General features: G+C 70.2%; 50 protein-coding genes, 2 rRNA genes and 1 pseudogene (1 of these 53 only partly in view). 26 read left to right on the forward strand and 27 right to left on the reverse strand.

Annotated elements, in window-relative coordinates; genetic code table 11:
* Positions 1 to 70: 70 nt before the first annotated feature.
* Positions 71 to 3,192, forward strand: a 23S ribosomal RNA gene (locus RKD23_RS20095).
* Positions 3,193 to 3,280: 88 nt separating this feature from the next.
* Positions 3,281 to 3,397 (forward strand): 5S ribosomal RNA (rrf, locus tag RKD23_RS20100).
* Positions 3,398 to 3,446: 49 nt separating this feature from the next.
* Here rrf and RKD23_RS20105 read toward each other — a convergent pair.
* From RKD23_RS20105 to RKD23_RS20120, 4 genes are read right to left on the reverse strand one after another with little or no spacing between them, the layout of a single operon-like run.
* Positions 3,447 to 4,109 carry a response regulator gene (locus RKD23_RS20105; protein ID WP_424854909.1) on the reverse strand — a complete coding sequence of 221 codons (663 nt, stop codon included), beginning with the start codon at positions 4,107 to 4,109 and terminating at the stop codon, positions 3,447 to 3,449.
* The gene (locus RKD23_RS20110) at positions 4,106 to 5,404 is read right to left on the reverse strand and encodes a sensor histidine kinase (protein ID WP_424854910.1); all 1,299 of its coding nucleotides are present in this window, start codon (positions 5,402 to 5,404) and stop codon (positions 4,106 to 4,108) included. Before RKD23_RS20110 ends, RKD23_RS20105 begins: the two co-directional genes overlap by 4 nt.
* Positions 5,405 to 5,433: 29 nt before the next feature.
* Entirely contained in the window at positions 5,434 to 6,216 is a 783-nt protein-coding gene (locus RKD23_RS20115) for an ABC transporter permease (RefSeq protein ID WP_424854911.1), read from the reverse strand.
* Complete coding sequence (locus RKD23_RS20120) at positions 6,213 to 7,145, reverse strand: ABC transporter ATP-binding protein (protein ID WP_424854912.1); 933 nt, start codon at positions 7,143 to 7,145, stop codon at positions 6,213 to 6,215. The genes RKD23_RS20115 and RKD23_RS20120 overlap by 4 nt, the downstream gene beginning before the upstream one ends.
* Positions 7,146 to 7,237: 92 nt before the next feature.
* Here RKD23_RS20120 and RKD23_RS20125 point away from each other — a divergent pair, with 92 nt between their 5' ends.
* Positions 7,238 to 7,804, forward strand: a complete 567-nt coding sequence (locus RKD23_RS20125; RefSeq protein ID WP_424854913.1) for a GNAT family N-acetyltransferase — start codon at positions 7,238 to 7,240, stop codon at positions 7,802 to 7,804.
* Here the strand turns inward: RKD23_RS20125 and RKD23_RS20130 are convergent.
* From RKD23_RS20130 to RKD23_RS20160, 7 genes are all read right to left on the reverse strand, one after another.
* Complete coding sequence (locus tag RKD23_RS20130; RefSeq protein ID WP_424854914.1) at positions 7,801 to 9,228, reverse strand: type VI secretion protein; 1,428 nt, start codon at positions 9,226 to 9,228, stop codon at positions 7,801 to 7,803. The genes RKD23_RS20125 and RKD23_RS20130 overlap by 4 nt on opposite strands.
* A 67-nt stretch (positions 9,229 to 9,295) precedes the next feature.
* Positions 9,296 to 10,705, reverse strand: a complete 1,410-nt coding sequence (locus RKD23_RS20135; protein ID WP_424854915.1) for an ATP-binding protein — start codon at positions 10,703 to 10,705, stop codon at positions 9,296 to 9,298.
* 11 nt (positions 10,706 to 10,716) lie between these two features.
* Positions 10,717 to 12,273 carry an SCO6880 family protein gene (locus RKD23_RS20140; RefSeq protein ID WP_404041575.1) on the reverse strand — a complete coding sequence of 519 codons (1,557 nt, stop codon included), beginning with the start codon at positions 12,271 to 12,273 and terminating at the stop codon, positions 10,717 to 10,719.
* Complete coding sequence (locus RKD23_RS20145) at positions 12,270 to 13,601, reverse strand: hypothetical protein (RefSeq protein ID WP_424854916.1); 1,332 nt, start codon at positions 13,599 to 13,601, stop codon at positions 12,270 to 12,272. The genes RKD23_RS20140 and RKD23_RS20145 overlap by 4 nt, the downstream gene beginning before the upstream one ends.
* Positions 13,591 to 14,388 (reverse strand): hypothetical protein, encoded by a 798-nt coding sequence (locus RKD23_RS20150; RefSeq protein ID WP_424854917.1) that lies wholly within the window; start codon positions 14,386 to 14,388, stop codon positions 13,591 to 13,593. Before RKD23_RS20150 ends, RKD23_RS20145 begins: the two co-directional genes overlap by 11 nt.
* A 204-nt stretch (positions 14,389 to 14,592) precedes the next feature.
* Positions 14,593 to 14,901: a hypothetical protein gene (locus tag RKD23_RS20155; RefSeq protein WP_003991275.1), complete on the reverse strand. Its 309-nt coding sequence runs from the start codon at positions 14,899 to 14,901 to the stop codon at positions 14,593 to 14,595.
* A 258-nt stretch (positions 14,902 to 15,159) separates the two neighbouring features.
* Positions 15,160 to 15,768 carry a TetR/AcrR family transcriptional regulator gene (locus tag RKD23_RS20160; RefSeq protein WP_404041580.1) on the reverse strand — a complete coding sequence of 203 codons (609 nt, stop codon included), beginning with the start codon at positions 15,766 to 15,768 and terminating at the stop codon, positions 15,160 to 15,162.
* 88 nt (positions 15,769 to 15,856) lie between these two features.
* Here RKD23_RS20160 and RKD23_RS20165 point away from each other — a divergent pair, with 88 nt between their 5' ends.
* The 4 genes from RKD23_RS20165 (at position 15,857) to RKD23_RS20180 (ending at position 20,474) form a co-directional block, all read left to right on the forward strand.
* Entirely contained in the window at positions 15,857 to 16,795 is a 939-nt protein-coding gene (locus RKD23_RS20165) for an oxidoreductase (protein WP_424854918.1), read from the forward strand.
* Between the two features lie 21 nt (positions 16,796 to 16,816).
* Positions 16,817 to 18,565: a serine/threonine-protein kinase gene (locus tag RKD23_RS20170; RefSeq protein ID WP_424854919.1), complete on the forward strand. Its 1,749-nt coding sequence runs from the start codon at positions 16,817 to 16,819 to the stop codon at positions 18,563 to 18,565.
* Positions 18,566 to 18,601: 36 nt separating this feature from the next.
* Entirely contained in the window at positions 18,602 to 19,609 is a 1,008-nt protein-coding gene (locus tag RKD23_RS20175) for an NlpC/P60 family protein (RefSeq protein ID WP_424854920.1), read from the forward strand.
* Positions 19,610 to 19,772: 163 nt separating this feature from the next.
* Complete coding sequence (locus tag RKD23_RS20180) at positions 19,773 to 20,474, forward strand: phosphatase PAP2 family protein (RefSeq protein ID WP_424854921.1); 702 nt, start codon at positions 19,773 to 19,775, stop codon at positions 20,472 to 20,474.
* 9 nt (positions 20,475 to 20,483) lie between these two features.
* On the opposite strand, the gene RKD23_RS20185 is transcribed toward RKD23_RS20180, so the two are convergent.
* A complete protein-coding gene (locus RKD23_RS20185) occupies positions 20,484 to 22,061 on the reverse strand; it encodes an FAD-binding oxidoreductase (RefSeq protein WP_424854922.1) in 1,578 nt (525 codons plus the stop codon).
* Between the two features lie 341 nt (positions 22,062 to 22,402).
* On the opposite strand from RKD23_RS20185, the gene pstS reads away from it, so the two are divergent.
* The 4 genes from pstS to pstB all read left to right on the forward strand — a co-directional run bounded on the left by pstS (position 22,403) and on the right by pstB (position 26,548).
* A complete protein-coding gene (pstS, locus tag RKD23_RS20190) occupies positions 22,403 to 23,530 on the forward strand; it encodes a phosphate ABC transporter substrate-binding protein PstS (protein WP_424854923.1) in 1,128 nt (375 codons plus the stop codon).
* Positions 23,531 to 23,658: 128 nt separating this feature from the next.
* Positions 23,659 to 24,666, forward strand: coding sequence for a phosphate ABC transporter permease subunit PstC (gene pstC, locus RKD23_RS20195; protein ID WP_424854924.1), 1,008 nt, complete (start codon positions 23,659 to 23,661; stop codon positions 24,664 to 24,666).
* Positions 24,663 to 25,724 (forward strand): phosphate ABC transporter permease PstA, encoded by a 1,062-nt coding sequence (gene pstA, locus RKD23_RS20200; RefSeq protein WP_424854925.1) that lies wholly within the window; start codon positions 24,663 to 24,665, stop codon positions 25,722 to 25,724. Before pstC ends, pstA begins: the two co-directional genes overlap by 4 nt.
* 47 nt (positions 25,725 to 25,771) lie before the next feature.
* Positions 25,772 to 26,548: a phosphate ABC transporter ATP-binding protein PstB gene (pstB, locus tag RKD23_RS20205; protein WP_404041599.1), complete on the forward strand. Its 777-nt coding sequence runs from the start codon at positions 25,772 to 25,774 to the stop codon at positions 26,546 to 26,548.
* A 565-nt stretch (positions 26,549 to 27,113) separates the two neighbouring features.
* Here pstB and RKD23_RS20210 read toward each other — a convergent pair.
* Both RKD23_RS20210 and RKD23_RS20215 read right to left on the reverse strand, forming a co-directional pair.
* A complete protein-coding gene (locus RKD23_RS20210) occupies positions 27,114 to 28,112 on the reverse strand; it encodes an anion permease (RefSeq protein ID WP_424854926.1) in 999 nt (332 codons plus the stop codon).
* A 7-nt stretch (positions 28,113 to 28,119) separates the two neighbouring features.
* Positions 28,120 to 28,740 carry a DUF47 domain-containing protein gene (locus RKD23_RS20215; RefSeq protein WP_399648038.1) on the reverse strand — a complete coding sequence of 207 codons (621 nt, stop codon included), beginning with the start codon at positions 28,738 to 28,740 and terminating at the stop codon, positions 28,120 to 28,122.
* Positions 28,741 to 28,972: 232 nt separating this feature from the next.
* Here RKD23_RS20215 and RKD23_RS20220 point away from each other — a divergent pair, with 232 nt between their 5' ends.
* Entirely contained in the window at positions 28,973 to 29,320 is a 348-nt protein-coding gene (locus tag RKD23_RS20220) for a metal-sensitive transcriptional regulator (protein WP_404041595.1), read from the forward strand.
* 30 nt (positions 29,321 to 29,350) lie between these two features.
* Here the strand turns inward: RKD23_RS20220 and RKD23_RS20225 are convergent, their stop codons facing one another.
* Both RKD23_RS20225 and RKD23_RS20230 read right to left on the reverse strand, forming a co-directional pair.
* Complete coding sequence (locus RKD23_RS20225; protein ID WP_404041593.1) at positions 29,351 to 29,530, reverse strand: hypothetical protein; 180 nt, start codon at positions 29,528 to 29,530, stop codon at positions 29,351 to 29,353.
* Between the two features lie 100 nt (positions 29,531 to 29,630).
* On the reverse strand, positions 29,631 to 30,455 hold the full coding sequence (locus RKD23_RS20230) for a hypothetical protein (RefSeq protein WP_424854927.1): 825 nt from the start codon (positions 30,453 to 30,455) through the stop codon (positions 29,631 to 29,633).
* A gap of 145 nt (positions 30,456 to 30,600) precedes the next feature.
* On the opposite strand from RKD23_RS20230, the gene RKD23_RS20235 reads away from it, so the two are divergent.
* A complete protein-coding gene (locus RKD23_RS20235) occupies positions 30,601 to 30,774 on the forward strand; it encodes a hypothetical protein (RefSeq protein ID WP_424854928.1) in 174 nt (57 codons plus the stop codon).
* On the opposite strand, the gene RKD23_RS20240 is transcribed toward RKD23_RS20235, so the two are convergent.
* The 4 genes from RKD23_RS20240 to mshD all read right to left on the reverse strand — a co-directional run bounded on the left by RKD23_RS20240 (position 30,768) and on the right by mshD (position 35,785).
* Positions 30,768 to 31,193: an NUDIX hydrolase gene (locus tag RKD23_RS20240; protein WP_424854929.1), complete on the reverse strand. Its 426-nt coding sequence runs from the start codon at positions 31,191 to 31,193 to the stop codon at positions 30,768 to 30,770. The two genes, RKD23_RS20235 and RKD23_RS20240, sit on opposite strands and share 7 nt — an antisense overlap.
* A gap of 30 nt (positions 31,194 to 31,223) precedes the next feature.
* Positions 31,224 to 32,297, reverse strand: coding sequence for a CHAD domain-containing protein (locus RKD23_RS20245; protein WP_424854930.1), 1,074 nt, complete (start codon positions 32,295 to 32,297; stop codon positions 31,224 to 31,226).
* Positions 32,278 to 34,626, reverse strand: a complete 2,349-nt coding sequence (locus tag RKD23_RS20250) for an RNA degradosome polyphosphate kinase (protein ID WP_424854931.1) — start codon at positions 34,624 to 34,626, stop codon at positions 32,278 to 32,280. Before RKD23_RS20250 ends, RKD23_RS20245 begins: the two co-directional genes overlap by 20 nt.
* Positions 34,627 to 34,858: 232 nt before the next feature.
* Entirely contained in the window at positions 34,859 to 35,785 is a 927-nt protein-coding gene (gene mshD, locus RKD23_RS20255; protein WP_424854932.1) for a mycothiol synthase, read from the reverse strand.
* 144 nt (positions 35,786 to 35,929) lie between these two features.
* Between mshD and RKD23_RS20260 the strand changes: the two genes are divergently transcribed.
* The 5 genes and pseudogenes from RKD23_RS20260 to RKD23_RS20280 all read left to right on the forward strand — a co-directional run bounded on the left by RKD23_RS20260 (position 35,930) and on the right by RKD23_RS20280 (position 41,602).
* A complete protein-coding gene (locus RKD23_RS20260; protein WP_424854933.1) occupies positions 35,930 to 37,738 on the forward strand; it encodes a bifunctional metallophosphatase/5'-nucleotidase in 1,809 nt (602 codons plus the stop codon).
* Between the two features lie 160 nt (positions 37,739 to 37,898).
* On the forward strand, positions 37,899 to 38,441 hold the full coding sequence (locus RKD23_RS20265; RefSeq protein WP_424854934.1) for a hypothetical protein: 543 nt from the start codon (positions 37,899 to 37,901) through the stop codon (positions 38,439 to 38,441).
* On the forward strand, positions 38,417 to 40,051 hold the full coding sequence (locus RKD23_RS20270; protein ID WP_424854935.1) for a hypothetical protein: 1,635 nt from the start codon (positions 38,417 to 38,419) through the stop codon (positions 40,049 to 40,051). The genes RKD23_RS20265 and RKD23_RS20270 overlap by 25 nt, the downstream gene beginning before the upstream one ends.
* A 113-nt stretch (positions 40,052 to 40,164) precedes the next feature.
* A pseudogene (locus RKD23_RS20275) lies at positions 40,165 to 40,389 on the forward strand (ATP-binding cassette domain-containing protein); the annotation flags it as partial.
* Positions 40,390 to 40,408: 19 nt separating this feature from the next.
* On the forward strand, positions 40,409 to 41,602 hold the full coding sequence (locus tag RKD23_RS20280) for an FtsX-like permease family protein (protein ID WP_424854936.1): 1,194 nt from the start codon (positions 40,409 to 40,411) through the stop codon (positions 41,600 to 41,602).
* Positions 41,603 to 41,605: 3 nt separating this feature from the next.
* Here the strand turns inward: RKD23_RS20280 and RKD23_RS20285 are convergent, their stop codons facing one another.
* Positions 41,606 to 43,663, reverse strand: coding sequence for a pectinesterase family protein (locus RKD23_RS20285; protein WP_424854937.1), 2,058 nt, complete (start codon positions 43,661 to 43,663; stop codon positions 41,606 to 41,608).
* Positions 43,664 to 43,774: 111 nt separating this feature from the next.
* Here RKD23_RS20285 and RKD23_RS20290 point away from each other — a divergent pair, with 111 nt between their 5' ends.
* Positions 43,775 to 44,185, forward strand: a complete 411-nt coding sequence (locus tag RKD23_RS20290; RefSeq protein WP_424854938.1) for a DUF6281 family protein — start codon at positions 43,775 to 43,777, stop codon at positions 44,183 to 44,185.
* A 460-nt stretch (positions 44,186 to 44,645) separates the two neighbouring features.
* Here RKD23_RS20290 and RKD23_RS20295 read toward each other — a convergent pair whose 3' ends face one another.
* From RKD23_RS20295 to RKD23_RS20320, 6 genes are all read right to left on the reverse strand, one after another.
* Positions 44,646 to 46,061 carry a sensor histidine kinase gene (locus RKD23_RS20295; RefSeq protein ID WP_424854939.1) on the reverse strand — a complete coding sequence of 472 codons (1,416 nt, stop codon included), beginning with the start codon at positions 46,059 to 46,061 and terminating at the stop codon, positions 44,646 to 44,648.
* Positions 46,058 to 46,798 (reverse strand): response regulator transcription factor, encoded by a 741-nt coding sequence (locus tag RKD23_RS20300; protein WP_424854940.1) that lies wholly within the window; start codon positions 46,796 to 46,798, stop codon positions 46,058 to 46,060. The genes RKD23_RS20295 and RKD23_RS20300 overlap by 4 nt, the downstream gene beginning before the upstream one ends.
* 45 nt (positions 46,799 to 46,843) lie before the next feature.
* Positions 46,844 to 47,008, reverse strand: a complete 165-nt coding sequence (locus RKD23_RS20305; protein WP_424854941.1) for a hypothetical protein — start codon at positions 47,006 to 47,008, stop codon at positions 46,844 to 46,846.
* The gene (locus RKD23_RS20310) at positions 47,005 to 47,964 is read right to left on the reverse strand and encodes a S1C family serine protease (protein WP_424854942.1); all 960 of its coding nucleotides are present in this window, start codon (positions 47,962 to 47,964) and stop codon (positions 47,005 to 47,007) included. Before RKD23_RS20310 ends, RKD23_RS20305 begins: the two co-directional genes overlap by 4 nt.
* Before the next feature lie 94 nt (positions 47,965 to 48,058).
* Positions 48,059 to 49,081, reverse strand: a complete 1,023-nt coding sequence (locus tag RKD23_RS20315; protein ID WP_404041633.1) for a LacI family DNA-binding transcriptional regulator — start codon at positions 49,079 to 49,081, stop codon at positions 48,059 to 48,061.
* A gap of 106 nt (positions 49,082 to 49,187) precedes the next feature.
* Positions 49,188 to 49,967: a response regulator transcription factor gene (locus RKD23_RS20320; RefSeq protein ID WP_424854943.1), complete on the reverse strand. Its 780-nt coding sequence runs from the start codon at positions 49,965 to 49,967 to the stop codon at positions 49,188 to 49,190.
* 180 nt (positions 49,968 to 50,147) lie between these two features.
* Here RKD23_RS20320 and RKD23_RS20325 point away from each other — a divergent pair, with 180 nt between their 5' ends.
* The 7 genes from RKD23_RS20325 to RKD23_RS20355 all read left to right on the forward strand — a co-directional run.
* Positions 50,148 to 50,996 (forward strand): alpha/beta hydrolase, encoded by an 849-nt coding sequence (locus RKD23_RS20325; RefSeq protein ID WP_424854944.1) that lies wholly within the window; start codon positions 50,148 to 50,150, stop codon positions 50,994 to 50,996.
* A 39-nt stretch (positions 50,997 to 51,035) separates the two neighbouring features.
* Positions 51,036 to 51,290, forward strand: a complete 255-nt coding sequence (locus RKD23_RS20330; protein WP_404041638.1) for a MoaD/ThiS family protein — start codon at positions 51,036 to 51,038, stop codon at positions 51,288 to 51,290.
* A gap of 8 nt (positions 51,291 to 51,298) precedes the next feature.
* Complete coding sequence (locus RKD23_RS20335; protein ID WP_424854945.1) at positions 51,299 to 52,438, forward strand: hypothetical protein; 1,140 nt, start codon at positions 51,299 to 51,301, stop codon at positions 52,436 to 52,438.
* Positions 52,439 to 52,620: 182 nt separating this feature from the next.
* A complete protein-coding gene (locus RKD23_RS20340) occupies positions 52,621 to 53,358 on the forward strand; it encodes a DUF2993 domain-containing protein (RefSeq protein WP_424854946.1) in 738 nt (245 codons plus the stop codon).
* 450 nt (positions 53,359 to 53,808) lie between these two features.
* Positions 53,809 to 54,654, forward strand: coding sequence for a sulfurtransferase (locus RKD23_RS20345; protein ID WP_424854947.1), 846 nt, complete (start codon positions 53,809 to 53,811; stop codon positions 54,652 to 54,654).
* 35 nt (positions 54,655 to 54,689) lie between these two features.
* Complete coding sequence (locus tag RKD23_RS20350; protein ID WP_110628959.1) at positions 54,690 to 54,977, forward strand: DUF1416 domain-containing protein; 288 nt, start codon at positions 54,690 to 54,692, stop codon at positions 54,975 to 54,977.
* Between the two features lie 78 nt (positions 54,978 to 55,055).
* Positions 55,056 to 55,081, forward strand: partial view of a DUF3099 domain-containing protein gene (locus RKD23_RS20355; RefSeq protein WP_424854948.1) — the 5' portion only. Its footprint extends 235 nt past the window's final position; only the first 26 of its 261 coding nucleotides appear in the window; it begins with the start codon at positions 55,056 to 55,058; its stop codon lies beyond the right edge, outside the window.

Raw genomic sequence — 55,081 nt, forward strand, 5'->3', positions numbered from 1 at the left:
TCCGCTTCGGCGGGTTGTGACGGGTGGTTGGTCGTTGTTTGAGAACTGCACAGTGGACGCGAGCATCTGTGGCCAAGTTTTTAAGGGCGCACGGTGGATGCCTTGGCACCAGGAACCGATGAAGGACGTGGGAGGCCACGATAGTCCCCGGGGAGTCGTCAACCAGGCTTTGATCCGGGGGTTTCCGAATGGGGAAACCCGGCAGTCGTCATGGGCTGTCACCCTTGCCTGAACACATAGGGCAAGTGGAGGGAACGAGGGGAAGTGAAACATCTCAGTACCCTCAGGAAGAGAAAACAACCGTGATTCCGGGAGTAGTGGCGAGCGAAACCGGATGAGGCCAAACCGTATGCGTGTGAGACCCGGCAGGGGTTGCGCATTCGGGGTTGTGGGATCTCTCTTCCACGGTCTGCCGGCCGTGGGACGAGTCAGAAACCGTTGATGTAGGCGAAGGACATGCGAAAGGTCCGGCGTAGAGGGTAAGACCCCCGTAGTCGAAACGTCAGCGGCTCGTTTGAGAGACACCCAAGTAGCACGGGGCCCGAGAAATCCCGTGTGAATCTGGCGGGACCACCCGCTAAGCCTAAATATTCCCTGGTGACCGATAGCGGATAGTACCGTGAGGGAATGGTGAAAAGTACCGCGGGAGCGGAGTGAAATAGTACCTGAAACCGTGTGCCTACAAGCCGTGGGAGCGTCGGGCAAGCACTTGTGCTTGCCTCGTGACTGCGTGCCTTTTGAAGAATGAGCCTGCGAGTTTGCGGTGTGTTGCGAGGTTAACCCGGGTGGGGAAGCCGTAGCGAAAGCGAGTCCGAATAGGGCGATTTTAGTAGCACGCTCAAGACCCGAAGCGGAGTGATCTAGCCATGGGCAGGTTGAAGCGGAGGTAAGACTTCGTGGAGGACCGAACCCACCAGGGTTGAAAACCTGGGGGATGACCTGTGGTTAGGGGTGAAAGGCCAATCAAACTCCGTGATAGCTGGTTCTCCCCGAAATGCATTTAGGTGCAGCGTCGTGTGTTTCTTGCCGGAGGTAGAGCACTGGATAGGCGATGGGCCCTACCGGGTTACTGACCTTAGCCAAACTCCGAATGCCGGTAAGTGAGAGCGCGGCAGTGAGACTGTGGGGGATAAGCTCCATGGTCGAGAGGGAAACAGCCCAGAGCATCGACTAAGGCCCCTAAGCGTACGCTAAGTGGGAAAGGATGTGGAGTCGCACAGACAACCAGGAGGTTGGCTTAGAAGCAGCCACCCTTGAAAGAGTGCGTAATAGCTCACTGGTCTAGTGATTCCGCGCCGACAATGTAGCGGGGCTCAAGCGTACCGCCGAAGTCGTGTCATTCATACAATAGGGCCAACGCCTGTATGGATGGGTAGGGGAGCGTCGTCTGCCGGGTGAAGCAGCCGCGGAAGCGAGTTGTGGACGGTTGACGAGTGAGAATGCAGGCATGAGTAGCGATACAAACGTGAGAAACGTTTGCGCCGATTGACTAAGGGTTCCTGGGTCAAGCTGATCTGCCCAGGGTAAGTCGGGACCTAAGGCGAGGCCGACAGGCGTAGTCGATGGATAACCGGTTGATATTCCGGTACCCGCTGTGAAGCGTCAAACATCGAATCCAGTGATGCTAAGGCCGTGAAGCCGCCCTGGAGCCTTCGGGTGAAGGGGAGTGGTGGAGCCGCCGGCCCAAGTTGGTAGTAGGTGAGTGATGGGGTGACGCAGGAAGGTAGTCCATCCCGGGCGGTGGTTGTCCCGGGGTAAGGGTGTAGGCCGTGCGATAGGCAAATCCGTCGCACATTGAGGCTGAGACCTGATGCCGAGCCGATTGTGGTGAAGTGGATGATCCTATGCTGTCGAGAAAAGCCTCTAGCGAGTTTCATGGCGGCCCGTACCCTAAACCGACTCAGGTGGTCAGGTAGAGAATACCGAGGCGTTCGGGTGAACTATGGTTAAGGAACTCGGCAAAATGCCCCCGTAACTTCGGGAGAAGGGGGGCCATGTCTGGTGATCCGTTTTACACGGTGAGCTGGGTGTGGCCGCAGAGACCAGCGAGAAGCGACTGTTTACTAAAAACACAGGTCCGTGCGAAGCCGTAAGGCGATGTATACGGACTGACGCCTGCCCGGTGCTGGAACGTTAAGGGGACCGGTTAGTGACCTTTCGGGGTTGCGAAGCTGAGAACTTAAGCGCCAGTAAACGGCGGTGGTAACTATAACCATCCTAAGGTAGCGAAATTCCTTGTCGGGTAAGTTCCGACCTGCACGAATGGCGTAACGACTTCTCGACTGTCTCAACCATAGGCCCGGTGAAATTGCACTACGAGTAAAGATGCTCGTTTCGCGCAGCAGGACGGAAAGACCCCGGGACCTTTACTACAGTTTGATATTGGTGTTCGGTTCGGCTTGTGTAGGATAGCTGGGAGACTTTGAAGCTCACACGCCAGTGTGGGTGGAGTCGTCGTTGAAATACCAGTCTGGTCGTGCTGGATGTCTAACCTGGGTCCGTGATCCGGATCAGGGACAGTGTCTGATGGGTAGTTTAACTGGGGCGGTTGCCTCCCAAAGGGTAACGGAGGCGCCCAAAGGTTCCCTCAGCCTGGTTGGCAATCAGGTGTTGAGTGTAAGTGCACAAGGGAGCTTGACTGTGAGACCGACGGGTCGAGCAGGGACGAAAGTCGGGACTAGTGATCCGGCGGTGGCTTGTGGAAGCGCCGTCGCTCAACGGATAAAAGGTACCCCGGGGATAACAGGCTGATCTTCCCCAAGAGTCCATATCGACGGGATGGTTTGGCACCTCGATGTCGGCTCGTCGCATCCTGGGGCTGGAGTCGGTCCCAAGGGTTGGGCTGTTCGCCCATTAAAGCGGTACGCGAGCTGGGTTTAGAACGTCGTGAGACAGTTCGGTCCCTATCCGCTGTGCGCGTAGGAGTCTTGAGAAGGGCTGTCCCTAGTACGAGAGGACCGGGACGGACGAACCTCTGGTGTGCCAGTTGTTCTGCCAAGGGCATGGCTGGTTGGCTACGTTCGGGAGGGATAACCGCTGAAAGCATCTAAGCGGGAAGCCTGCTTCGAGATGAGGACTCCCACCTCTATAAGAGGGTAAGGCTCCCAGTAGACGACTGGGTTGATAGGCCGGATATGGAAGCACGGTAACGTGTGGAGTTGACCGGTACTAATAGGCCGAGGGCTTGTCCTCAGTTGCTCGCGTCCACTGTGTTGGTTCTGAAACCACGAACAACCCCACGTATGTCACAGGCGTGGTGCGGTTGACAGTTTCATAGTGTTTCGGTGGTCATAGCGTAGGGGAAACGCCCGGTTACATTCCGAACCCGGAAGCTAAGCCTTACAGCGCCGATGGTACTGCAGGGGGGACCCTGTGGGAGAGTAGGACGCCGCCGAACAATCATTGAAGAAAAGGCCCACACCGTACGGTGTGGGCCTTTTCTGCGTTTACGGCTCCACCAATCGCGTCTCGTACGCGAAGATCACTGCCTGCACCCGGTCCCGCGATCCCGTCTTCGCCAGAATGCGGCCCACATGGGTTTTCACCGTCGATTCCGCGAGATGCAGCCGGCCGGCTATCTCCGAGTTCGTCCAGCCCTTGCCGATGACCGTCAGGATTTCCCGTTCCCGGTCCGTGAGCGTGGCCAGGCGGGGGTCCGGTGCCCCGGGCTCGGTGGTTCCGGACGGGAGGTGGTGCACGTACGCGTCCAGGAGGCGGCGGGTGAGGCCGGGGGCGACGACCGCGTCGCCCGAGGCGACCGCGCGGATGCCGGACAGCAGGTCCTCCGGCTGGGCGTCCTTGACCAGGAAGCCCGAGGCACCGGCGCGCAGGCCGGCGTAGGCGTACTCGTCCAGGTCGAAGGTCGTGAGGATCAGGACGCGGGTGCGGTCGCCGGAGGCGGTGATGCGGCGGGTGGCCTCGATGCCGTCCAGGCCGGGCATGCGGACGTCCATCAGGACGACGTCCGGGTGGAGTTCGGCCGCTTTGCGGACCGCCTCGGTGCCGTTGGCGGCCTCGTCGAGGACCGTCAGGTCGTCCTGGCTCTCCAGCAGCATGCGGAAGCCGAAGCGCTGGAGGGGCTGGTCGTCGGCTATGAGGACGGTGGTCACTGTGCGGGTTCCTCCGGGAGATGCAGATGGACACGCCAGCCGTGGGCCGGGTGGGGGCGCGGGCCGGCTTCGAGGGTGCCGCCGTACAGGGCGGTGCGTTCCCGCATGCCGGTCAGGCCGCGGCCGCCGTTGCCGGCGGGAGTGCCGCCTCGGCCCGTGTCCGTCACCGTGACGGTGACCGCGCCTGTGTCGGCGTAGGAGAGGGCGATGGACGACGTGGCGTGCGGGCCCGCGTGTTTCAGGGTGTTCGTCAGGGCCTCCTGGATCACGCGGTAGAGCGTGAGCTGGCGGCCCGGTGAGATCTTCGGGTCGCCCTCGATCGTCGCTTCGACCGGGAGGCCCGCCGCGCGGACGCCGTCCAGGAGGCGGTCGAGGTCGGTGAGGGCGGGCTGCGGGGTGAGGTCGGCGGGCTCGGGTTCGTCCTCGCGCAGGACGTCCAGGAGGCGGCGCAGCTCGGACAGGGCCTGGCGGCTGGTTCCGGCGATGGCGTCGAGGGCCTGGCCGGCGCGTTCCGGGGACTTGGCGGCGGCGTAGCGGCCGCCGTCGGCGAGGCCGGTGATGACGGAGAGGTTGTGGCCGATGATGTCGTGCATCTCGCGGGCGATCCGGGTGCGTTCGGCGGCGGCGGAGAGGCGGGCCTGCTGGTCGCGTTCGATCTCCAGGCGGCGGGCGCGGTCCTCCAGGGCGGCCGTGTAGTCGCGGCGGGTGCGGACGGTGATGCCGATGGCGACGGCGACGAGGAGCGACATCGCGTGCGGGACGAGGTCCTCGTCGGCGGGGCCCCGTGGATGGCGTACGACGGTCAGGACCACCGGCGCCATGCAGACGGCCGCCGCCCACCACAGGGTTCGCAGCGGGCTGCGCAGGGCGATGTGGAAGACGACGAGCAGCTGGAGCAGGGCGGCCTGCAGGAGGGCGCCGGTCCAGGCGTTGACCAGCAGGGCCGGGGCCATCAGGAGCAGCACCGTGCGTGGGTGGGAGCGGCGCCACAGCAGGGGCAGGGAGAGCGCGAGGGTGAGGACGAGGACCAGGGCGTCGGGGACGTCGGTGCTGCGGGCCACGCGGGTCCAGCCGTCGCCGAGGAAGTCGATGAGGGCTGCGGCCGTCCAGAAGCCCGTGAGGTGCAGGTCCCAGACGAGCGGGTGGCGCCGGTCGAAGGCGCGCACCCGCTGCACGGTCCGCTGGAGGTACTGGGTCAGGGGCTCCGGTGTCTGGGGCGCTCGCGTCGTCTGGTCCTCCGGCACGTCGTCCATGGTCGCCGCCGACTCCTCCGTACGGAAGCCTGTTTCCGTCATCCGCCTCGTCGTACGGGACTTCGTGCTCGTCATACGTCCCGTCGCTTGAGCAGCACCGCCGCCAGGGCCAGGATCGCCGCGGTCCACAGGGTCATGGCGAGGAGGGCGCCGCCGGGGGAGGCCATGCCCGGGGCGGGGTCGGCGTAGGTGAGGGCTTCGAGGGCCTTGCCGGGGAGGTAGGGGGAGGCGTCGTCCACGAAGTCGTAGGGGAGCAGGGCGAGGACCTCGGAGAGGATCATGACCAGGCCGATCAGGGCGCCGATGCCCGCCGACACGGACCGCAGCAGCGAGCCGAGGCCCAGGGCGAGGACGCCGAGGAGGGCGAGGCCGGCGGCGTTGGTGACGAGGGCGCGGATCACGCCGGGGTCGCCGAGGGAGGCCGCCTGTTCGGTGTCGGCGAGGAAGGTCTGGGCGAGCGGGAAGGTGAGGAAGTTGGTGATCAGGACGGTGACGAAGCCGACGGCGGCCAGGACGGCGGCCTTGGACCACAGCACGGGCAGCCGGCGCGGCACGGCCGTCATGGTGGCCCGGATCTGACCGGTGGTGTGTTCGCCGGCCGTGGCCAGGATGCCGAGCGTGCCCAGGATGACCTGGGAGAACTGCATGCCGAGCAGCACCAGCAGGACGGTGTCGATGTCGTCGTCGCCGCCTCCGCTCTCGTAGCTCGCGCCGATGATCAGGCCGGTGCCGATGGTCAGGACGACGGTCAGGGCCAGGCTGACCCAGGTCGAGCGGAGCGTCCACAGCTTGTGCCATTCGGCGCGCAGCACGCGGGCGGGGGTGACGGCGACGGAGGCCGTGACGGTGCTCATGCGCGGGCTCCTTCCAGGTGTGAGGGGCCGTACTCGACCGAGTCGTGGGTGAGGGCCATGAACGCCTCCTCCAACGACGAGGCGTTCGAGGTGAGTTCGAAGAGGGGGATACCGTGGGCGGCTGCCGTGCGGCCGATGTGCTCGGCGTCCGTGCCCCGTACGTCGAGGGTGCTCGGGGCGGTGGCCGTGACGGTCGTGCCGGGGCCCCGCAGCAGCTCGGTGAGGGTCTGGGCGTCCGGGGTGACCACACGGACCGAACCCGCCCCCGAGTCCCGTACGAAGTCGGCGACCGTGGTCTCGGCCAGCAGGCGGCCGCGGCCGATGATGACCAGGTGGTCGGCGGTGAGGGCCATCTCGCTCATCAGGTGGGAGGAGACGAAGACCGTACGGCCCTCCGCGGCGAGGGACTTGAGCAGGGTGCGGATCCACAGCACGCCCTCGGGGTCGAGGCCGTTGACCGGCTCGTCGAGGATGAGGGTGTCAGGGTCGCCGAGCAGCGCGGCGGCGATGCCCAGGCGTTGGCCCATGCCGAGGGAGAAGCCCTTGACCCTGTGACGGGCGACCTCGGTGAGGCCGGCCAGCTCCAGCACCTCCTCGACCCGGGAGCGCGGGATGCCGTGGGTGAGGGCGAGGGCCATGAGGTGGTGGAAGGCGGTGCGGCCCGGGTGCACCGAGCGGGCCTCCAGCAGGGCGCCCACACGGGTCAGGGGCGCCGGCTGGGCGGCGTACGCCGTGCCGTCGACGGTGGCGGTGCCCTCGGTCGGGGCGTCCAGTCCGAGGATCATCCGCATGGTGGTGGACTTGCCGGCGCCGTTCGGGCCGAGGAAGCCGGTGACGGTGCCGGACCGGACGGTGAAGGAGAGGTCGGCGACGGCGGTCTTGCCGCGCCTGCCGCCGTAGCGTTTGGTCAGTTGCTGGGCCGTAATCATGCTTCGATGCTCGTCCGCGCGGGCGGCCGGGGCGTCGGACGGCGGCCGTATATCGGGTGAGCCCGTAGTACCTCGGTACTACGGTGGCCCGCATGACCGATTCCGCTGGTGAGAAGTTCGTCGTACGGGCCCTCAGGGCCGAGGAGTGGCAGCAGGCGAAGGAGTTGCGGCTGCTGGCGCTGCGCGACCCGGTCGCGCCGATCGCCTTTCTGGAGACGTACGAGGAGGCCGTGGAGCGGCCCGACTCCTTCTGGCAGGAGCGGGCGGCCCGCTCCGGTGAAGGGGCGTCCGGGGCGCGGCAGTTCATCGCCGAGGCGGGCGACGGGGACTGGGTGGGCACTTTCACGCTGCTCGTCGAGGAGGCCGGTTCCACGGACTGGGCCGGATTTCCGGTGGAGCGGCATCAGGGTCATGTCGTAGCGGTCTTCGTACGACAGGACTGGCGCGGTGGGGACGTGAGTACGGCCCTGCTGGACGCGGCCGTGGGGTGGGCCTGGGAGCGGGGTCTGGAGCGGGTGCGGCTGATCGTGCACGAGGACAACGCGCGGGCGCAGGGCTTCTATCGCCGGTCCGGGTTCGTGCCGAGCGGGGTGACCGTGCCGCTGCCGCAGGCGCCCGGGGAGAAGGAGCTGGAGTTCGTGCTGGAGCGTGCCGTCTAGACGGGGAGTTCGTCGTGCGGCCAGCGGGAGCGGGCCTGTTCGCGGGAGCGGACCAGGGCGAGGGTGTGCAGGCCGGTGTCCGCGCCGGAGGCCAGCAGCTCCGGGAGGTCGGCGAAGGGGGCCACGGCCGCGATGTCGTCGAGCACCAGCGTCAGTGGTGGGTCGAGCCGACCGGAGGATGACCGTTCGGCCATGCGCCGGCCGTGCTCGACCACGCCTGCGACGAGGGCCGTCAGGAGGGGCATCGCGCCCGGCTCGGTCCGAGGGTCCTCGATGGATTCGCCTACCACGTAAAGCGTTCCCCCTTCGTGGATGAAGGAATCCAAGGCGAGCGCATCGGTTCGGTTGGGAGTGCATGCCTCGCGGATGTTCACCGTGGACAGCGCGGCGAGGGCCCGGCCGGTCAGCTCCTGGGCCATGTCCCGGCGGTCGGGGTGCGCGGTGAGGGCGGCCTCCAGCTCCCCCGCCGAGCCGGGGGCGGCCTTGGGGTGCGTGCGGAGCGTCTTGACGGCTTCCTGGATCTGCGTGCCCTGCGACCAGCGGTGCACGTGGCGGATGGTGCGGCCGTCCAGGGCGGCGGCGTGGAGGTAGCTGCGCAGGAGCGTTTCGGCGGTGTCGCTGACCGCTTGGTCGAGCCGGGAGGTGGGGCGGACCGGGGTGAGCAGTGCGGCTGCTCTTTGTGCCGCTGTCTCCTTGGTCTCGCAGCCGGTGGTGGGGGACCAGTGGAGTCGTGCCGGGGTGTCGCAGCGGTGGGTGGGGTCGTAGAGGTGGGTGGGGCCGAGTTTTGATCTGGCGTCCTTGGTGGAGTGCCAGAGGGCGGGGTTCGAGGTGACCACCAGGGCGGGGCCTTCCGCGTCCTGGAGCGCCTGGATGGCTGTCGTCTCGCGGCTTTCCTTCGTGGTCGCCACCAGGGTGTTGGCCCGACCGCCGACCCGTTGCTGCTCGGAGGCCTGCGCCGCCTCCACCGGCGGCATCTCGGGTGCCGTCGGCTGCGGCTGCTGTTCCACTCGCGGTTGCGGCACCTCGTACTGCGGCCGCTGCTCCAGGGGTTCCTCTCGGCGTCTCCTCCTCACCGCTCTCCAGCGGGCCACCGTCCCGAGGACGAAGACGGTGAGGACCACCAGGATCATCAGCTGGCCGATCAGCAGGCCCCAGAAGAGGCCGTAGCCGGACAGGGCGGTCGCCGGGGTGTCCGGCCAGGCGCCGGTGATGTCGTGCGGCTCGGCGATGAGGTGGCGCATGGCCGGCGGGGTGCGGGCGAAGGTGACCGTCTCCGGCCAGGAGCCGTGGGCGAACCACGCGGCGAGGCCCGTGGAAGTCCAGGCCAGCACGGTCATGCCGACGAGGAACGCGAGTATGCCGAGCAGCAGGCCGTCGGGGATGCCGCCGCTCTGGGCCTCCCGCTGCTGGTTCTGGGCCTTCACGCTCTCGCCCCTCCCCACTCCTCCGCCGTCACGCCGTCGCCCCCTTTCACGCTGTCACTTCACGCTTCTACGCCACCGTCGACTCGGAGTCGCCGAGGTGCTGTTCCACGAAGGCGGCCGCGCGCTCCTCGGCCTCCAGTTCGGCGGCGAGGAGGGCTTCGTCGTTGAAGTCGGAGGAGGACTCGGTCATCGCGCGGTCGGTGAAGACCAGGGGGCGTTCGGTCTCGGTGACCAGGTGTTTGACGACCTGGACGTTGCCGTTGACGTCCCACACCGCGATGCCGGGTGTGAGGGAGGGGATGATCTCCACCGCCCAGCGCGGCAGGCCCAGCACACGGCCCGTCGCTCTGGCCTCGTCGGCCTTCTGGGCGTAGATCGTCCGGGTCGAGGCCATCTTCAGGATCGCCGCGGCCTCCTTGGCCGCCGCCCCGTCCACCACGTCGGACAGATGGTGGACGACGGCCACGAAGGACAGACCGAGCCGTCGGCCGAACTTCAGCAGCCGCTGGAAGAGCTGGGCGACGAAGGGGCTGTTGATGATGTGCCAGGCCTCTTCCACCAGGAAGATGCGCTTCTTGCGGTCGGGGCGGATCCAGGTGTGCTCCAGCCACACGCCGACGATCGCCATGAGGATGGGCATGGCGATGGAGTTGCGGTCGATGTGGGAGAGGTCGAACACGATCAGCGGCGCGTCCAGGTCGATGCCGACCGTGGTCGGGCCGTCGAACATGCCGCGCAGGTCACCGTCGACGAGCCGGTCGAGCACCAGGGCCACGTCCAGGCCCCACGCCCGTACGTCGTCTATGTCGACGTTCATCGCCTCGGCCGACTCGGGCTCGGGGTGCCGTAGCTGGTCGACGATGTCGGACAGGACGGGCTGGCGTTCGACGATGGTCTCGTTGACGTAGGCGTGCGCGACCTTCAGGGCGAAGCCGGAGCGCTCGTCGAGGCCGTGGCCCATGGCGACCTCGATGATGGTCCGCAGCAGGGCCAGCTGGCCGGTCGTGGTGATCGCCGGGTCGAGCGGGTTGAGCCGGATGCCCTGGTCGAGTGCCGCCATCGGGTCCAGCCGGATCGGCGTTATCCCCAGCTCCTGCGCGATCAGGTTCCATTCGCCGGCCCCGTCCTCGCCCTGGGCGTCGAGCACGACGACCTGGCGGTCACGGAAGCGGAGCTGGCGCAGGACGTACGTCTTCTCCAGCGCCGACTTGCCGTTGCCGGACTCGCCGAGGACCAGCCAGTGGGGGGCGGGGAGCTGCTGGCCGTACAGCTGGAAGGGGTCGTAGATGTAGCCCTTGCCGGAGTACACCTCGCGCCCGATGATCACGCCGGAGTCGCCGAGGCCGGGCGCGGCCGTGGGCAGGTAGACGGCCTGGGCCTGCCCGGTGGAGGTGCGCACGGGCAGGCGGGTCGTCTCGACCTTCCCGAACAGGAAGGACGTGAAGGCGTCGGTGAGGACGGACAGCGGATCCCGCATGCGTATGGTCCCTACCTTCGGATGCCGGTGGCGAACGGAAGCGTGTTCACGAAGGCCCGGTGGTGCTCGCGGTCGCACCACTCCAGCTTGAGGTACGACTTTCCGGCCGACGCCCTTATCGTGCGCTTGTCGCGGGCCAGAGCCTCGGGACTGCGCGAGGAGACGGTGATGTAGCCGACCAGGTTCACTCCTGCGGCGCCGCTGGCGAGGTCCTCGCCCCGCTGGTCGAGGCGCGTGTGGGCGGCGACGTCACGGGGGTCGACGGTGCGGTTCATCTTGGCGGCGCGGGAGGCCTCCGCCTCGTCGTTCGTCTTCTCGGTCAGCATGCGCTCGATGGCGATCTCAGTGGGTTCGAGGTCCATCGTGACGGCGACCGTGCGGATGACGTCCGGGGTGTGGACGAGCAGCGGCGCGAGGAAGTTGACGCCGACGGGCGTCATCGGCCATTCCTTCACCCAGGCCGTGGCATGGCACCAGGGCGCGCGGGTGCTGGACTCGCGGGTCTTGGCCTGGAGGTAGGTGGGCTCCATGGCGTCCAGCTCGGCCGGCCAGGCATTACGTTTCGTCATCGCCTGGATGTGGTCGATCGGGTGGTCCGGGTCGTACATGGAGTGGATCAGGCTCGACAGCCGGCCCTGCCCGAGGGGCTGGCGTACGCGGATGTCGGCTTCCTGGAGGCGGGAGCAGATGTCGGTCAGCTCGCGCGCCATGACGACCGCGAGCCCTGAGTCCCGGTCGACCTTGCCGCCGTGCGGGCGGGCCGCGCGGGCCATGGCGTTGGCCTCGGCGGCGAGTTCGCGGGTGAAGTGCATACAGGCCACGAGATAGGCGCGGTGCTGCTCGCTGCTGGTGGACACCATCGACTGGAGCTGGTCGTACGACTGCTGCAGCCAGGCCGGTGCCCGCTCGTCGCCGCGTACGGCGACGTCCTTGGCGTGGGCGTCGGGGTCGGCGGGCAGGGTGCGGGCGAGCATCTGCAGGCGGGTGACGAAGCCGTCGCCGTTGGCCACGTGCTTGAGCAGGGTGCCGAAGCGGTCGACGAGGGCCTCCTGGTCCTCGCTGTCGCGCAGGCCGACGCCGGGGCCCTCGATCTCGATGGCTGCGGTGACGGTACGGCGGTCCGCGTGCAGCAGCACGGCGATCTCGTCCGGGCCGAAGGGCGCGGCCAGCCAGGTGATGCGGCCGATGCCGGGCGGGGGGCCGACCTCGACCTCGCGGCCGTCGAGCCGGGTGCCTGCCTCGACGGCGCCGGAGCGGTAGACGGTGCCCCGGCGCAGGGTGCGCTTGTAGCTGCGGTTGATCTCGAACCACTTGTAGAACGTGCGCTGCTTGTACGGCACGTAGACCGCGGCGAGCGCGACCAGCGGGAAGCCCATGAGCAGCACGATGCGCAAGGAGAGCACCGGGACGAGGAGACCGCACATCATGCCGAGGAACGCGCCGCCGATGATCAGCGCGATCTCACCGGACTCACGATTCCGGCCGACGATCGCGTTCGGCCGGGCGCGGCCGATCAGATATGTACGGCGGGGCGTGACCGGATGGGACAGATGGGACTCGGTCGTCAACGCCCTTCACCTCCCGTGCGGTTGGTACTGCTGTTGCGGGTGCTGCTGGCGTGGGGCGTGTTGACCGGGCTGCTCGAACGGGGCGAGGGTGCGGCGGAGGGGACAGATCCGCCGCCACCGGGCGAGGTGCGCGAGCTGTGCGCGGCCATGCCGCCGGCGGTCTGGTTGGCCGGGCGGGGGGCGCCTGCGCTCTGCTGTCCGCCGCCGTTGCTGTCGGCGCGGGTGCTGTGGGTCTTGATGCCCTGGGCGACGAGGGTCGCGGGGGAGCTGATGACGGCGGCGGCCTTGCCCTCGGCGCCCTGCATGATGCGGTTGCTGCGGGAGCCGGCGATCTCGTCGCCGAAGCCGGGGACGAAGCGGTAGATCATCGCGGACGCGAAGATGGCGAGCAGGATGATGGCGAGGCCGGAGACCACGGCGGAGAACGCGTCGGGGCCGTCGTCGGCGGAGAGGGCTCCGGCGAGGCCGAGCACGATGACGATCACCGGCTTGACGAGGATGACCGCGATCATGATGCCCGCCCAGCGGCGGACGTGGCCCCACAGGTTCTTGTCGACGAGGCCGGCGTAGACGACGGTGCCGAGGAGTGCGCCGACGTAGAGCAGGGCGGCGCGGATCACGAGCTCCAGCCAGAGGATGCCCGCGGCGAGGATGGACACGAGGGAGACGACGATCAGCATGATCGGGCCGCCGCCGATGTCCTCTCCCTTCTCCAGGGCGCCGGAGAAGTTGCCGAAGAACACGTCGGTCTGGTCGCCGGTGGTGTTCGCGAGGACTTCGCTGATGCCGTCGGTGGCGGAGACGATCGTGTACAGGATCAGGGGCGTGAACGCGGACGCCAGCACCGTGAGCCAGAGGAACCCGATCGCCTCCGAGATCGCCGTGGACATCGGCACGCCGCGCACGGCCCGCTTGGCCACGGCCAGCAGCCACAGCAACAGGGTGAGGATCGTCGACGCCGCGAACACCACCGCGTACTGCTGGAGGAACTTCGCATTGGTGAAGTCCACCGTCGCCGTGTCCTTCACGGCCTCGCTGAGCTTCTCGATCGTCCACGACGCCGCGTCTGCGCATCCGCGCGCCAGCGAGGAGAGGGGGTCGAGGGTGGAGGTGGGGTCTACGGAGGGGCCGGTGGGGGTGCCGCTGTTGTTTTCGCCGTTTTCGCAGTACCGCTTGGCGGGGCCTGCGATGAGCCCACAGGGGTCGTCGCTCTTGGACGGGCTGGGTGACGGGGCGGCGAAGGCGCGGCCGGCCAGGAGTACGGCGGCCGCCTGCGTGGTGGCCACCAGGCCGGCGAGCCTGAGCGTGCGGCGCGGGTTACCGGGCATAGGTGAAGCCTCCGAACTCCTTGACCGCCTGGCCGATCTCGTCAGCATCCGACACCGGGTTGTCCCCGGGCACGGGAGTGGGGCCGGTTCTCTGACTGGTCTCCAGGACCTTCCAGTCGTTGCCGCTCCAGTTCAGCTCCACGGTCACGGTGAACCAGCCGTTGGTCACGGGGTTCGTCGAACTCTCACCGGCAAGCCCGAAGAGGCCGTTGCACCAGACTTCTACAGTCGCTGCGTCGGAACTGAAGGCCGTGACCTTGGTGCCCGCCGGCAGCGTTCTGTTGACGAAGGTGCTTCCTGCGGGAGCCGCGCCGTCCTTGTTGAGGCCGATTTTCGTGAGGAAGGCCGGCGAGTAGTCGGCGTCGAAGCCGGACTGAAGGCGCTCCACGGCGCTGGGATCGGCGATGGCCTGAACGATGGCGTGGCGTCGGTCGGCGTTGAACATGCCGTCAGAGCCCAGTGCAGCCGCGTAGTTCGCCGCCGCGCTCTCCGCCCCCTGTTGGTCATGGGCGAAGCCCGCTGCCACCGGGCGGGTTCCCGTCGGGGACGTGGGGGAGGTGGCCGGGGTTTTGTCGCCGGCGGTGTCGGATGGCGAATCGTCTCCTCCGCGGTTCGCGAAGGCGATCGCGGCGATGAGGAGGACGACGACGGCCACGACGGTGATGAGGCTGCGGGAGGAGGACCGGCGGCGGGGGCCGCCGGTGTAGGGGTCGCCCTCGGGGAGGCGGGTGCGGGTGCCTGCGTAACCGCCGGAGGCGTGCGTGTCGTGCTCGTCTCCCAGGCTCATGCGGCGTACGCCCCCTCGACGTCGTACCGGAACTGGAACACGTACGACGGTAGCCGTGCTGGTTCCCGCGCGGGCGCGGTGTGGTGACTCGACATCAGGGAGACGCAACCTCAGCCGGTGGGCACGACGGATGGGTGGGATGTGGGGGACAGGGGCGGGCAGGCCGGGCGCGCGTGCCCGTCGGGCGCGAGGTGCTACACCGCCCTACACCGCCATGCCGTAGACGATCGTGAACAGCGTGCCGAGCGAGCCGATGATGAAGACGCCCGTCAGGCCCGCGATGATCAGGCCCTTGCCCTGTTCCGCGCTGAAGGTGTCCCGCAGGGCCGTCGCGCCGATGCGCTGCTTCGCCGCGCCCCAGATGGCGATGCCGAGGCACAGCAGGATGGCGACCGCCATCACGACCTCGATCATGACCTTCGCCTCGTTGCCCAGGCTGCCGAAGGGGCCCCAGTCCGGAGCGATCCCGCCGATGATGGTGTTGATGTCTCCCTTGTCGGCCGCAAAGAGCATGTAAGTCACCGCCCCTGGTGGGTAGTTCCGTCGTCCCCTGCGGTGTGCAGAGGTCAGGCCCATTCTCGCCGACAATGGCGCCGCAGTATGTCGACTTGGCGTCATTGCTTGGCGGGTTTCGTACGAATACCTTGGTAACTCTGTGTATCACGGCAGGTCACGCCGGGCAATGAGGCCTGAGCGGAACCTGTCGGCGGTTCCGTCGTTGACCCCTTTTACCGTCGTGGCGGCGCCTCGTGACGATCCGTCGGGTGAAGGCTAACCCTGACGGGGGGTGAGGCCGTGCAGCAGGTGGTGGACGAGCTCTCCGACGGAGTCCAGGGCGGCGTCGGCCGGGAGGTGGCCGCCCGCGGTGAAGGCGGCCACGCCGTGCAGGGCGGCGCCCGCCAGAAGGGTGATGCGCTCGGGGTCGCCGGCGATGATCTCGCCGCGTGCCTGGGCGTCGGTGACCAGGCGGAAGAACGGCGTCATGGCGCCCTCGACGGCCGCGGCGAGCTGGTCGGAGATGTCCGGGTCGTGCTTACGGGCGTACATCAGTTCCAGCAGGGCCGCGTTGTCGGCGGCGAAGCGGAGGTAGGCGCGGGCCAGGGCGGTGAGCCGGGTCTCCAGGGGGAGTGAGGGGTCGTCGGCGCCGTGGACGGCCCGGGTCATGCGCTGGAAGCCCGAAAGTGCGAGCGCGTCGAGCAGGGCCTGCTTGTCCTTGAAATGGCGGGTCGGGGCGGCGTGGCTGACGCCGGTGGTGCGGGCGAGCTCGCGCAGGGAGAGCGCGGCGGCCCCTTTTTCCCGCAGGGTGTCCTCGGCGCCGGCGAGCAGGGCGGCGCGGAGGTCTCCGTGGTGGTAGGGGCGGGGCTCGGACATGGTCAGCATCGTAGCTGTACGTAGTCACTGACAGCTCGGTTCCGGCATGGCTGATGTTGCCGTTGACAGCATTGTTGTCGCTGCCTACATTGGCGGCATGTCCTCTACACGCACGCCGGCGTCCCGGCCGGCCAAGTGGAACGCCTCCCAGCTCCCCGATCTGTCCGGCCGTACGGCGCTGGTCACCGGGGCGAACAGCGGCATCGGGCGGGTCGCCGCCGCGGCGCTGGCCCGTGCGGGTGCGCACGTCGTGCTGGCGGTGCGCGATCCCGAGCGGGGCCGGAGCGCGGCCGCGGCCATGGGAGGCAGCACCGAGGTGCGCCGTCTCGACCTCGCCGACCTGGCCTCCGTGCGGGGCTTCGCGAAGGAGTGGCAGGAGCGGCCGCTGGATCTGCTGATCAACAACGCGGGCGTGATGATGCTGCCGCGGCAGGAGACCAGGGACGGCTTCGAGATGCAGTTCGGCACGAACCATCTCGGCCACTTCGCGCTGACCAACCTGCTGCTGCCGTACGTGACGGACCGGGTGGTGACCGTCTCCTCGGGCGCCCATCGCTGGGGCGGGGCGAAGAACCGCATCCGCTTCGAGGACCTCCACTGGACCTCCGGCTACACCCCGCAGGCCGCCTACGCCCAGTCCAAGCTGGCCAACCTGCTGTTCACCCTGGAACTCCAGCGCCGTCTGGCCGAGGCCGGCTCCGGGGTCCGTGCCCTGGCCGCGCACCCCGGCTGGTCCGCGACCAACCTGCAGAGCCACGCCGCCAACCCCGTCGCCCGGGTCTTCATGCAGCTCGGCAACCGCTTCATCGCCCAGCCCGACACCTCCGGCGCCCTCCCCACCCTCTACGCCGCCACCCAGGACCTCCCCGGCGCCGGCTACGTCGGCCCGGACGGCCCCGGCGAACTCCGCGGAGCCCCGACCCTGGTGGGCCGTTCCCCCGCGGCGAGCGACCCTGCGGCGGCGCGGCGCCTGTGGGACGTGTCGGAGGAGCTCACGGGCGTGGCTTTCCCGCTGGCGGTGGACGCCGTCAACTGACCGTATGGCAAGGTCGGTTCGGTGGACGCACTCAGAGATCGGGATCCGGCGCACATAGGCGCGTACACACTGCTCGCACGGCTCGGGGCCGGTGGCATGGGCCAGGTCTATCTGGCCCGGTCGCCCGGTGGCCGACTGGTCGCGATCAAGATGATCCGGGACGAGATCACCGACCACCCCGAGGCCCTGGCGCGCTTCCGTCGCGAGGTCGAGACCGTGCGGGCGGTGCGCAGCGCGTACACGGCGAACCTGATCGACGCGTCACTGGACGCGGCGCCTTACTGGCTGGCCACGGAGTATGTGGCGGGGCCGACGCTCGCCAGGGCCGTGGACCAGTGGGGCGCGCTGCCTGCCGACAGTGCGCTGCGGCTGTTCGCCGCGCTGGCCGAGGCGCTGGCGAGCGTGCACGGGTACGGCGTGACGCACCGGGACCTCAAACCGCAGAACGTGATCCTGTCCCCGCAGGGCCCGCTGCTCATCGACTTCGGCATCGCTCGTGGCGCCGCCGACACCGCCCTGACGCAGACCGGGCTCGCCCCGGGCACCCCCGGCTACACCGCGCCGGAGGTGATGATCAGCAATCAGGTCGGTCCGGCCGCCGATGTGTTCGCGCTGGGCGCGACGCTTGCCCACGCCGCGACCGGGCGCCCGCCGTTCGGCGCCGGGCCCACGCACGCGGTGTCGTACCGGGTGGTGCACGAGGGCATCGACATCGAGGGCGTGGAACCGGGTCTCGCCGCGTTGATCAGCGCGTGCGTGGCCAAGGACCCGGCCGAGCGGCCCTCGCTGGATGCCGTGATCGCACGCTGCGCGGTGACCTCCGCGCTGGCCGAGGACCCGTTCTACGAGCGGCTCAGCAGCGGAGGCGAGGCCGCGCCGCAGGATCTGCCGGCGGCGGTCGCGGCAGGACTGGTCCCGCAGCGGCCGCCCATGACGCCCCCGGCCTATCCGCCGACCGCCGGGCCCGGCTATGTACCCACGGTCGGACCGGCGTACGTGCCGACGCTGGCGCCCAACGCCACCGTAGGCACGACCCAGCCGCGCCGGTCGCGCCGTACGCCCTGGGTGGTGGCCGTCGCGGTCGCGCTGGTGGTGGGGACGGCCTCGGCTGTGGCTCTGCGGACGCTGGAGGACCGTTCGGGGGCGGAGGGCGAGGAGGCGGGCAGCGGCGGATCCGCCGCCGCGACCACCGGCCCGAAGAAGCCTCCGGCGTACATCCTGAACGACCGCATCTCCCGCGACTACTGGAGGCATTCGGAGGACCCGCAGGACGAGACCTTCGGCTCGGGCCGGTGCAACCTGATCGGTGGGGCCAGCCCGCCGAAGGAGCTCCAGTACGGCGTGAGCGACGCGGACGACCCCAGCGCACCCATCGCCACGGTCACTCAGCGGGCCCGGATCAGCTTCCGGTTCAAGTACGCCGAACTGAACGAGCACAAGCCCGACCCCTACTACGTCTCCATCGGCGTGAAACCGCCGCACGAGATCGACGCCGACACGGGCCGGCCGTACGACGTGATGATGGAGAGCAAGAACCTCGGCTACACCAGCAGGCCGGTGGACATCTATACGCACTGGAAGGACGGCGGGTACGTCGAACTGACCTATCCCGACGACTTCGAGAGCCATATGCCGAAGGGCGAGACGTATCCGGCCATCCCCCTGGCCAACGACCCGGGCGACTGGACCGTGGTCATGTACCACGTCACCGGGGGCCCCAGCGACTACGAGAGCCTTGCTTGCACCGGTTTCCAGGTGGGCAGCTCCTAGACTGACGCGGGCGTACTCCCGGCGGGTGAGGGGCGGTTGACGGTGCGTAAGGCGTGGGTCGTGGCGGGTGCCGCAGTCGCGGGCGGGCTCGGCTTCGTGATGCTGCTCGTGGTGGGCGTGTACATCGTCGCCGGGAACCTGGTGAACGGCGTCGGGGGTGGGGGGCGGGCGCTGGCCAAGGGCGCGGTGCCCGCCGCGTATCAGAGCCTGGTGCAGCGGTGGGGCAACCTCTGCCCCGCCATCAGCCCCTCTCTGCTCGCCGCCCAGCTGTACCAGGAGAGCGGCTTCGACCCGAACGCCAAGAGCCCGGCGAAGGCCGAGGGCATCGCGCAGTTCATCCCCGGCACCTGGGCCACGCACGGCGTGGACGGCGACGGGGACGGCGACCGGGACGTGTGGGACCCCCAGGACGCGATCCCCTCGGCGGCCTCCTACGACTGCACGCTCGCCAAGTACGTCGAGGACGTGCCCGGGGACGCCACCAAGAACATGCTCGCCGCCTACAACGCGGGGGCGTACGCGGTGATCAAGTACGGGGGCGTGCCGCCGTACAGCGAGACGCAGAACTACGTGAAGACCATCACGACCCTTCAGGCGAGCTTCGCCGCCCCCACCACCCGAGTAGCCCCCTCCCAGCAAGCCGCCGGCGCCATTCACTTCGCGCAGAGCAAGCTCGGGACGCCCTATCTGTGGGGTGGGAACGGGACGCCCGAGCAGGGGGGTCGGTTCGACTGTTCGGGGCTGACGAAGGCGGCGTACGAGAGTGTGGGGATCACTCTGCCGCGGGTGGCCAATGATCAGTACAACGCGGGGCCGCATCCGGGGCGGGACGAGTTGCTGCCCGGTGACCTGGTGTTCTTCTCGACCGATCCGTACAACTCGCGGGCCATCGATCACGTGGGGATCTACGTCGGCGGCGGTTACATGATCGACGCGCCGCGCACGGGGGCGGTGATCCGGTTCGACCCGATCGACACCGCGAAGTACTTCGGTGCGACGCGGGTGACGGCGGATGGCGCGAAAGCGTTGCCGACGGGTGTCTGAAACAGGGTGAACCGAGGGTGAATCCCTCCCCTGAGCTGCGGTGATGGGTCTCTCTTCGATAACGTCTGCGTGATCATTCAGTGGAGTGTGGAACGAACCAGTGGGGGCCGTGCGTTCCTGTTGACAGATCCAGACGCCAGTACGACGAAGGGGCCGCTGCACCATGGCTGGACTCGCGCAATCCGGGTCGAACCCCGACGTCGAGCTGCTCTACGACATCAACGGCCTGGCCAAGGACGCACCGCACTGGTTCGACAAGGTCATGGAGTACGTCGGTGAGTACGGTCTGCTGTTCGCCATGGTGCTGCTCGTGCTGTGGTGCTGGTGGACCGGGCGCCGCCGCGCGGACGCCGACGAGGCCGCCTCCTCCGCGGCCGCGCTGCTGTGGGCGCCGCTCGCGGCCGGGATCGCCGTCCTGGTCAACGTACCGATAAGAGGCTTCGTCGAGCGGCCCCGCCCGTTCCGCGACCACCAGGGCCTGGAGGTCCTGGTGTCCGGCAAGGACGACTTCTCCTTCGTCAGCGACCACGCCACGCTCACCATGGCCATGGCGGTCGCCCTGTTCGTCGCCAACCGCCGCTTCGGGCTCGTCGGCATAGGGCTCGCCCTGCTGGAGGGCTTCTGCCGGGTGTACATGGGCGTGCACTACCCGACCGACGTCATCGGCGGCTTCGCCCTCGGCACCGCGGTGGCCCTGCTGCTGTCGCCCCTCGCGATGGCCCTGCTCACCCCGCTGACCCGGGCGATCGGGCGCTCCCCGCGGGCCGGGTGGCTGATCCGCAGCAGATCGTCCCAGCAGGGCGCCCTGCTCCCGGGCACCCGCACGGAGCCCGCCTCCGGCACCGAGCGGGACCTCGCCGCCTAGAAGCCGGCCCTACAGCGCCTGGGGATAGGTGAACACCCGCTCCGGGTCGTACTGCTTCTTCAGCTGCGCCAGGCGCGGCGCCGCGTCCCCGTAGTACGCCTTGCGCCAGTTCGTCAGGGTCGGGTCGGTGTAGTTCTGGTACGCGGCGCCCGAGGCGTAGGGGCGCATGGCGTGGTGGGCCTCGGTGAGCCAGGACTGGGCCGTGCTGCCGGAGGTGCCGGCGCGCCAGGCGCCGATGTACTGGGCCAGCATCCGGGAGCGGCGGTGCACGAAGGCCGTCGCCGTCGGGGAGACCCGGTTGACCGCCCCGCCCAGCGCGGTCAGGGCGATGCTGCCGGTGCCGCCCCGCACCGAGCGGATCTGCGACAGCAGCGTGCGGATGCCGGCCGCGGAGAGGGAGCGGTCGAAGAAGTCCGAGCGGGCGGCGTACGTCTCACGGCCCAGCGCGCCCCGCGGGGAGCGGCCGGGCGTCGAGCCCGGCAGATGGCACTGGGCGTCGGTCGCGAAGGACGAGCAGCCCGCGTACACCTCCATCGCCTCCTCGTAACTGCGGCGGCGCAGCGACACGCTCGTCGCCGAGGCGCCGATGCGGTCGGCCAGGCGGTCCACCGCGTTCTGCAGCTCGCCGTAGGTGCCGAGGGAGAACGCCGCGACGGAGACCGTCGGGGTGCCGCCGGCCGCGTTCGCCAGGTGCAGCGACGACCAGATCTCGTCGGGCTGGCTCGGCCCCCACTCCTGCCAGGCCTTCACCACCGCGGCCGCCTTCGACCACGGCCAGGTCATGTACGCCGACACCGCCTGCGGGGCCGGGTGGGTGCGGAAGCGCAGCTCGGTGACGACGCCGAAGTTGCCGTTGCCCGCGCCGCGCAGCGCCCAGAAGAGGTCCTTGTTGTCGCGGGCGTTCGCGACGAGCTGCCGGCCGTCCGCGGTGACCAGGGTGGCCTGGGTGAGGCTGTCGCAGGTCAGCCCGTACGCCCGGGAGACCACGCCGTGTCCGCCGCCCAGCACAAGACCGGACACGCCGACCGTCGGGCAGGAGCCCGCCGGGATCGTCGTACCGCGTGCGGCCAGCGCCCGGTAGACGTCGATCAGCTTCGCGCCGGCCCCGACCACCGCCTCACCGCCGCTCGCGCGTACCCGGCTCAGCTTGGAGACGTCGATGATCAGCCGCCCGTTGCCGGAGGACCAGCCCGCGTAGGAGTGGCCGCCGTTGCGGATCGCCACGCGCAGGTCATGGGCCTTGGCGTACGACAGGACGGTGCGGATGTCGGCCGTGTGGGCGACGTAGGCGACCGCGGCGGGCTTCAGCCCGTCGAAGCGGGTGTTGTACAGCTGCCGGGCCGCCGCCCAGGAGGCGTCGCCCGGGCGGATCAGCGAGCCGTCGAGGTCGCGGGCCAGGGCGGCCCAGCCGGCCGCGGCCGAGGAGGCGCCGGTCGTCGTCATCGCCGTACCCGACGACAGCAGCGTAGGAGAGGCAGAGGCGGACGTGCCGCCCGGGCGGGCCGTGCCGGTGCCGCCGGTGCAGGCGACCGACGTGGCCGCCGCGAGGGCGGCGACGCCTCCTGAGATGAACGTACGCCGTTCCATGTCCGCCTCCGTGTCGCTCCGGTCCCTGTGGAACGAGACGGGCCCGCGGGGCGCCGGGTTCCCGCCCGGACGTCGCGCTTCCGCCGCGCTGTGGAAGGAGCCGCCGGTGCGGTGGGGCCGACTTGCTCCGGTACCTCCACGTGCCCTCCCTGTGAGCATTCCGTGACCTAACCGCACCGACCGCAGGGGTTCACCCCCCGTTCACTTCCGGCCATCGGCGGCTTCACCTGTTCTGCCTAATTTCGGCCTTACCCGGTGAGGGCGCGCCCAGTGCCGCTCACGCCGCTCAGACTTCGCACGCCGCCGATCAGGACGGCGGCTCCTGGAAGGAATTCCCGAAAGTGAAGCTTCAGCGCATGAACCGGCGGGCCCTCACCCTCGGTGCTCTCGCGGTCTCCGGCGCCCTGGCCCTCACGGCGTGCGGCTCCGACGACACCGGCAACAAGAGCGACGGTGGCAGCGCCGGCACGAGCGCCGCCGCCGGTGCCATCAAGTGCGACGACGCCAAGGGCCAGCTGCTGGCCGACGGCTCGTCCGCGCAGAAGAACGCGATCGACGCCTGGGTGAAGGCGTTCACGCAGGCCTGCAACGGCGTCCAGATCAACTACAAGGGCAGCGGCTCCGGCGCCGGTGTGACCGCGTTCACCCAGGGCCAGGTCGCCTTCGCCGGCTCTGACTCCGCGCTGAAGCCCGAGGAGATCACCGCCTCCAAGCAGGTCTGCAAGGGCGGTCAGGGCATCGACCTGCCGATGGTCGGCGGCCCGATCGCGGTCAGCTACAACATCCCGGGCGTCGACAACCTCGTCCTGGACGCGCCGACCCTGGCGAAGATCTTCGACAGCAAGATCACCAACTGGAACGACAAGGCCATCAAGGCGCTCAACCCCGACGCCAAGCTGCCCGACCTGAAGATCCAGGCGTTCCACCGTGCCGAGGACTCCGGCACCACGGACAACTTCACCAAGTACCTCATCGCCACCACCCCGGAGAACTGGAAGTACGAGGGCGGCAAGGCCTGGCAGGCCAAGGGCGGCCAGGCGGCCTCCGGCTCCGCGGGCATCGCCCAGCAGGTGAAGCAGAACTCCGGCGCCATCGGCTACATGGAGCTCTCCTACGCCAAGGAGATGTCCACCGTCGCCCTCGACACGGGTGCCGCCGCGCCGGTCAAGGCCTCCACCGACAGCGCCACCAAGGCCATCGCGGACGCCAAGGTCGTCGGCACGGGCAAGGACCTCGCCCTGGAGCTGAACTACAAGACCAAGGCCGAGGGCGCCTACCCGATCACCCTCGTCACGTACGAGATCGCCTGCGACAAGGGCAACAAGGCCGACACGCTGCCCACCACCAAGGCGTTCCTGCGCTACCTCGCCAGCGAGGACGGCCAGAAGGTCCTCGTCGACAACGACTACGCGCCGATCCCGGCCGAGATCATCGCCAAGGTCCGCACGACCATCGAAGAGCTGAGCTGACCCCGGTGCGGTCCGGTCCCCACCCGGGACCGGACCGCACCGTCCGGTGCACCGCCGCCCGGGGCCGCACATCGCGTACGGCCCCACGAGCCGCCCTTCGCGGACGGCTCCGCAGACCGGAGAACCCGATGGACACCACCACGCAGAACACCTACGTTCCTCCCCCCTCCCCACAGCCGAGCCCGGTCGAGCAGAAGCGCAACGCGCGCGGCGCCACCCGCCCCGGAGACCGCATCTTCCTCGGTCTCTCCCGCGGCTCCGGCATCCTGCTGCTCGCGATCATGGCCGCGATCGCTGTCTTCCTCACCTACCGGGCGTTCCTCGCCATCGGTGAGGACGAGGGCAACTTCCTGACCACCTTCGAGTGGAACACCAACCTCCAGCCGCCCGTCTTCGGTATCGCCGTCCTGGCCTTCGGCACGATCGTCTCCTCGGTCATCGCCATGGTCATCGCGGTCCCGGTCGCCGTCGCCATCGCGCTGTTCCTCACCCACTACGCCCCCCGCCGGCTGAGCGGTCCCATCGCCTACGTGGTCGACCTGCTCGCCGCCGTGCCGTCCATCGTGTACGGCCTGTGGGGCGCCTTGGTCCTCGTCCCGCACATGAACGGCCTGTACGGCTGGCTGGACGACTACCTCGGCTGGACCGGCGTCTTCGAGTGGCAGGGCGGCGCGCCCCGCTCGATGCTCACCGTCGGCATCCTGCTCGCGATCATGATCCTGCCGATCATCACCAACGTGAGCCGCGAGGTCTTCCGGCAGGTCCCGCAGATGCACGAGGAGGCCGCGCTGGCCCTCGGCGCCACGCGCTGGGAGGTCATCCGCATGGCCGTCCTGCCCTTCGGCCGCTCCGGCGTGATCTCCGCCTCGATGCTCGGCCTCGGCCGTGCGCTCGGCGAGACCATGGCCGTCGCCACCGTGCTCTCCCCGAGCTTCACCATCGAGACCAGCCTGCTGAACCCGGGCGGCGGCACCTTCGCCCAGAACATCGCCGGCAAGTTCAACGAGGCGACGCCCTTCGGCCGTGACGCGCTCATCGCCTCCGGTCTGGTGCTGTTCGTCATCACCCTGCTGGTCAACGGCGCGGCCCGCGCGATCATCGCCCGCCGCAAGGAGTACTCGGGGGCCAACGCATGAGCCACGCAGCCGTCGCAACCGACAAGCGCCCCAGCACCCTGCGCGGGGCCAGCCTGCCCAAGTGGTCCCCCTGGGCCATCGCCGTGGGCTCCGTGGCCGTCGCCGTGGGCATCGGCCTCGGCGCCGGCCTGGACAGCCGTATTCAGTGGGGCCTGATCGCCGCGACTCTCTTCGTCCTCGGTACGTTCGCCATCGCCGCGCGCGTCGAGGGCAAGCGGCAGGCCAAGGACCGCGTCGCCACGTCCGTGGTGTGGGTCGCCTTCCTGCTCGCGATCGTGCCGCTCGCGTCGCTGATCTGGGCGACCGTCGAGCGCGGCGTCAAGGTCCTCGACGTCTACTTCCTGACCCACTCCATGGGTGTGGTCGCCGACTCCGAGGTGGGCGGCGGCATCTACCACGCCATCCTCGGCAGCCTGGAGCAGGTGGGTCTCGCCACCGCGATCGGCGCGCCGATCGGTGTGCTCACCGCGATCTACCTGGTCGAGTACGGGCGGGGCAACCTGGCCCGGTCCATCACCTTCTTCGTCGACGTGATGACCGGCATCCCGTCGATCGTCGCCGGTCTGTTCATCCTCAGCCTGATGCTGATGTGGGACATGCAGCCCTTCGGCTTCGCCGGCTCGCTCGCCCTGGCCATCCTGATGATGCCGGTGGTGGTGCGCTCCACCGAGGAGATGCTCAAGCTCGTCCCGAACGAGCTGCGGGAGGCGTCCCTCGCGCTGGGCGTGCCGAAGTGGCGGACGATCCTGAAGGTGGTCCTGCCGACCGCGATCGGCGGTATCACGACCGGCATCATGCTCGCCGTCGCGCGTATCGCCGGTGAGACCGCGCCGGTGCTGCTGCTGGTGTTCGGCAACCCGTTCATCAACGCCAACCCCTTCGAGGGCGCGCAGGCGTCGCTGCCGCTGTACATCTACCAGCAGTATCAGCAGAGCCAGTCCTCCGCGGCGTACGACCGTGCCTGGGCTGCGTCTCTGACGCTGATCGCGTTCGTGATGATCCTCAACCTGGTGGCCCGTGGGATCGCCCGCTGGAAGGCCCCGAAGACCGGTCGCTGACGCGGCCAATCGGCGACTGACCAAGACGTATCGGAAGTGAAGTAGACATGGCCAAGCGAATCGACGTAAGCGGACTGACCGCCTACTACGGGTCCCACAAGGCGATCGAGGACATCTCGATGACGGTCGAGCCCCGCTCGGTGACGGCCTTCATCGGCCCGTCCGGGTGCGGCAAGTCGACGTTCCTGCGCACGCTGAACCGGATGCACGAGGTCACGGCCGGCGGGCGGGTCGAGGGCAAGGTGCTGCTGGACGACGAGGACCTGTACGGGGCGGGGATCGACCCGGTGTCCGTGCGGCGTGAGGTCGGCATGGTGTTCCAGCGGCCGAACCCGTTCCCGACGATGTCGATCTTCGACAACGTGGCGGCGGGGCTGCGGCTGAACGGGAACTACAAGAAGAGCGAGCTCAGCGACATCGTGGAGAAGTCGCTGAAGGGGGCGAACCTCTGGAACGAGGTGAAGGACCGGCTGAACAAGCCGGGGTCCGGTCTTTCGGGTGGTCAGCAGCAGCGGCTGTGCATCGCTCGGGCGATCGCTGTCGAGCCGAACGTGCTGCTGATGGACGAGCCGTGCTCGGCGCTGGACCCGATCTCGACGCTCGCGATCGAGGACCTCATCGGTGAGCTGAAGGAGCGCTTCACGATCGTCATCGTGACGCACAACATGCAGCAGGCGGCGCGTGTCTCCGACCGGACGGCGTTCTTCAACCTCGCGGCCGTGGGGCAGCCGGGGCGTCTCATCGAGATCGACGACACCGAGCGGATCTTCTCCAACCCGTCCGTCCAGGCCACCGAGGACTACATCTCCGGCCGCTTCGGCTGAGCCGTCGCTCCCCTGAACCCCTCGCGGTGCTGCATGGCGGTGCCACCGCGAGGCAGAAGAGGGCCCGCCCCCTGGCTCCCGGGGGGCGGGCCCGTTCTCGTTCCCTGCGGCTGGATGCCTGCGGCGGCCCGTCGCCGTCCGGTGGGGGCTGACGTAGCGCATCCGGTTCGGTGGTGGGCCGGGGCCGGGCCGGGGGGTTGTCCGTCCTCGGTCCGGCGATCTGGTCGGCTACGGGGGTCGAACTGGGTTTCCGCCGGCCGCTGCGGGCGGACAACCCCCCGTCCCGTCCCCTCCCCGCCGTCCGCGACTGGCCGACGCCGACCGTGCGTGTGGCTTCCCGCCGTACGCGGCTGGCTGCGTTGCCCTCCGGCCGTGGTTGCTTGCGGTTGTACGGGGCTGGCGGTCGTGCCCTTAGGGGCGCGGGGAACTGCGCGACCAGCCGACGGCGGCCGGCAGTCGCATACGGCGGGAAGGGCCCACGTCCTCTAGGGGCGCGGGGAACTGCGCGATCGGCCCAGGGCGGCCCGCAGTCTCGTACGGCGGGAAAGGGACGGGTGGGTTGGCGCTACAGGAAGGCCAGGTGCACCAGGCCGAAGGCGCAGGCCGCGACGGCGGCTGCTGCCGGCATGGTGATGAACCAGCCCAGGACGATGTTCTTGGCCACGCCCCAGCGGACGGCGTTCACGCGCTTGGTGGCGCCGACGCCCATGATCGCGGAGGTGATGACATGGGTGGTGGAGATAGGGGCCTTGAAGAGGAAGGCCGTGGTGAACATGATCGACGCGCCGGTGGTCTCCGCGGCGAACCCCTGCGGAGGATCGAGCTCGATGATCTTGCGCCCCAGCGTACGCATGATGCGCCAGCCACCGGCATACGTGCCGAGGGAGAGCATCACGGCGCAGGCGATCTTGACCCAGACGGGGATCGGGTCGTCGGCGCCCTGGACGTCCGCGATGACGAGGGCCATCACGACGATGCCCATCGTCTTCTGGGCGTCCTGGAGACCATGGCCGAGTGCCATGCCGGCCGCCGAGACGGTCTGGGCGATGCGGAAGCCGCGCTTGGCCTTGTGGGGGTTGGCCCGGCGGAAGATCCACATGATCGCGGTCATGACCAGGTAGCCGGCGATGAGGCCGACCACGGGTGACACGAACATGGGGATGACGATCTTCTCCAGGACGCCCGACCAGATGACGTCCGTGCCGCCTGCGAGCGCCGCGCCCACCATGCCGCCGAACAGCGCGTGCGAGGAGGACGAGGGAAGACCGAAGTACCAGGTGACGAGGTTCCAGACGATCGCGCCGACGAGCGCGGCGAAGAGGATGCCCATCCCCTTGTCACCCGTGGGTGTCTCGATCAGGCCCTTGCTGACGGTGTGCGCGACCCCTTGGCCGAGGAAGGCACCCGCGAGGTTCATCACCGCGGCCATCGCGAGCGCCGCGCGGGGCGTGAGGGCCCGGGTCGACACGGAGGTGGCGATGGCGTTGGCGGAGTCGTGGAAGCCGTTGGTGTACGTGAAGCCGAGTGCGACCGCGATGGTCACGACAAGCGCGAAGGTGTCCATGGACGGGTCAGGACTCCTTGACCGCGATGGTCTCCACCGTGTTGGCCACGTGCTCGAACGCGTCGGCGGCCTCTTCGAGGACGTCCACGATCTGCTTGAGCTTCAGGACCTCGATGGCGTCGTACTTGCCGTTGAAGAGGTGGGCGAGGAGCTTGCGGTGGATCTGGTCGGCCTGGTTCTCCAGCCGGTTGACCTCGATCCAGTACTCCGTGAGGTTGTCCATCGTGCGCAGGTTGGGCATGGCCTCGGCGGTCAGCTCCGCCGCGCGCGAGAGGACCTCGATCTGCTGCTCGACGCCCTTGGGCAGTTCCTCGACGTTGTAGAGGACGACCAGGTCGACGGCCTCCTCCATGAAGTCCATGATGTCGTCGAGGGAGGACGCGAGGGAGTAGATGTCCTCGCGGTCGAAGGGCGTGATGAACGAGGAGTTCAGCTGGTGGAAGATCGCGTGCGTGGCGTCGTCACCGGCGTGTTCCGCGGCCCGCATACGCTCTGCGATCTCGGCCCGGGCGGAGGTGTCCGCCCCGAGCAGTTCCATGAGGAGCTTCGAGCCCGTGACGATGTTGTCCGCGGAGGCGGCGAACATGTCGTAGAAGCTCGTCTCCCTGGGGGTCAGACGAAAGCGCACGTTGGGGTCCTCGGGGTGCTTCGGTTTCGGTCAGGCTGATGCTAGGCGCAACATTCGGCCACGGCTAACGGGCCGTCCCCCAGTGTCGCCCATCAGGCAGAGTTATCGGCAGGCGGGCGGGGCAAGCCGTGGACAACGTGGTGTCGGACACAGGGCCCTCATACCCGCGAAATTCGGTACCATATACCCGCAGGGGGTATATGACCAAGCTCGTCTTGATTGGGAGGCCGTGATGACGACCACCGAGGCCGGCGCCGAGGCGTCCGCCGAGGCCGTGGGGACCGACCACGACCATGGAGTGCACGGGTACCACAAGCAGAAGGACGAGCACCTCAAGCGCCTGCGGCGGATCGAGGGCCAGATCCGCGGCCTGCAGCGCATGGTCGACGAGGACGTCTACTGCATCGACATACTCACGCAGGTGTCCGCCTCCACCAAGGCGCTGCAGTCCTTCGCGCTGCAGCTGCTCGACGAACACCTGCGGCACTGCGTGGCCGACGCGGCCCTCAAGGGCGGCGACGAGATCGACGCGAAGGTGGAGGAGGCCACCAAGGCGATCGGGCGGATGCTGCGCACCTGAGCCGGTGGGTCTCGCGGCGGGCGGCGCTTTTCAGCCGTCCGCCGTCGCCTCTCTCTCCTCGGCGACCCTGAGCACCTCGTCGATGCAGTCCAGGCTGAGCCGCTCCACATCGGCCGCCGACGCCGCGATGATCAGCTCCCCGCACAGTTCGATCTCGGCGAGGGCCACGTGGTCCTGCACCGCCGTACCGCCGACCGGAGCCACGCGCATCACCTCTTCTCCGCCGTCACCGGCTTCCTAGAGTAGGGAGCGGCCTACGCACCGCGCATGGCACGGACGGGCTAGTTCTCATACAAGCGGGGCCGCGCTTTCACTCCTCCGCGATCCGGCCCGCGTAGATGTCCTCCTCGGCCGGCAGACGGACCTGTGCCGGGGTGCCGAAGTCGTACAGCAGGGTCGTCGAGGCGACGGCCACCGTTGCCTGGTGGCGGCCGTTGACGAAGCTGAAGCGGTGCCGGATCTTGCGGATGCGGCCCTCTTCGTCGAGGAACACGTCGAACGGCACCACGGCCGTGGCGAACCCTTTCGCCGCTGCCGCGAGGGAGTCCCGCGTACCCCCGGAGGCGCCGCGCGCCGCCGCCGACAGGTCGGCCGTGCCCCGGTAGTGCCACACCTCGGTGCCCGCGAGGTCGGTCGTGCCGACGAACGTCGCCGAGCGGGTGCCGCGCAGCACCTCGGCCGCCGCGAACGGGTCGGTGGCCCCGCCGGTGACCAGATTCCCGTCGGACAGCGTCGCCGTCTCCACCCGCACCCACTTGTCGGCCGGCACGCCCGCGCCCCGGTTCTTCATGAACAGCGCGCCCGGCGCGAGGAGTTCGGTGATCGGCCGGTGCGCGACCCGGCCGGCCGGGTCCTGCGGCAGCAGCACCCGGAGTCTGCCGAGCTGCCGGGTGTAGTCGTAGACGCCTTCGCCGCGGATGGTGACCCGGGTGCCGCCCGTCGCCATCTCCATCGACGTACGCGCCTTGGAACTCTTGGCGTCCACCAGCGCGTCGGCGGCCTCGTGCAGGGCGTGCACCGGGTCCTCGGCGGCCGAACCGCGGCTCCCGCATCCGGAGGCGCCGAGACAGACACAGGCCATGAGCCCCGCCGCCACGACCGTCCCGCCCGCCCTGCCGTGCTGCCGCTCCGCCATCGCCTGCCTACCCCAAGCCGTGGTCCGTCAAGGGCCGCCTCTCGTGACGGTTAACGACGGGTAGGGAGTGCCGTCACGCGGTCCTCGGCGGGAGCCTGAGGCACGGGACGCCTGCTGTTCACCCTGCCTGGGTACCGTGGTCGGTGTGACGCAGCAGGAGCGCCTCGCGCCCACTCAGAATCCCGTCGAGCACCGTACGACCACCGTCGAACAAGGGCCCTTCTGTGTGGCCCGCTGCATCTGCGGCTGGCGCGGCCCGGCCCGCCGGGCGCGGAGTCTTGCCCGTACGGACGCGGAGGGCCACGAGGCCGGTCAGTGAACCCCGACCGCGCGCAGCAGCTCGGTGACCAGCTCCCGGTCGCGCGGCTGGGTCAGGCGGCGTCGGGCTGTGTCCGGGCGGAGCCAGAGGATGCGGTCGACCTCGTTGGTGGGGACGAAGCCGCCGCCGGTGGCCTCGGCCGCCCAGTAACGGACCTGCTTGGGGCGGTCGCCCGCGAGGTAGTGGACGGGGGCCAGTTCCGTGCCGGGGCGGGCCGTGCAGCCCGTCTCCTCCACCACCTCGCGCAGCGCGCCCGCGAGGGCGTCCTCGCCGCGCTTGAGCTTGCCCTTGGGGTGCGACCAGTCGTCGTACTTGGGGCGGTGCACCAGACAGATCTCCAGCTCCCCGTCGGCCGGGGACCGCCGCCACAGGACGCAACCGGCCGCGAGGACAACGGAGTTCTCTTCCGGGGTGGACACCTGCCCGTCACCGCCTTCCGTGCGCGCGCCTCAGGGCGCCGCCACCGTCTGCTTCTGCCAGGACTGCTGGAAGGCGAACCGTGCCGCCTCCACCTCGTGCCGCTGATCGGCGTGCAGCACGCCCAGGGCGTACGCCGTCGCCGGGGCGATCCGCGGGGTGCGGGCGGCCTGTGCCGCGGCCGCGGCCGCCTCCGAGGCGTCCCGGTGGCGGTTCAGGGCCTGCCCGGCGGCGAGCAGGCGTACGTCCACCGGCGCGTCCTGGCCCTCCAGCACCTCACGGGCGTACCGGTGCAGGCGCAGCAGCAGGCGGACCTGGTGCCAGGGGGCGTCCTGGGGGTGCGGGGCCGGGTCCGGGGACAGGCCGTGCACCAGGGCCTCCGCGTTGTACGGGCTGCCCGCGGTGACCAGCGGCAGCGCGGCGACCGCGTCCGTGAGCCGCTCCTCGGCCGCCGCGGCCAGTGCCCGCAGGTCGGTGCCGGCGGCGGCCGGGGTGAGCGGCACCTCGCTGGCCAGTAAGGCGACCTTGTCGGCGACCGCGTGGAAGCGGCTGCTGCCCAGCGCCTGCAGGGCGGTGGAGTGGGCCCGGGTGCGGGCGAGGGTGAGCTGCCGGTCGAGCAGGGCGCCCGCCTTGGCCGCGCCCACGGTGAGGTTGCCGCGCTCGGGGGCGGGCGGGGCGCCGCCGGGGAGGCCGGGCTGGGCGGGCAGGGCCCCCGAGCCCGACAGCCGGTGCAGCGCGGCCAGCAGCCGCTCCAGGCGGGCGGAGCAGGCGTGCTCCAGCGCCAGGGTGCCGGACAGCCAGGCGAGTTCGGGGCGCATGCCCTCCGACCAGTCGGCCTCCAGGAGGGGACGGTAGGTGTGCAGGCTGCCGCTGATGCGGCGGGCCGAGCGGCGCAGGGCGCGCGCCGCTCGGACGGACTCCGGCGAACCGCTGTCCCCCACGCCCGACCGGGCCCGCGCGGGGGCGCCCCCACCCGCCCCGGTCTCCCGGTGCTGGCGCAGCGCGCGCAGGAACTCCGTGGCCTGGGCCCGGAGATAGCCCGCGAGGGCCTCTTCGGTCACCGGGCGGGCCAACGGGTCCGTCGGTTCAAGGTGTTGCTGTGCCACGCCGGCGCCTCCGGGCGTCTATGAGCATCTCCTGGATGTTCCTCAGGGGCTGGCCCTCCGCGTCGACCGCGTGCCGGGTCCACTCGCCGTCCGCCCCCAGGTGCCAGGAGGCCGTGGCGCTGGACATGCCGGACTCCAGCAGCCGGTTGAGGGAGGCGCGGTGGCTGGGGTCGACGACCCGGACCAGCGCCTCTATACGGCGGTCGAGGTTGCGGTGCATCATGTCGGCGCTGCCGATCCACACCTCGGGCTCGCCGCCGTTGCCGAAGGCGAAGACCCGGGAGTGCTCAAGGAAGCGGCCGAGGACCGAGCGGACCCGGATGTTCTCCGACAGGCCCGCGACCCCGGGGCGCAGCGCGCAGATGCCGCGCACCCACACATCGACCGGCACGCCCGCCTGGGACGCGCGGTAGCAGGCGTCGATGACCGCCTCGTCGACCATCGAGTTGACCTTGATACGGACGTACGCGGGACGTCCGGCCTTGTGGTGCTGGACCTCCTTGTTGATCCGCGAGACCAGGCCGTCGCGCAGCGACTTGGGCGCGACGAGGAGCCGTCGGTAGGTCTCGCGGCGGGAGTAGCCGGACAGCCGGTTGAAGAGGTCCGAGAGGTCGGCGCCGACCTGCTGGTCGGCCGTCAGCAGGCCGAGGTCCTCGTACAGGCGGGCCGTCTTGGGGTGGTAGTTGCCGGTGCCGACGTGGCTGTAGCGGCGCAGGGTGTCGCCCTCCTGGCGGACCACCAGCGACAGCTTGCAGTGGGTCTTCAGGCCGACCAGGCCGTAGACCACATGGCAGCCGGCCTCCTCCAGCTTGCGCGCCCACTTGATGTTGGCGTGCTCGTCGAAGCGGGCCTTGATCTCGACCAGGACGAGGACCTGCTTGCCGGCCTCGGCGGCGTCGATGAGCGCGTTGACTATCGGGGAGTCGCCGGAGGTGCGGTACAGGGTCTGCTTGATCGCCAGCACGTCCGGGTCCTCGGCGGCCTGCTCCAGGAAGGCCTGCACGGAGGTGGAGAACGAGTCGTACGGGTGGTGCAGCAGCACGTCGCGGCTGCGCAGCGCGGCGAAGATGTCCGGCGGGGAGGCCGACTCGACCTCGGCGAGGTCGCGGTGGGTGCCCGCGACGAACTTGGGGTACTTCAGCTCGGGCCGGTCCAGGCCGTGGATGCGGAACAGGCCGGTCAGGTCGAGCGGGCCGGGCAGCGGGTAGACCTCCGCCTCGGTGATCTTCAGCTCGCGCACCAGCAGGTCGAGGACCTCGCGGTCGATGGACTCCTCGACCTCCAGGCGCACCGGCGGGCCGAAGCGGCGCCGCATGAGCTCCTTCTCCAGGGCCTGGAGGAGGTTCTCGGCGTCGTCCTCCTCGACCTCCAGGTCCTCGTTGCGGGTGATGCGGAAGGCGTGGTGCTCCAGCACCTCCATGCCCGGGAACAGCTCTTCCAGGTGCGCGGCGATGACGTCCTCGATGGGGACGTAACGCCCGGGGCTGGACTCCAGGAACCGGGACAGCAGCGGCGGCACCTTCACGCGGGCGAAGTGCCGGTGGCCGCTGACCGGGTTGCGCACGACGACGGCCAGGTTCAGCGACAGGCCGGAGATATAGGGGAAGGGGTGCGCGGGGTCGACCGCGAGGGGCGTGAGGACGGGGAAGATCTGGTGCCGGAACAGCGTGAAGAGCCGGGCCTGCTCCTTCTCGGTCAGCTCGCTCCAGCGGACCAGGTGGATGCCCTCCTCGGCGAGCCCGGGGGCGACGTCCTCGTGGAAGCAGGCGGCATGCCGGGCCATCAGCTCGCGCGAGCGGGCCCAGATCATCTCCAGCACCTGGCCGGGCTGCAGTCCGGAGGCGGAGCGGGTGGCGACGCCGGTGGCGATACGGCGCTTCAGGCCGGCCACCCGGACCATGAAGAACTCGTCCAGGTTGCTCGCGAAGATCGCCAGGAAGTTCGCCCGTTCCAGCAGCGGTGTGTCCGGGTCCTCGGCGAGTTCCAGGACGCGTTCGTTGAACGCGAGCCAGCTGCGCTCCCGGTCCAGGAAGCGGCCCTGGGGGAGCTGGACCCCGTCCACCTGCGTTTCCTCGTAGGCGTCGAGGTCCGCGTCGAGGTCGGGTTCCAGATCGGAGACCACGGCCGCCACGGTGTGCGGGCGGTGGGCGGCGATGGAGCCGACGGAGGGCTGCGCGTGCTGGACCTGGGCCTCGGCCTGGGTGTTCTGCTGGCTCATGGACCCATTCTTCCGCGCCAGGAGTGAGACAGGCGCGTCGGAAGTCGCGGGCGGGAGCGTGAGGGCGGCCCACTCGGGAGGCGGCGAAGGCTCTGGCACGGCGGGGTTCATTGGCCGAGCGTCGCAAGGGTGTCTGAACCGGTGGTTACGGAGACATGGCGTTCGGGATAGCGGGGGGCGGATCACGGACGATCGGAGGGGCGTTTCGCCACGGGTCGCCACCGGTCGCAACTGGTCGCCACCGGTCGCAACTGGTCGCCACCGGTCATCGTCGAATGGTTATTCGATTACGGCGATCAGGGGCGCGACCACGCCCGTGGGCCGGCCCCCCGGCCCGCGAGCCTCAGGTCTCCGTGCGGTACATCAGGTCGGCCTCGTGGGTCGTGAACCCCAGCCCCTCATAGACGGCCACTGCCGCCTTGTTGTCGGCGTCGACGTAGAGCATGGCCGTGGGCAGCCCCTGGGCGGCGAGGTGGTTCAGCCCGATCGTGGTGAGCGCCTTGCCCAGGCCCAGGCCCTGTGCCTGCGGGGAGACGCCGACGACGTAGACCTCGCCGAGCTGCTCCTCGGCGTGCACCTTCGTCCAGTGGAAGCCGACCAGCCGGCTCTCCTGGAAGGCGAGGAAGAAGCCGGCCGGGTCGAACCAGGGCTCGGCCTTGCGGTCGTCGAGGTCGCGCTGGGTGAGGGAGCCCTGCTCGGGGTGGTGCGCGAAGGCGGCCGCGTTGACGGCGAGCCAGGCGGCGTCGTCCTGGCCGGGCACGAACGTACGTACCGTCACATTCTCGGGCAGAACGGGCTCGGGGAGTTCGAGGCCGGCCAACGGGCGCCGCATCTGACGCAGTTCGCGGAAGAGGGTGAGACCCAGTACCTGGGCGAGGTGGCGGGCGGCCGGATGCCCGCCGTGGGCCCACACCCGCAGGCGCTTGCCGGAGGCGGCGAGCAGGGCCGAGCCGAGCGCGCGGCCGTGTCCGTGGCCCCGGTGCGCGGGGTGGACGACCAGCTCGGCGGCCGGCGCCTCGACGGGGTCGGTGTCCTCCAGCTGGGCGTAGCCGACGAGTTCGTCGCCGACGCTGAGCAGCAGATGGGACACGCCCGGGCGCTCGCCCCCGCGCAGCTGGAGCCGGCCCTGTTCGGACACCGCCTGTTGGCCGTCGTTGCGGGCCGCCTCGGCGAGCAGGTCGAGCACGGCGTCGGTCTGCTCCGCGTCGAGCGCGGGACGGGTCTCGAGGGAGCGGGGCCGGCCGGGCCGTGCGAAGTCGTCGCTGGTCATGCCTACGAGGGTAAAGGGCGGCGCTCCTGAGGGAGGGGCAAAGGGAAACCCAGATGTAACCATGAAAGCACTGTCGCGCTACGCGCGTTGACTCTAGGCTGCGCCCGGACCGAGCCACACCTCACATGCACCACAGGGGGGCGCATGCCTGCCATCTCTCAGCACCACCACCGCAGACGCCGTACGCACAGGCTGCTCGCGGCCGCCGCCGGACTCGCGACGGTCGGCGCGCTCGCCGCCGCGCTGCCCGGTACGGCGACCGCCGACGAGGGCGGCCGTACGGGTAAGCACCCGGGCCGTTACCAGGACGTGCAGCTGCTGTCCTTCAACGACCTGCACGGCAACCTGGAGCCGCCGGCCGGTTCCTCCGGCCGTGTCACCGAGGTACAGCCCGACGGCACCGTGAAGACCATCGACGGCGTGGGCGGTGTCGAGTACCTGGCCACGCACCTGCGCAAGGCGCGCGAGGGCCAGGCGTACTCCGTCACCGCCGCCGGCGGCGACATGGTCGGCGCCTCCCCGCTCATCTCGGGCCTGTTCCACGACGAGCCGACCATCGAGGCGCTGAACAAGCTCGACCTCGACGTCACCTCGGTCGGCAACCACGAGTTCGACGAGGGCGCGCGGGAGCTGGGCCGTCTGCAGTACGGCGGCTGCCACCCGACGGCCGGCTGCTACTCGGACGAGGAGTTCGAGGGCGCCGACTTCCCCTACCTCGCCGCGAACGTCCTGGACGAGAAGACCGGCCGCCCGATCCTCAAGCCGTACACCGTGTGGCGGAAGAACGGCGTCAAGATCGGCTTCATCGGCGTGACCCTGGAGGACACTCCGGGCGTCGTCTCCGCCGAGGGCGTCAAGGGCCTGAAGTTCAAGGACGAGGTCGAGACGATCAACAAGTACGCCAACGTCCTGCAGAAGCAGGGGGTGAAGTCGATCGTGGCGCTGGTCCACGAGGGCGGCTTCCCGGCGTCGGGGTCGTACAACTACAACTGCGACTCCCCGGGCGCCGGTGACGGCATATCCGGCCCGATCGTCGACATCGCGAAGAACGTCACGCCCAAGGTCGACGCGCTGGTCACCGGCCACACGCACGCCGCGTACGTCTGCACGATCCCGGACCCGTCGGGCAGGCCCCGCATGGTCACCTCGGCCGCGTCCTTCGGCCGCCTCTACACCGACACCACGCTGACGTACGACCGCTGGACGGGTGACATCGCCCGTACGTCGGTGAAGTCCGCGAACCACGTGGTCACCCGGGACGTCCCCAAGGCGCAGGACATGACGGACCTGATCGCCAAGTGGAACGTGCTGGCCGCGCCCATCGGCAACCGGCCCATCGGCTACATCTCCGGCGACATCGGCAACGCCGGCACCGAGTCCCCGCTCGGCGACGTCATCGCCGACGCCCAGCTCGCCCACGGCAAGGAGCTGGACCCGGAGACCGACCTCGCCCTGATGAACCCCGGCGGCATCCGCGCGCCCCTCACCTACGCCGCCAAGGGCGCCGAGGGCGACGGCGTCGTCACCTACGCCGAGGCCTTCGCCGTCCAGCCCTTCGCCAACACGGTCAACCTCCAGGACCTCACCGGCGCCCAGCTGATCCAGGTCCTCAAGGAGCAGGTCAGCGGCTCCAACACGGCCTCCCCGAAGATCCTCCAGATCTCCTCCGGCCTCACCTACACCCTGGACCTGACCAAGACGGGCGCGGACCGCGTCGTCACGGACTCCGTCAAGCTCAACGGCGAGCCCGTCAACCCGACCGCCGTCTACCGCGTCGCGATGAACAGCTTCCTCGCCGGCGGCGGCGACGGCTTCCCCACCCTCGCCCAGGGCACCAACGACCTCGTCGGCTCCGACGACCTCGCCGCCCTGGAGAAGTACCTGACGGCCACGACATCGGCCACCAACCCGCTGGCTGTGCCGGCGGCGAACCGGATCACGATCGTGAAGTGACACCGGCCTGACCCGAAGGGGCCCGGGATGCACGCGGCGGTGTGCATCCCGGGCCCCTTCTGTCAGCTCTCAGCACGAGATTGACACTTCCGGAGGCATATTCGTGCACTGATCACCCTTCGTAGTGATCACCACGTGTGTGCCCCGATCGTCGCCCTGTATGAAGACGCCCGCCGTCGCGGAAACCCCACAGGAGACGATCACCATGAAGAAGGCGACGCGTGCCCGACTGGTGCACGGTTCTTCCGCCGTCCTCGCCGCACTTGTCCTCGTAGCGCCCACGACACCGGCCCGGGCGACCTCCGCCTCGAACGCGGTCGGCCTGCCGGGCGGCAACCGCGTCACCGTGAACGCCTGGCACTGCGGTGTCTACGTCAGTGCCTGCGACTGGAAGGCGTCCACGAAGATGTCCGGCAAGCGGCCCAGAACGGCGCGCTGGATCCAGAACCGGGCCGAACTGGAGGCGCACGGGGTCAGCGTCTCGCTCGCGGTGTCGAAGAACCCGCAGGCGACGCTGACGATGGTCAGCAGGTCCCTTGGCGTGGTGCGCTGGCGGAACACCAATGCGAGCATCTCCGACACCTGGGGCCAGATGCGGCCAAGCAAGGGCACGGTGTACGTTTCGACCCGCAGCTGCGGCTCGGCCCAGGTCACCGGCGCGATCAAGGTCAGCGAGAAGTGCGCCTACGCGGGCGCCTCCTGACCGCTGCCGCGGCGGTGGTGTGTGCCGCGGTGCTGTCCTCGTGCGCCTCGCCGGACCGGCCCGCGCGGACACCCGTCCCGTCCGCCGACCGCGAGTTCGACGTACTGGTCAGCAGCCGCAACGGCTACCACTACCCGCCGTTCCTGCGAGAGCAGCCCGCCGCCCCCGAGGCGCAGTCCTACGCGCTGCGCACCCTGACGGAGCTGGGCCGCGGCCCCAGGGTCCGTCTGTCGGCCGACCGGGCCGCGTCCATGCGCCGGGACGCGCTCGCGGCCTCTCCCCTGTGGGGACGGACGTGGCTGATCCCGCTGCGGGAGGCGGGCGCCTCCTGGGTGCTCGGCGCCCAGGACGCGCGGGCCGTGGCCGGGCTGCGGTCGAAGGGCGGCTGGTACGTCGACCCCGCCCTGGGCGACGACGGCGACGCCTCCCGCCTCGGCGGCACATGGGCCGCCCTTGAGGTGCTCGACGCGCTCGACCGGCTGCCCGAGCGGCCGAGCGCCACCGTCGGCTGGCTCCGGAGCATGGCGCGCACCCCTCGCCCACCGGCTGAACGCGCCGCACTTGCCCGCTCCTTGAGCCTGCTGCGCCGACCCGTGCCCGCCGTCCTCACGGATGCCGACCCACCGCGCACCGACGACTGGCAGACCCTGGACGGTGGCGCCCGGGCGGACCTGCTGAGCGACACCTACCACCACGTCCTCGCCCAGGAGGCCGCAGGCCACCACCCCGTGGTCCACCGCACCCACTGGGAGGCAGTCCTCCAGCAGGGCGCGCCGACCCTCCCGTACGAGCAACTCCATCTTCTGGTGCACCTTCTGAAGGCAGCCGGTTCGCGCCCCGCGGTGTTCGCGCCCGTGGCCGCCCGCCTGGAGGCGGAGCGGCTGGAGGACGGGACCGTGCGCGACCCGGACTCCTATGTCGGGGACCCGCAGAGCTCCCTCTTCGTGGAGCGGCTGCGGGCCCTGGCGGGCCGGCCACGGCGGGACCCCCGCCTGCTCGCGGCACTCGACCGGGAGGAGACCTCCGGTGGAGGGCCGCGGGACGGCGCCGAGCGCCTCAGCCGGGCAGCACTGCGGGCGGTCGCGGGCGGCCCGAGCGAGCCCGCCCGGCAGCTCTGCGCCGACCCGGCCGTCCTGCCCCGCACCGTCACCGAGCACAACGCCACCTGGTGGCAGCGAACAGCCCTCGATTGCGCCGACGCCGGCGTCACGATCGACGCGCCCGAGGTGCGCCGCTGGGCACTGGAGACGCCCGAGGAAGTGGTCGCCGCCGCGACCGTCGCCGTCGGGCTGGCGGACTCGGGACACCGGCGCCGGACCCCGCGATGGATCACCTCGTACGGCCTGAAGCCGTGGACTCGCGCCCCGCAGCGGTTCGCCTCCGTCTACGACTACACGCTCGTCGTACGGGCCCACCTGCTGCTCGGCGGAGAGCCGGACCCGGCCCTGCGGGCGGCCCTGGAGCGCGGGGTGACGCCCTACCGGGGCTGCCCAGGGCTGCCCGACCTGTACCGCGTCGGCGGAGACGACCCCGCCTGCGACCTCAAGACCACCTGGGGCGTCTGGACGTTGGACCGGCAGACGCACGGAAAGCGAGCGGAAGAGCGGTGAACGCGTTGCTGCGGGCCGAAGGTGTGGGCAAGTCCTACGCCCTGCGCGGGAGAAGAGTCGATGTGCTGCACGAGGTCGGACTGACAGTGAGGGGAGGTGAAGTCACCGCTCTCGTGGGGCACTCCGGCTCCGGGAAGAGCACCCTGCTGCACATCCTCGGACTGCTCACCCCGCCGGACAGCGGGCGTGTGTTCGTCGAGGGCGCGGACGTGAGCGGGCTCGGTGACGGGGCCCGGGCCGATCTGCGGCGCCGCCGACTGGGGTTCGTCTTCCAGTCCTCCAACCTGCTGCCGCAGCACTCGGCGCTGCGTAACGTCCTGCTCCCGCACACGGGTCGCCGGGCCGAGGGCGAGGCACGTGCCCGGCAGCTGCTGGGGCGGGTCGGGCTCGAGGAGCGCACGCCTGATCGCCGTGGCGGGGGCCGTCTGCACGGCCGCGCTGGGCATCACCGCGAGGGCGCAGAGCGCCACCGACTCGGGCGTCGCGGAGAGCGTCGCCAACCGCAGCGTCACCGTGGACCGGCCCGACGGCCGCCCGGGCACCGCCCCGCTGACGGACCGCACCGAAGCGCGGCTGGCCCGGCTGCCGGGGGTGGCCGCGGTGCAGCACCGCGCGCAGGTCTCCTTCGGCGTGGCGGCACCGTCCGGCGAGGCCGCGCTGCTGTACGCGACGACGTACCGTTCGGCTCTCGCCCCGCCGGTCACCGCCTCGGTCCGCGCCCGCCTCTTCCCGCTGCGCCCCGGCGAGATCGTCGCGCCGGCCACGTCCCAGGGCCTCGACCTGCGCAAGCTGCTGGGGCGGCGGATCGAGATCGAGACGATCCGGTATGTGCGCCCGGGCGAGGGCACCGGAGTGACCGGACACGCCCGGCTCGTCGGCGTCTACGACCCCGCCTGGCAGCTGGACGGCCCGGACGCCGCGTACGCCGCCGACTCCGACGTCGTGACCTGGGCCGCCGAACGGGCCGGGGAACCGGCCGACCGCTACCCGGCGACCGTCGGCTACGACCAGCTCACCGTCGTCGCCCGCACGGCCGCCGACGTCCCGGCCGTGATGAGGTCCGTCCAGGACCTGGGCTATCCCGCGGTGACCCTGCGTCAGCAACTGTCCGCCCTGCCGGACGTGTTGGCGCTGATCGAGAGCGCCGGCCGGCTGCTGCTCGGCGTGCTCGGTGCGCTGGCCTTCGCCGGGGCGGTCACCGTGACCGGGGCCCTCGCGCGGCAGCGCGCCCAGGAGATCGGCATCCTCAAGGCGGTCGGCTTCCGCACCAGGACCGTACTGACCATGCTGGTCGTCGAGATGGCCCTGGCCGGGGCGGTCGCCGCGCTGCTCGGGACCGTCCTGGGCGCGCTGCTGGGCGGCGCCGGAGCGGCGCTGCTGCGCGGCAGTGCCGACCTCGCACCGTACGCCGGCAGCCGGCTGCCCCTGCCGTCGCCCGGCGTGTTCGTCTCGCTCCTCGGCCTCACGGTGCTGGTGGTCGCCGCGGGCGCCCTCCTTCCCGCCCGCCGGGCCGTGCGGATGGCGCCGACGGACGCGATGAGGGACTGGTGACCGTCAGGAGGCCGAAGGCGTCCAGCCCTGCAGCCAGTCCGTGACCTCCTGGTCGGCCGCCTGGGCGTCGGTCAGGTGGGGGCGGTCGGTGGAGGCGGGGCCTGCGCCGGGGCCGGTGTTCTTGTATTCGGCGAAGCGGTCGTTCTTCCAGGAGAAGCCGCTCATGTCGGTCCAGGGGGTGGTCCTGATGGCGGCGCTCAGGGTGGTGTTGCGGACCGTCGTCTGGGGGTCGAGGGTGGCGTCGCCGCCGGCGTGCCAGGGGCGGCCGAGGTAGAAGGAGCGGTCGGAGACGGCGCCGGTGATCGCCGAGTTGGCGATCAGGAGGCCCTTGCGGTCGGCGGCCGTGCTGGGGGCGGTGACGTAGCCGGCGGAGGTGCCGTCCCAGCGCTTCTTCAGGGTGATGACGGACTTGTCGACGACGGCCGTGGCCCGGCCGAAGATGAAGTCGACGTTGCCGACGACGTAGGAGTTCGTCATGTAGACCCGGCCGAGCCGGTCCTTCGCGGCCGTGTCCAGCAGCAGGGTGTCCTGGTCGCCCTCGACGATGATGCTGTCCAGGAAGACCTTGTCGGAGGCGGTGCGCAGGGCGACGGCCTGGTGGCCGGAGAGGGACTGGTTGGCCTTCTCGTCGAAGTCGTTGGAGACGGTCAGGTTGCGGGCCTGGAAGTCGTCCGCCTCCACGGCGACGGTGGCGCTGCCGCCGGTGCCGTACGTGCCGCCGCCCGGCTTGGGCGTGCCGGACGCGTTGTTGTAGACGATCACCGTGTCCTTGCGGCTCGCACCCGTGCCCTGGATGGTGACGTGCGGCTTGTTCGAGGGGACCTTCACCGTCTCGCGGTACGTGCCCGGCTTGACGGAGATGACGATCCGGGAGGCGTTGTTCGCCGGTACGGCGTTCACCGCGGCCTGGACCGTCGTGTACTGGCCCGTGCCGTCCTTGGCGACCGTGAGGGTCGTCGCGGCGGCCGCGGTCGTGACTGTCGTCCCCAGGGAACTCCTCGGGCCCGCCCCCGACTTGACCAGCGACGGCACCTGCGCCGCCGTGTCCGCCGTGTAGGCGTAGTAGGTCTTCGGGTCGAACGCCGTGCCGCCGCCGCTCTCGTTGCGGCCGCTCGTGCCGGAGAAGACGTTGCCGCGCTGGACGAGGGTGGCGGTGGTGTCCCGGATGACGGGGTTGGTGAAGCCCTGGAAGTACGAGTTCTCCAGCAGCATCTTCGTCTTCCCGCGGGCGTAGTTGCCGTACGAGGACTTGATGGTGGTGTTCGGCTCGTCCTCCAGGAAGTTGTTGTAGAGGTGCGCGTGCGCGGCGTTGTCCGTGGACGGGTTGCGCTGCTCCGTCTCGCGGATCCAGTTGTGGTGGATCGTGATGTCGGTGACGACGTTCTCGGTCCAGCCGATGCCGAAGGCCTTGTTGTCGTTGCTGAGGCGGTTCCAGGAGACCGTGACGTACGTGCTGTCCTTGCGGACGTCGATCAGGCCGTCGGCCATGTGGCGCAGGTCGTTGTGGTCGATCCAGACGTGGTGCGCGCCGTCCATCTGGATCGCGTCGAAGTCGTGCTCCTTGTCGTTCCAGACGCCCTGGTACGCGTCCCTGATCGTCAGGTTCCTGATGATCACGTTGTGGACGCCCTGGCCGAGGAAGAAGCCGCCGCCGACGATGTGCCCGGACGTCCCCGAGCCGATGATCGTCTTGTCGGAGGCGACCTTGATCTCCTTGCCGACCGGGTTCATGGTGATCGTGCCCGCGACGACGATGACGTACGGCTCGGGGGCCGTCGCGTACTTCTCCAGGTCGGCGAGCGTCCTGACGGTGACGGTCCGGCCGTCGCGCCCGCCGTACGTGCCGTTCTGGCCCAGGGCGTTGACCGAGGCGAAGCCGTCGGCCGTCGCGGTCGCCCAGGTGGGGGCGGTGGCCGCGGAGGCCTCCTCCTGGGCGCCGATTCCGAACACCGACCCGTACGCCAGCACCCCGGCGGCCGTCACGGCCAGCGGGGCGCCGATCATCACGGCCCTATCGCGCCTGCGGTGACGGGACTTGGGCCTGCGGCGGCTCTCACTCATGTGTGGGATCCGTTCCTTGGGGAGGGGTGGTCGGGGAGTGGTTGCCGCCGGGGGTGGTCGGGGTTGCCGCCCGCGGGCGAACGAAAGGGTGGGGCTGTGCGTCGGGGTGGTGTGAAGAGACTTGTGCGGGGTGCGGTGGGGGTCGCGGTGGTGACGGTGCTTGCCGGATGCACCGGGGGCGGTGGGGACGGTGGGGACGTTGAGGGCGGCGGTGAGGGCGCGGCCTCCTGCGCGTACATCGCGCTGTACGACGGCCGCCGGTACCTCGGCCACGGCGCCGGCGACTTCGAGGTCGGCGAGCGGCTCGGTACGGCGGTGCTGCCGGCCTGCAACGACACAGGCGGACATCCCGATGATCCCGGAGTGCCCGATCGGCGCGTGCCCGCCTACGCCATCAAGGGCATCGACCCCGCGGTCGCCATCACCACGGGCGCCGACTCACCGGACACGGTCCTGGTGGTGGACGGGGTGGGGGAGACGCTGCCGCCTGAGGTGCGGGAGGTGGTGCGGGTGGGGGAGTGACGGGGGCGCGGTCGGTCGGGGGAGGGAGCGGGGCGCTGGTGGGTGACCCGGTTTGCTGGTTGCAGGTGGGGCCGCCCGCTTCTTGGCCAGTGTCGTGCTTCCACGCCCCGAGTAAAGGGCGCTCCGGCTCCGCCTCCGCGTCGCCTTCGGCGATCGGCCTGCGGCCGACCCTTGACTCGGGGCGCTCCAGCACGAGGGAGAAGCGAGCGGGCAGGCCCGGGAAAGCGGGGGCCGGGGAGGTTCCCCGTTGGGTCACCTTGAGCGGGGGATGGGCGTTGCGGGGCGCGGGCGGAGCTCACATGCACGCCGGGTCGGTGAAGCGGCCGCCGAGTGGTGGGTGGTGCCGCGCGGGGGGCGGGCTCGGCGGGCTCGGCGGGAGTGTTTGCATGGTTTGTGGCAGCTGCGGGGCTCCCTGGGGCCGTCTGCGTGCAACAAATGATGCAAACCCGCCCGGGCCGCGTTAAGGGATCTCCGGTGGGGCTGTGGGCGCCCCCGGCAGCCGTACCGTCGCCACCGTGCCGCCCCCCTCCGCCGGGGTCAGCGTCACCTCGCCGCCGGACTGGTGGACCGTGCGGGCGACGATGGAGAGGCCGAGGCCTGAGCCGGGGAGGGCGCGGGCTGAGGGGGAGCGCCAGAAGCGGTCGAAGACGTGGGGGAGTTCGTCGGCGGGGATGCCGGGGCCGTGGTCGCGGACCTGGAGGACGCCCTCGTGGAGGGTGACCTCGATCGTGCCGTTCGGCGGGCTGAACTTCACGGCGTTGTCGAGGATGTTGACCACCGCGCGTTCCAGAGCCGCCGGTTCTGCGCGGACGTACCAAGGGCTCAGGTGCGCCGTGATCGTCAGTTCCGGGCCGCGCAGGCGGGCTCGGCGCAGGGCGGACTCGACCGTGTCCTCCAGGGCGAGGACCTGGACGCGTTCTCCTCGCTGGGCCTCCGAGCGCGACAGTTCCTGGAGGTCGCCGATCAGGGCTGCCAGTTCTGTCATCTGGGCCTTCACCGAGGCCAGGAGTGCCTTGCGGTCCGCCTCGGGGAGCGGGCGGCCCGTCTCCTCGCTTCGGGTGAGGAGTTCGATGTTCGTCCGGAGAGACGTCAGCGGGGTGCGGAGCTCGTGGCCCGCGTCCGCGATCAGTTGCTGCTGGAGGTCTCGGGAGCTGGCCAGGGACGTGGTCATCGAGTTGAACGAGCGGGACAGGCGGGCCACCTCGTCGTCGTCCTCGTCGTCCACGGGGATGCGGATGGCCAGGTCCTCCGTGCGGGCCACGTGTTCCACGGCCTCCGTCAGTTTGTCGACCGGGCGCAGGCCCGCACGAGCCACGGCCAGACCCGCCGCTCCGGCGCCGACCACGCCGATGCCGGAGACCAGGAGGAGGACCCAGGCCAGTGAGGACAGGGGCTCGGTGACCTGGCCGAGGGGCTTGGCGACGGACACGGCGATGCCGGGCTGCACCTCGCGGGTGTTCCGGTCGACGACCGGGCGGGTGTAGACGCGCACGGCCGTGCCGTCGGTGGTCTTCGCGGAGTGCAGGGCCGTCTCCGCGTCGCCGTCGGCGACCGCCAGGTCGGCGTCCTGCACCTTGACGCTCTTGATGCCGGGGTTGGTGCAGGTGGTGCCGTCCGAGTAGAGGATCGTGACGATGGGGGAGTTCGGGGCCAGCGGAAGCTGCCGGGGCTCGGGCAGCCGGCAGTTGTCCACCATGACGGTCAGCAGCCCGCTCGAGACCTGCTCGCTGCGCAGCTGCTCGTCCAGCTGCCTGTACAGCTGGCCGCGCACCAGGAACCAGCACGTCACCGAAACCGCCGCCACCGCGAAAGCCACCGCCGAAGCCACCAGCAGCGCAAGTCGGGAGCGCAGGGGGAGGCTCTTCAGCTTTCTCACTCGGTGCCGCCCTGGCGGAGTACGTAACCGACCCCCCGCACCGTGTGGACCAGGCGCGGCTCGCCGCCCGCCTCCGTCTTGCGGCGCAGGTACATGACGTAGACGTCCAGGGAGTTGGACGACGGCTCGAAGTCGAAGCCCCAGACCGCCTTGAGGATCTGTTCGCGCGTGAGGACCTGGCGGGGGTGGGCCAGGAACATCTCCAGGAGGGTGAACTCGGTGCGGGTCAGTTCCACCGGCCGGCCGGCCCGGGTGACCTCGCGGGTCGCCAGGTCCATGCGCAGGTCGGCGAAGGTGAGGGCCTCGTCCTCGGGGGCCCCGTCCGACAGGGCCGCCGCGTACGAGCTGCGGCGCAGCAGCGCGCGGATGCGGGCGAAGAGCTCGTCGAGTTCGAAGGGCTTGACCAGGTAGTCGTCGGCGCCGGCGTCGAGGCCCGTCACGCGGTCGCCCACCGTGTCGCGGGCCGTGAGCATGAGGATCGGGGTGGTGTCGCCGGCCCCGCGGATGCGGCGGGCCGCCGTCAGGCCGTCCATGCGGGGCATCTGGATGTCCAGGACGATCAGATCCGGCTGGTAGGCCTTCGCCTTGTCCAGCGCGTCCAGGCCGTCCACGGCGACCTCCGTGCCGTACCCCTCGAAGGCGAGGCTGCGCTGGAGTGCTTCGCGTACCGCCGGCTCGTCGTCGACGACGAGGATGCGCTGGGGGGCACGGTCACGGTCGCCTTCGGCGGGGCTCATGGGCGTCTGGTTCCTCGGGTGCGGTGGGACATGGGGGCTCGCTTCTCAGCCTCGCACGTTCCGGGCGTCACGGCGGCGGCCGACGGCCTTGCGGCGGCTCGCGCGTGCGCCGGGCGCTGCCACCTCGGGGGCGCGGCCGGGCGTCGGCGGGTGCAGTTCGTACGCCACCGCGAGGGCCGGACGGACGTCCCCCGGGCCGTGCCCGGTCATGACGTGCTCCCCGCCCGCAGCTTCGCCAGGTCCGCCTTCACCGTGTTGACCGGGATCGCGAAGCCCAGGCCCACGCTGCCCGCCTCCGAGGAGGAGGAGCCCGAACTCGCCGAGTACATCGCCGAGTTGATGCCGATGATGTTGCCGTTCATGTCGATCAGCGCGCCTCCGGAGTTGCCGGGGTTGAGGGACGCGTCGGTCTGGATCGCCTTGTACGTCGTCGTCGACGAACCGGTGTCGCCGTTGAACTCGCGGCCGCCGAACTCGAACGGCCAGCCGCCCTCCGGCTGCTGCTGCCCCTCGTCGGTGGAGACGGTGACGTCGCGGTCGAGCGCGGAGACGATCCCGCTGGTCACCGTGCCGGTGAGGCCCTCGGGGGAGCCGATGGCGACGACCTGGTCGCCGACCTGGACGCCGTCGGAGTCGCCGAGGGTGGCCGTCTTCAGGCCGGACGCGCCGGACAGCTTGATCAGGGCGAGGTCCTTGGCGCTGTCGGTGCCGACGACCTCGGCGCTGTACTCCTTGCCGTCGCTGGTGCGCACCTTGATCTGGGAGGCGCCGGAGACGACGTGGTTGTTGGTGACGATCTCGCCGTCACCGGTGATGATCACGCCGGAGCCGGTGGAGGAACCGGCGTTCCCGGTCGCGTTGATCTCCACGATGCTCGGGCTGACCGCCTTGGCGACCCCGGAGACGGTGCCGCGCTGGCTCACCGGGACCACATCGGTGCTGGTGGAGGACGAGGCCACGGTGGGGGAGCCGTCGGTCAGCTCCTGGATGCCGTACGCCGTGCCGCCGCCGACCGCTGCCGCGACGATCGCCACGGCCGCGAGCAGGGCCACGGGCCCGCGCTTCCTGGTACGCCGCCGGGAGACGGGCTCCGTGAGGAGAACAGTCGGCTGGTACGCCGGAGGGGGCGGCCACTCGGGGTTCACATTGCTCTCGGTCATGTCCATGAGCTTCGCGCCCGACCATGAGAGCTTCCTGAGGGCTGCCTGAGAAGCCCGGCAGAACCTCGTATGCCCGATATAAAGACCCGACCCCGCGGAGCTACTTGCAGCCGCAGGACTGCCGTACCACCAGCCGCGAGGGGAACACCTTCAGCCGCTCACGGCGGGACCCCGCCACCCGCAGCCCGTCGTCGAGGACGAGGTCGACGGCCGCGCGGGCCATCGTCGAGCGGTCGGAGGCGACGGTGGTGAGCGGCGGGTCGGCCAGGTCCGCTTCCTTGATGTCGTCGAAGCCGGCCACCGCCAGCTCGCCGGGGACGTCGATCCGCAGTTCGCGCGCCGCGCGCAGCAGGCCTATCGCCTGGTCGTCGGTGGAGCAGAAGATCGCCGGCGGGCGGTGCGGCCCGGACAGGATGTCCAGGCCGACCCGGTAGGCGTCGTAGCGGTTGTACGGGGCCTCGAAGAGGCGGCCCTCGGTGGACAGGCCCGCCTCGGACATCGCGCGCTTCCAGCCCTCGACGTGGTCGGAGACGGGGTCGCCGACGGCCGGGGTCTCCGCGGTGCCGCCCATACAGGCGACGTACGGGTGGCCGTGCTCGAGGAGGTGGCGTACGGCGAGCTGGGCGCCGCCGAGGTCGTCCGTGACGACGGCGACGTCGTCGATGGACTCGGGCCGCTCGTGCAGCAGCACCACACGCGCGTCCCAGGCCTCGATCTCGGCGGCCGCCATGTCGTTCAGCGCGTGGGAGACGAGGATCAGGCCGGAGACCCGCATCCCCAGGAACGCGCGCAGGTAGTGCACCTCGCGCTCGCCCACGTAGTCGGTGTTGCCGACCAGCACCATCTTTCCGCGCTCGGAGGCGGCCTGCTCGACCGCGTGCGCCATCTCCCCGAAGAAGGGCTGACGGGCGTCGGGGATGATCAGGCCTATGAGGTCCGTGCGCCGCGAGGCCATCGCCTGCGCCACCCGGTCGGGCCGGTAGCCCAGCTCCTTGATGGCGGCGAGGACACGCTCGCGCGTGGCCGGGGCGACCGGCCGGGGTCCGTTGTTGATGACGTAGCTGACGACGGCGGTGGAGGTACCCGCCAGTCGTGCCACGTCATCCCGAGTCACCTTGGCCACGCGCGGAGTCTACGCGGATGGAACGCCCCTGGGCAGGGCGTAAAGGGGGCCGGCTGTGGGCCGTACGGGCGCCCGGAGCGCCCCGTGCGTATCTCCGGTATCTCCGTCACGCGTCCGCCGGGACCTCTGCGGCGGCACTGGCGGCCGCGTTGTCCGCATCCTCCGGCTTTGGCCGGGCGGCCTTGGCCTTCGCCTCGTCGGCGGCACGCTCGACTTTTTCGGGCGTAACGAATCGATAACCGACGTTCCGGACGGTTCCGATCAGCGCCTCGTGCTCGGGGCCGAGCTTCGCCCGCAGCCGTCGTACGTGCACGTCGACCGTCCGGGTGCCGCCGAAGTAGTCGTAGCCCCAGACCTCCTGCAGCAGCTGGGCGCGGGTGAAGACGCGGCCCGGGTGCTGGGCGAGGTACTTCAGCAGCTCGAACTCCTTGAAGGTCAGGTCCAGGACCCGGCCCTTGAGCTTGGCGGAGTAGGTCGCCTCGTCGACCGACAGGTCGCCGTTGCGGATCTCCATGGGGGAGTCGTCGTTGACGATCTGCTGCCGGCCCATGGCGAGCCGGAGGCGGGCCTCCACCTCGGCGGGGCCGGCGGTGTCGAGGAGTACGTCGTCGATGCCCCAGTCGGCGGTGACGGCGGCCAGGCCGCCCTCGGTGACGACCAGCAGGAGCGGACAGCCGGGGCCCGTGGAGCGCAGCAGCTGGCACAGGCTGCGCACCTGGGGCAGATCGCGCCGGCCGTCGATGAGGATCACATCGGCACCGGGGGTGTCGACGAGTGCGGGCCCCTCGGCCGGGGCGACCCGCACGTTGTGCAGGAGCAGGCCGAGCGCGGGCAGCACCTCCGTCGACGGCTGGAGGGCGTTGGTCAGGAGCAGCAGAGAACTCATACGTCTGGTTCCTCCTCGGTCCCTGCGAGGACGTGTGCGGTGCGGAACTGCTCTGCGATCCCGGTGCCCCATACACGAGCGTTCGCCTGAGGTTTCCCGCTTCGTATACAACGCTTCCGAAAGCACAAAAGGACCCGGGGGCTACGCTGCCCGAGTCCTCTGCCCAGCAGAATAGCCGACATGAGCGACGGTCCGGCAGGTGATGTGGTGCGTTCCACCGTTCGTCCGCATTCCGAGACGAGGGGAGCCGCCCCATTGCGGACGTATCTGCGCACGTCCGACGGGGTGGCGATCGATTCCGTATACGATCCGCAATCCGTTGTATACGACCGTGTGCGCGATGCCTCCGCTTCACCCCCTGGCGACCTGGTGTTCGTCGTCGCCCACGGCTTCACCGGGGACGTGGACAAGCCCCATGTGCGGCGCATCGCCGCCGCGCTGCGGCCGTACGGTGCCGTCCTGACCTTCTCCTTCCGCGGTCACGGCCGCTCCGGCGGGCTTTCCACGGTCGGCGACCGGGAGGTCCTCGACCTGGAGGCCGCGCTCGCCCACGCCCGCGGGTTCGGGCACCAGCGCGTGGTCACCGTCGGCTTCTCGATGGGCGGCTCGGTGGTGCTGCGGCACGCGGCGCTGTACGGCGCCCCGGACGCGGTCGTCTCCGTCAGCGCGCCCGCCCGCTGGTACTACCGGGGCACCGCCCCCATGCGGCGCCTGCACTGGCTGGTCACCCGGCCGGAGGGCCGTCTGGTCGGTCGCTACGGATTCCGCACCCGGATTCACCACCAGGAGTGGAACCCGGTCCCGCTGTCCCCGGTGGAGGCCGTCCCGCGGATCGCGCCCGCCCCGCTCCTCGTCGTCCACGGCGACCGCGACGGGTACTTCCCCCTCGACCACCCCCGCATGCTGGCCGCCGCCGCGGGTGAGCACGGCGAACTCTGGCTGGAGCCCGGCATGGGCCATGCCGAGCACGCCGCCGACGACGCCCTGCTGGCCAGGATCGCGGACTGGGCGGTGTCCCGGGCGGGCTAGCCTGGGCCTGTTCACTGCCGAACCGACTTGAGGGACGAGATGGCAAAGGTCACGGTCCGCTACTGGGCCGCCGCCAAGGCCGCGGCCGGCGTCGCCGAGGAGCCCCACGAGGCCGCGACGCTCGCCGAGGCGCTCGACGCGGCGCGCGAGCGCCACCCCGGCGAGCTGACGCGCGTGCTGCTGCGGTGCTCGTTCCTCGTCGACGGCGATCCCGTCGGGACCCGCGCGCACGACACGGTACGGCTGGCCGAGGGCGGCACGGTCGAGGTGCTCCCGCCGTTCGCAGGAGGGTGACCGCACCTATGAGCAACCAGCCGTATCAGGACTACCAAGGGTCGTACGACCCTTATGGGCAGCAGCCGCAGCCGTACCAGCAGGAGCCGTACCAGCAGCCCTACCAGCAGTCCTACGAGGACCCGCAGTACACGCAGCAGTGGCAGGGGCAGACCTGGGAGACGCAGATGCAGGAGCCTCTCGGTGCGGGTGCCGCCGCCGAGACGGCCTATATGCCTGCGCAGGAGCCTTGGGCCGAGCCGGGTGCAGTGGAGGCGCACGACCCCGCGCAGGGCGTCGGTGGCCTTGCCCACCCGTCCCGCCCCAGCGGGACGACTGCCCAAGGCGGGGCGGGAGCCGTGCACGGCGGTGCCGATGCCTCCTACGGCCCCGCCACCGTCGCCGGGAACTCCCGGATCACCGACGCCCAGCGGGCCCGGCTGGAAGGCCGCTCGCCGATCATCGAGCCCGGGATGCAGCCCGCGCTGCTCACCGCGCTGCTGGGCCTGCTGCTGTCGGGGGCCGCGGCAGTGGGCTCGTACGCGCTGCTGGTGCCGCTCGTCGTGCTGCAGGGCGTCACCGCCGCGGGCTGGTTCCGGCTGAACGGCATGTGGCCGGCCCGGCAGGGCATCGCGCTGGCGTTCGCCGGAGGGCTCACCGCGGACGCGGCGCTGCTGGTGGCCGGGCGGGACAACGCCCCCGCGGCGATCCTCGGCACGCTCGGCGTCTGGGTGCTGCTCGTCCTCGTCCTCCAGCTGCGTTCGCACGCCGACCCGGACGAGCGGATGTACGGCCTGATGGCCACGGTCACCTCGGCGGCCCTGACCATCCTCGCGACCGGCTTCCTCGCCGCCGAGCCCGACGCGGTCACGGTCGGCGCGGCCGCGGTCGCCGTGGCCGTACTGGCCCGCGCGCTGCCGATGCCGACGGCCGCCTCGGTCGCCGTGTCGCTGCTGGCGGCGGCCGGTGCCGGCATCGCGGTCGGCGGCATGACCGGGGTCGACGCCAAGGGCGCCCTGATCGGCGCCGCCGCGGCCGTCTGCGCCCTGATCGGCCACCGGGTCGCGAGCTACGACTACCCGTCCCGCTTCGTCCACTTCACGGCGGGAGTCGCCCTCCCGCTGGCGGCGGCGGGGCCGGTGCTGTGGATCCTGGGCAGGGGCCTGTAGGGGGCGTGCCTGTCTTTCAGGGGCGCGGGGAACTGCGCGATCAACCACCCACGGCCCGCAGCCCGCAACGCATCCCGGCCACCCGGGCGGCGTTCCGTCACAGCTGATCGACAATCCGGCGGCCCCCACCCCGCACCGGGTTACCGTGACAGCCGACCGAACGAACGCCGAGGTGGGGAAACATGCGCGCGCTGCGAATACTGGGGATCGTCATCGTGGTGCTCGGCGCCCTCTTCGTCGTCGCCGACCGCCTCGCCGTGAACTTCGCCGAGGGCGAGGCCGCGGACAAGCTGCGCGCCAGCGAGGGCCTGGCCGAGACGCCGGACGTGTCGATCAAGGGCTTCCCGTTCCTGACCCAGATGGCCGGCGGTGAGCTGGACGACGTCGAGGTCGGCATCGCGGACTACGAGGCGGCCACCGGCGACGGCACGGAGAAGATCCGCATCGACGATCTGAAGGCGAGCATGAAGGGCGTCCGGTTCTCCGGCGACTACAGCTCGGCCACCGCGGTGACCGCGACCGGCGTCGCGACGATCTCGTACGACGAGCTGCTGCGCACCGCCAAGTCCGAGCCGACGCAGGTCGCCCCGGGCGTGACCGCGCAGGTCGTGGGCCTCTCCGACGGCGGCAACGGCAAGATCAAGGTCGCGGTCGAGGCGACGGTCCTCGGCGCGAAGCTGCCCCGGCCTGTCGACGTGCTGAGCACGGTCACCGTCGAGGGCGACACCGTCCGGGTGAAGGCCGACGCGCTGCCCGAGATGGGCGGGGTGAGCATCGCGGAGGACAAGGTCCGGGAGATCACCGACTTCGACCAGGTGATAGAGCAGCTGCCGGGCGGTATCGAGCTGGACAAGGTGGAAGCCGCCGAGGACGGGGTCGAGATCTCCGTGAAGGGTTCGAACGTCCGGCTGGCCGGGTAGGGCCACAGGGGCTCCGGGCGACCGGCGGTTCTCGGCCGCCCGAAACCCTCTTGGACACCGGCTGTCCGAAAGGCGAGACAGCCCGGTCCGCACGGCAGATACGGCGGCCTCCCCAGGGGGCCGCAAGCCGTGCGACGACACCTCGGAGGCGCATCCGGTCCCGCCATGCGGACGATCGTGTCTCACGATACGACACACCGGTGACACGCCCCGCTGTCCGTCCCTACGATCGACGCATGAAGCGACAGGCGGATCTCACGAAGCGGCGGGCAGTAGACCTGTGCCGCGTCGCCGCCATGCTCTGTCGCCCCTTCTGAGCGGCCCCGGCACCGAAGCCGACCGCCTTCCCCAGCCGCCCTGCCCTGGGCACCCGTGCGCAACCCCGCATGCCCGGCCGCGCACCACCCTTCACGCACACCCCCGCCGCAACTGCCCCGGAGGAGAACGAGCATGAGCCGCAGCGACGTCCTGGTCGACGCCGACTGGCTGCAGGAGAACCTCGACAACCCGGCGATCGCCATCGTCGAGGTGGACGAGGACACCTCCGCCTACGAGAAGAACCACATCAAGAACGCCATCCGGATCGACTGGACGCAGGACCTCCAGGACCCGGTCCGCCGTGACTTCGTCGACCAGGAGGGCTTCGAGAAGCTCCTGTCGGAGAAGGGCATCTCCAACGACCACACGGTCGTCCTCTACGGCGGCAACAACAACTGGTTCGCCTCGTACGCCTACTGGTACTTCAAGCTGTACGGCCACGAGAACGTCAAGCTTCTCGACGGCGGCCGCAAGAAGTGGGAGCTGGACGCCCGCGAGCTGGTCGACGGCAACGACGTGCCGGAGCGCGCGAAGACGGACTACAAGGCCAAGCCGCAGAACACCGCCATCCGCGCCTTCCGCGACGACGTGGTGGCGGCGATCGGCTCGCAGAACCTGGTCGACGTCCGTTCGCCCGACGAGTTCTCCGGCAAGCTGCTCGCCCCGGCGCACCTGCCGCAGGAGCAGTCGCAGCGTCCGGGCCACGTCCCCAGCGCCCGCAACATCCCGTGGTCGAAGAACGCCAACGACGACGGCACCTTCAAGTCGGACGAGGAGCTCAAGGAGCTCTACACCGAGGAGCAGGTCGACCTCGCCAAGGACACGATCGCCTACTGCCGCATCGGTGAGCGCTCGGCCCTGACCTGGTTCGTGCTGCACGAGCTGCTCGGCGTGGAGAACGTCAAGAACTACGACGGCTCCTGGACCGAGTACGGCTCCCTCGTCGGCGTGCCGATCGAGCTCGGCGCCAACAAGTAAGACCTCCCCGACCTTTACCCCTCAAGGAGTTCAACATGTGCGGAGCGAAGGCCGGCGGCCCCGACGCCTCGACGATCAAGCCCGGTGAGACCACCATCCAGGGCCAGGTGACCCGCGACGGCGAGCCGGTGCAGGGCTACGTGCGCCTGCTCGACTCGACCGGCGAGTTCACCGCGGAGGTCCCCACCTCCGCCACGGGCCAGTTCCGTTTCTACGCCGCCGAGGGCACCTGGACCGTTCGCGCCCTCGTCCCCGGCGGCACCGCCGACCGCACGGTCGTCGCCCAGCAGGGCGGCCTCGCGGAGGTCGCGATCGCCGTCTGACGGCACTGAACACCGTAGGACCGCATCTCTCGGGTTGGACGCCTGAGGTGCGGTCCTACGGCGTTCTACGCTGGGGGTATGTACGCACGGCGACGACACGTGTA

This window comes from Streptomyces sp. SAI-170, assembly GCF_049739565.1.
In the GTDB taxonomy this organism is placed as follows: domain Bacteria; phylum Actinomycetota; class Actinomycetes; order Streptomycetales; family Streptomycetaceae; genus Streptomyces.

Excerpts from the sequence above, each read along its gene's own strand:
- RKD23_RS20110 (WP_424854910.1), bottom strand. The coding sequence starts at position 5,404 with ATGACGGAAACAGGCTTCCGTACGGAGGAGTCGGCGGCGACCATGGAC.
- RKD23_RS20115 (WP_424854911.1), bottom strand. The coding sequence starts at position 6,216 with ATGAGCACCGTCACGGCCTCCGTCGCCGTCACCCCCGCCCGCGTGCTG.
- RKD23_RS20120 (WP_424854912.1), bottom strand. The coding sequence starts at position 7,145 with ATGATTACGGCCCAGCAACTGACCAAACGCTACGGCGGCAGGCGCGGC.
- RKD23_RS20125 (WP_424854913.1), top strand. The coding sequence starts at position 7,238 with ATGACCGATTCCGCTGGTGAGAAGTTCGTCGTACGGGCCCTCAGGGCC.
- RKD23_RS20135 (WP_424854915.1), bottom strand. The coding sequence starts at position 10,705 with ATGCGGGATCCGCTGTCCGTCCTCACCGACGCCTTCACGTCCTTCCTG.
- RKD23_RS20145 (WP_424854916.1), bottom strand. The coding sequence starts at position 13,601 with ATGCCCGGTAACCCGCGCCGCACGCTCAGGCTCGCCGGCCTGGTGGCC.
- RKD23_RS20150 (WP_424854917.1), bottom strand. The coding sequence starts at position 14,388 with ATGAGCCTGGGAGACGAGCACGACACGCACGCCTCCGGCGGTTACGCA.
- RKD23_RS20155 (WP_003991275.1), bottom strand. The coding sequence starts at position 14,901 with ATGCTCTTTGCGGCCGACAAGGGAGACATCAACACCATCATCGGCGGG.
- RKD23_RS20160 (WP_404041580.1), bottom strand. The coding sequence starts at position 15,768 with ATGCTGACCATGTCCGAGCCCCGCCCCTACCACCACGGAGACCTCCGC.
- RKD23_RS20165 (WP_424854918.1), top strand. The coding sequence starts at position 15,857 with ATGTCCTCTACACGCACGCCGGCGTCCCGGCCGGCCAAGTGGAACGCC.
- RKD23_RS20180 (WP_424854921.1), top strand. The coding sequence starts at position 19,773 with ATGGCTGGACTCGCGCAATCCGGGTCGAACCCCGACGTCGAGCTGCTC.
- RKD23_RS20185 (WP_424854922.1), bottom strand. The coding sequence starts at position 22,061 with ATGGAACGGCGTACGTTCATCTCAGGAGGCGTCGCCGCCCTCGCGGCG.
- pstC (WP_424854924.1), top strand. The coding sequence starts at position 23,659 with ATGGACACCACCACGCAGAACACCTACGTTCCTCCCCCCTCCCCACAG.
- pstA (WP_424854925.1), top strand. The coding sequence starts at position 24,663 with ATGAGCCACGCAGCCGTCGCAACCGACAAGCGCCCCAGCACCCTGCGC.
- pstB (WP_404041599.1), top strand. The coding sequence starts at position 25,772 with ATGGCCAAGCGAATCGACGTAAGCGGACTGACCGCCTACTACGGGTCC.
- RKD23_RS20210 (WP_424854926.1), bottom strand. The coding sequence starts at position 28,112 with ATGGACACCTTCGCGCTTGTCGTGACCATCGCGGTCGCACTCGGCTTC.
- RKD23_RS20220 (WP_404041595.1), top strand. The coding sequence starts at position 28,973 with ATGACGACCACCGAGGCCGGCGCCGAGGCGTCCGCCGAGGCCGTGGGG.
- RKD23_RS20225 (WP_404041593.1), bottom strand. The coding sequence starts at position 29,530 with ATGCGCGTGGCTCCGGTCGGCGGTACGGCGGTGCAGGACCACGTGGCC.
- RKD23_RS20230 (WP_424854927.1), bottom strand. The coding sequence starts at position 30,455 with ATGGCGGAGCGGCAGCACGGCAGGGCGGGCGGGACGGTCGTGGCGGCG.
- RKD23_RS20250 (WP_424854931.1), bottom strand. The coding sequence starts at position 34,626 with ATGAACCCCGCCGTGCCAGAGCCTTCGCCGCCTCCCGAGTGGGCCGCC.
- mshD (WP_424854932.1), bottom strand. The coding sequence starts at position 35,785 with ATGACCAGCGACGACTTCGCACGGCCCGGCCGGCCCCGCTCCCTCGAG.
- RKD23_RS20260 (WP_424854933.1), top strand. The coding sequence starts at position 35,930 with ATGCCTGCCATCTCTCAGCACCACCACCGCAGACGCCGTACGCACAGG.
- RKD23_RS20265 (WP_424854934.1), top strand. The coding sequence starts at position 37,899 with ATGAAGACGCCCGCCGTCGCGGAAACCCCACAGGAGACGATCACCATG.
- RKD23_RS20285 (WP_424854937.1), bottom strand. The coding sequence starts at position 43,663 with ATGAGTGAGAGCCGCCGCAGGCCCAAGTCCCGTCACCGCAGGCGCGAT.
- RKD23_RS20300 (WP_424854940.1), bottom strand. The coding sequence starts at position 46,798 with ATGAGCCCCGCCGAAGGCGACCGTGACCGTGCCCCCCAGCGCATCCTC.
- RKD23_RS20305 (WP_424854941.1), bottom strand. The coding sequence starts at position 47,008 with ATGACCGGGCACGGCCCGGGGGACGTCCGTCCGGCCCTCGCGGTGGCG.
- RKD23_RS20310 (WP_424854942.1), bottom strand. The coding sequence starts at position 47,964 with ATGGACATGACCGAGAGCAATGTGAACCCCGAGTGGCCGCCCCCTCCG.
- RKD23_RS20320 (WP_424854943.1), bottom strand. The coding sequence starts at position 49,967 with ATGAGTTCTCTGCTGCTCCTGACCAACGCCCTCCAGCCGTCGACGGAG.
- RKD23_RS20325 (WP_424854944.1), top strand. The coding sequence starts at position 50,148 with ATGAGCGACGGTCCGGCAGGTGATGTGGTGCGTTCCACCGTTCGTCCG.
- RKD23_RS20330 (WP_404041638.1), top strand. The coding sequence starts at position 51,036 with ATGGCAAAGGTCACGGTCCGCTACTGGGCCGCCGCCAAGGCCGCGGCC.
- RKD23_RS20335 (WP_424854945.1), top strand. The coding sequence starts at position 51,299 with ATGAGCAACCAGCCGTATCAGGACTACCAAGGGTCGTACGACCCTTAT.
- RKD23_RS20340 (WP_424854946.1), top strand. The coding sequence starts at position 52,621 with ATGCGCGCGCTGCGAATACTGGGGATCGTCATCGTGGTGCTCGGCGCC.
- RKD23_RS20345 (WP_424854947.1), top strand. The coding sequence starts at position 53,809 with ATGAGCCGCAGCGACGTCCTGGTCGACGCCGACTGGCTGCAGGAGAAC.
- RKD23_RS20350 (WP_110628959.1), top strand. The coding sequence starts at position 54,690 with ATGTGCGGAGCGAAGGCCGGCGGCCCCGACGCCTCGACGATCAAGCCC.